Source organism: Burkholderia sp. BCC0397, assembly GCF_902832865.1.
GTDB lineage: Bacteria > Pseudomonadota > Gammaproteobacteria > Burkholderiales > Burkholderiaceae > Burkholderia.
Genome location: NZ_CADFDL010000002.1, coordinates 653,353 through 710,237, shown reverse-complemented (window position 1 = coordinate 710,237; position 56,885 = coordinate 653,353). Strand labels below are relative to the sequence as shown.

At 68.5% G+C, this 56,885-nt stretch carries 45 protein-coding genes and 2 tRNA genes (1 of these 47 running past the window's edge); 17 read left to right on the top strand and 30 right to left on the bottom strand.

What is annotated here, in order from left to right; genetic code table 11:
• The first annotated feature begins 156 nt into the window (after positions 1 to 156).
• Positions 157 to 1,017 (top strand): bifunctional methylenetetrahydrofolate dehydrogenase/methenyltetrahydrofolate cyclohydrolase FolD, encoded by an 861-nt coding sequence (gene folD, locus HWX03_RS08045; RefSeq protein WP_174391041.1) that lies wholly within the window; start codon positions 157 to 159, stop codon positions 1,015 to 1,017.
• Positions 1,018 to 1,308: 291 nt separating this feature from the next.
• A complete protein-coding gene (locus HWX03_RS08040) occupies positions 1,309 to 3,396 on the top strand; it encodes a M3 family metallopeptidase (RefSeq protein WP_175870925.1) in 2,088 nt (695 codons plus the stop codon).
• 58 nt (positions 3,397 to 3,454) lie between these two features.
• On the opposite strand, the gene dinB is transcribed toward HWX03_RS08040, so the two are convergent.
• On the bottom strand, positions 3,455 to 4,618 hold the full coding sequence (dinB, locus tag HWX03_RS08035) for a DNA polymerase IV (RefSeq protein WP_175870924.1): 1,164 nt from the start codon (positions 4,616 to 4,618) through the stop codon (positions 3,455 to 3,457).
• Positions 4,619 to 4,825: 207 nt separating this feature from the next.
• Between dinB and HWX03_RS08030 the strand changes: the two genes are divergently transcribed.
• Together HWX03_RS08030 and HWX03_RS08025 are read left to right on the top strand one after the other, a co-directional pair.
• On the top strand, positions 4,826 to 5,518 hold the full coding sequence (locus HWX03_RS08030; RefSeq protein WP_175870923.1) for an aspartate/glutamate racemase family protein: 693 nt from the start codon (positions 4,826 to 4,828) through the stop codon (positions 5,516 to 5,518).
• Positions 5,519 to 5,814: 296 nt separating this feature from the next.
• Complete coding sequence (locus HWX03_RS08025; protein WP_175870922.1) at positions 5,815 to 6,618, top strand: DUF3472 domain-containing protein; 804 nt, start codon at positions 5,815 to 5,817, stop codon at positions 6,616 to 6,618.
• Between the two features lie 98 nt (positions 6,619 to 6,716).
• On the opposite strand, the gene HWX03_RS08020 is transcribed toward HWX03_RS08025, so the two are convergent.
• Positions 6,717 to 6,793 (bottom strand) — tRNA-Met (locus tag HWX03_RS08020).
• Between the two features lie 183 nt (positions 6,794 to 6,976).
• Between HWX03_RS08020 and xth the strand changes: the two genes are divergently transcribed.
• Entirely contained in the window at positions 6,977 to 7,753 is a 777-nt protein-coding gene (xth, locus tag HWX03_RS08015; RefSeq protein WP_175870921.1) for an exodeoxyribonuclease III, read from the top strand.
• A gap of 23 nt (positions 7,754 to 7,776) precedes the next feature.
• On the opposite strand, the gene HWX03_RS08010 is transcribed toward xth, so the two are convergent.
• From HWX03_RS08010 to glnA, 4 genes are all read right to left on the bottom strand, one after another.
• Complete coding sequence (locus HWX03_RS08010; RefSeq protein WP_175870920.1) at positions 7,777 to 9,885, bottom strand: prolyl oligopeptidase family serine peptidase; 2,109 nt, start codon at positions 9,883 to 9,885, stop codon at positions 7,777 to 7,779.
• A gap of 92 nt (positions 9,886 to 9,977) precedes the next feature.
• Complete coding sequence (gene ntrC, locus HWX03_RS08005) at positions 9,978 to 11,492, bottom strand: nitrogen regulation protein NR(I) (RefSeq protein ID WP_175870919.1); 1,515 nt, start codon at positions 11,490 to 11,492, stop codon at positions 9,978 to 9,980.
• Between the two features lie 37 nt (positions 11,493 to 11,529).
• Positions 11,530 to 12,672, bottom strand: coding sequence for a nitrogen regulation protein NR(II) (gene glnL / locus HWX03_RS08000; protein WP_174391238.1), 1,143 nt, complete (start codon positions 12,670 to 12,672; stop codon positions 11,530 to 11,532).
• Between the two features lie 161 nt (positions 12,673 to 12,833).
• Positions 12,834 to 14,249 (bottom strand): type I glutamate--ammonia ligase, encoded by a 1,416-nt coding sequence (gene glnA / locus HWX03_RS07995; protein WP_174432999.1) that lies wholly within the window; start codon positions 14,247 to 14,249, stop codon positions 12,834 to 12,836.
• Positions 14,250 to 14,654: 405 nt separating this feature from the next.
• Here glnA and HWX03_RS07990 point away from each other — a divergent pair, with 405 nt between their 5' ends.
• Positions 14,655 to 15,119 carry a rhodanese-like domain-containing protein gene (locus tag HWX03_RS07990; RefSeq protein WP_027784887.1) on the top strand — a complete coding sequence of 155 codons (465 nt, stop codon included), beginning with the start codon at positions 14,655 to 14,657 and terminating at the stop codon, positions 15,117 to 15,119.
• A 116-nt stretch (positions 15,120 to 15,235) separates the two neighbouring features.
• Here the strand turns inward: HWX03_RS07990 and HWX03_RS07985 are convergent, their stop codons facing one another.
• The 5 genes from HWX03_RS07985 to hrpA all read right to left on the bottom strand — a co-directional run bounded on the left by HWX03_RS07985 (position 15,236) and on the right by hrpA (position 23,398).
• Entirely contained in the window at positions 15,236 to 16,051 is an 816-nt protein-coding gene (locus tag HWX03_RS07985) for a molybdopterin-binding protein (RefSeq protein WP_175870918.1), read from the bottom strand.
• Positions 16,048 to 16,875, bottom strand: coding sequence for an EI24 domain-containing protein (locus tag HWX03_RS07980; protein WP_175819508.1), 828 nt, complete (start codon positions 16,873 to 16,875; stop codon positions 16,048 to 16,050). The genes HWX03_RS07985 and HWX03_RS07980 overlap by 4 nt, the downstream gene beginning before the upstream one ends.
• Positions 16,876 to 17,008: 133 nt before the next feature.
• Entirely contained in the window at positions 17,009 to 17,983 is a 975-nt protein-coding gene (locus HWX03_RS07975) for a sterol desaturase family protein (RefSeq protein WP_175870917.1), read from the bottom strand.
• 16 nt (positions 17,984 to 17,999) lie between these two features.
• A complete protein-coding gene (locus tag HWX03_RS07970) occupies positions 18,000 to 18,989 on the bottom strand; it encodes a beta-propeller fold lactonase family protein (RefSeq protein WP_174391075.1) in 990 nt (329 codons plus the stop codon).
• 179 nt (positions 18,990 to 19,168) lie between these two features.
• Positions 19,169 to 23,398 (bottom strand): ATP-dependent RNA helicase HrpA, encoded by a 4,230-nt coding sequence (hrpA, locus tag HWX03_RS07965; RefSeq protein WP_175870916.1) that lies wholly within the window; start codon positions 23,396 to 23,398, stop codon positions 19,169 to 19,171.
• A gap of 23 nt (positions 23,399 to 23,421) precedes the next feature.
• Here hrpA and argA point away from each other — a divergent pair, with 23 nt between their 5' ends.
• Together argA and HWX03_RS07955 are read left to right on the top strand one after the other, a co-directional pair.
• On the top strand, positions 23,422 to 24,801 hold the full coding sequence (gene argA / locus HWX03_RS07960; protein ID WP_174391077.1) for an amino-acid N-acetyltransferase: 1,380 nt from the start codon (positions 23,422 to 23,424) through the stop codon (positions 24,799 to 24,801).
• 48 nt (positions 24,802 to 24,849) lie between these two features.
• Positions 24,850 to 25,125, top strand: a complete 276-nt coding sequence (locus tag HWX03_RS07955; protein WP_006478357.1) for an oxidative damage protection protein — start codon at positions 24,850 to 24,852, stop codon at positions 25,123 to 25,125.
• 159 nt (positions 25,126 to 25,284) lie between these two features.
• Here HWX03_RS07955 and HWX03_RS07950 read toward each other — a convergent pair whose 3' ends face one another.
• The 3 genes from HWX03_RS07950 to HWX03_RS07940 all read right to left on the bottom strand — a co-directional run bounded on the left by HWX03_RS07950 (position 25,285) and on the right by HWX03_RS07940 (position 29,791).
• The gene (locus HWX03_RS07950) at positions 25,285 to 26,679 is read right to left on the bottom strand and encodes an MFS transporter (protein ID WP_175870915.1); all 1,395 of its coding nucleotides are present in this window, start codon (positions 26,677 to 26,679) and stop codon (positions 25,285 to 25,287) included.
• A gap of 161 nt (positions 26,680 to 26,840) precedes the next feature.
• Positions 26,841 to 28,043 carry a CoA transferase gene (locus tag HWX03_RS07945; RefSeq protein WP_175870914.1) on the bottom strand — a complete coding sequence of 401 codons (1,203 nt, stop codon included), beginning with the start codon at positions 28,041 to 28,043 and terminating at the stop codon, positions 26,841 to 26,843.
• The gene (locus HWX03_RS07940; protein WP_175870913.1) at positions 28,040 to 29,791 is read right to left on the bottom strand and encodes an acyl-CoA dehydrogenase family protein; all 1,752 of its coding nucleotides are present in this window, start codon (positions 29,789 to 29,791) and stop codon (positions 28,040 to 28,042) included. The genes HWX03_RS07945 and HWX03_RS07940 overlap by 4 nt, the downstream gene beginning before the upstream one ends.
• 179 nt (positions 29,792 to 29,970) lie before the next feature.
• Between HWX03_RS07940 and HWX03_RS07935 the strand changes: the two genes are divergently transcribed.
• Complete coding sequence (locus HWX03_RS07935; RefSeq protein WP_175870912.1) at positions 29,971 to 30,873, top strand: LysR family transcriptional regulator; 903 nt, start codon at positions 29,971 to 29,973, stop codon at positions 30,871 to 30,873.
• Between the two features lie 98 nt (positions 30,874 to 30,971).
• Positions 30,972 to 31,046 (top strand) — tRNA-Val (locus tag HWX03_RS07930).
• Between the two features lie 154 nt (positions 31,047 to 31,200).
• On the opposite strand, the gene HWX03_RS07925 is transcribed toward HWX03_RS07930, so the two are convergent.
• The 10 genes from HWX03_RS07925 to hutH all read right to left on the bottom strand — a co-directional run bounded on the left by HWX03_RS07925 (position 31,201) and on the right by hutH (position 43,763).
• Positions 31,201 to 32,595 (bottom strand): aspartate aminotransferase family protein, encoded by a 1,395-nt coding sequence (locus HWX03_RS07925; RefSeq protein WP_175870911.1) that lies wholly within the window; start codon positions 32,593 to 32,595, stop codon positions 31,201 to 31,203.
• Between the two features lie 28 nt (positions 32,596 to 32,623).
• Positions 32,624 to 33,961, bottom strand: coding sequence for a glutamine synthetase family protein (locus HWX03_RS07920; RefSeq protein ID WP_175819500.1), 1,338 nt, complete (start codon positions 33,959 to 33,961; stop codon positions 32,624 to 32,626).
• 11 nt (positions 33,962 to 33,972) lie between these two features.
• Positions 33,973 to 34,785 (bottom strand): gamma-glutamyl-gamma-aminobutyrate hydrolase family protein, encoded by an 813-nt coding sequence (locus HWX03_RS07915; RefSeq protein WP_175870910.1) that lies wholly within the window; start codon positions 34,783 to 34,785, stop codon positions 33,973 to 33,975.
• A 741-nt stretch (positions 34,786 to 35,526) separates the two neighbouring features.
• Positions 35,527 to 36,324, bottom strand: a complete 798-nt coding sequence (hutG, locus tag HWX03_RS07910) for an N-formylglutamate deformylase (RefSeq protein ID WP_175870909.1) — start codon at positions 36,322 to 36,324, stop codon at positions 35,527 to 35,529.
• Between the two features lie 59 nt (positions 36,325 to 36,383).
• Positions 36,384 to 37,760, bottom strand: coding sequence for a formimidoylglutamate deiminase (locus tag HWX03_RS07905; RefSeq protein ID WP_175870908.1), 1,377 nt, complete (start codon positions 37,758 to 37,760; stop codon positions 36,384 to 36,386).
• Positions 37,761 to 37,969: 209 nt separating this feature from the next.
• Positions 37,970 to 39,193 (bottom strand): imidazolonepropionase, encoded by a 1,224-nt coding sequence (hutI, locus tag HWX03_RS07900; protein ID WP_175870907.1) that lies wholly within the window; start codon positions 39,191 to 39,193, stop codon positions 37,970 to 37,972.
• A gap of 4 nt (positions 39,194 to 39,197) precedes the next feature.
• Complete coding sequence (locus HWX03_RS07895) at positions 39,198 to 39,809, bottom strand: HutD family protein (protein ID WP_175870906.1); 612 nt, start codon at positions 39,807 to 39,809, stop codon at positions 39,198 to 39,200.
• 2 nt (positions 39,810 to 39,811) lie between these two features.
• Positions 39,812 to 41,500, bottom strand: coding sequence for a urocanate hydratase (hutU, locus tag HWX03_RS07890; protein WP_175819495.1), 1,689 nt, complete (start codon positions 41,498 to 41,500; stop codon positions 39,812 to 39,814).
• 39 nt (positions 41,501 to 41,539) lie between these two features.
• Positions 41,540 to 42,235: a histidine utilization repressor gene (gene hutC, locus HWX03_RS07885; RefSeq protein ID WP_174387840.1), complete on the bottom strand. Its 696-nt coding sequence runs from the start codon at positions 42,233 to 42,235 to the stop codon at positions 41,540 to 41,542.
• A 4-nt stretch (positions 42,236 to 42,239) separates the two neighbouring features.
• Entirely contained in the window at positions 42,240 to 43,763 is a 1,524-nt protein-coding gene (gene hutH / locus HWX03_RS07880; RefSeq protein WP_175819494.1) for a histidine ammonia-lyase, read from the bottom strand.
• A 212-nt stretch (positions 43,764 to 43,975) separates the two neighbouring features.
• Here hutH and HWX03_RS07875 point away from each other — a divergent pair, with 212 nt between their 5' ends.
• Positions 43,976 to 44,896, top strand: coding sequence for a glutamate/aspartate ABC transporter substrate-binding protein (locus HWX03_RS07875; protein ID WP_175870905.1), 921 nt, complete (start codon positions 43,976 to 43,978; stop codon positions 44,894 to 44,896).
• 21 nt (positions 44,897 to 44,917) lie between these two features.
• Here the strand turns inward: HWX03_RS07875 and HWX03_RS07870 are convergent, their stop codons facing one another.
• Positions 44,918 to 45,673 carry a 4'-phosphopantetheinyl transferase superfamily protein gene (locus HWX03_RS07870; protein ID WP_175870904.1) on the bottom strand — a complete coding sequence of 252 codons (756 nt, stop codon included), beginning with the start codon at positions 45,671 to 45,673 and terminating at the stop codon, positions 44,918 to 44,920.
• Positions 45,674 to 45,803: 130 nt separating this feature from the next.
• The gene (locus tag HWX03_RS07865; RefSeq protein ID WP_175870903.1) at positions 45,804 to 46,844 is read right to left on the bottom strand and encodes an alpha/beta fold hydrolase; all 1,041 of its coding nucleotides are present in this window, start codon (positions 46,842 to 46,844) and stop codon (positions 45,804 to 45,806) included.
• 283 nt (positions 46,845 to 47,127) lie between these two features.
• Between HWX03_RS07865 and HWX03_RS07860 the strand changes: the two genes are divergently transcribed.
• The 3 genes from HWX03_RS07860 to HWX03_RS37210 all read left to right on the top strand — a co-directional run bounded on the left by HWX03_RS07860 (position 47,128) and on the right by HWX03_RS37210 (position 49,577).
• Positions 47,128 to 48,069, top strand: a complete 942-nt coding sequence (locus HWX03_RS07860) for a LysR substrate-binding domain-containing protein (protein ID WP_175870902.1) — start codon at positions 47,128 to 47,130, stop codon at positions 48,067 to 48,069.
• A 165-nt stretch (positions 48,070 to 48,234) separates the two neighbouring features.
• Entirely contained in the window at positions 48,235 to 49,464 is a 1,230-nt protein-coding gene (locus HWX03_RS07855; protein WP_244132603.1) for an MFS transporter, read from the top strand.
• Complete coding sequence (locus HWX03_RS37210) at positions 49,455 to 49,577, top strand: hypothetical protein (protein ID WP_006478335.1); 123 nt, start codon at positions 49,455 to 49,457, stop codon at positions 49,575 to 49,577. The genes HWX03_RS07855 and HWX03_RS37210 overlap by 10 nt, the downstream gene beginning before the upstream one ends.
• Before the next feature lie 22 nt (positions 49,578 to 49,599).
• On the opposite strand, the gene HWX03_RS07850 is transcribed toward HWX03_RS37210, so the two are convergent.
• The 3 genes from HWX03_RS07850 to HWX03_RS36875 form a co-directional block, all read right to left on the bottom strand.
• Entirely contained in the window at positions 49,600 to 51,078 is a 1,479-nt protein-coding gene (locus tag HWX03_RS07850) for a deoxyribodipyrimidine photo-lyase (protein WP_175870901.1), read from the bottom strand.
• 311 nt (positions 51,079 to 51,389) lie between these two features.
• Entirely contained in the window at positions 51,390 to 52,370 is a 981-nt protein-coding gene (locus HWX03_RS07845) for an acetyltransferase (RefSeq protein WP_175870900.1), read from the bottom strand.
• A 17-nt stretch (positions 52,371 to 52,387) separates the two neighbouring features.
• On the bottom strand, positions 52,388 to 52,537 hold the full coding sequence (locus HWX03_RS36875) for a hypothetical protein (RefSeq protein WP_244132602.1): 150 nt from the start codon (positions 52,535 to 52,537) through the stop codon (positions 52,388 to 52,390).
• Positions 52,538 to 52,947: 410 nt separating this feature from the next.
• Here HWX03_RS36875 and HWX03_RS07835 point away from each other — a divergent pair, with 410 nt between their 5' ends.
• Positions 52,948 to 54,315, top strand: a complete 1,368-nt coding sequence (locus HWX03_RS07835; protein WP_175870899.1) for an MFS transporter — start codon at positions 52,948 to 52,950, stop codon at positions 54,313 to 54,315.
• On the top strand, positions 54,302 to 55,348 hold the full coding sequence (locus HWX03_RS07830) for a beta-propeller fold lactonase family protein (protein WP_175870898.1): 1,047 nt from the start codon (positions 54,302 to 54,304) through the stop codon (positions 55,346 to 55,348). Before HWX03_RS07835 ends, HWX03_RS07830 begins: the two co-directional genes overlap by 14 nt.
• A gap of 83 nt (positions 55,349 to 55,431) precedes the next feature.
• Here the strand turns inward: HWX03_RS07830 and HWX03_RS07825 are convergent, their stop codons facing one another.
• Entirely contained in the window at positions 55,432 to 56,469 is a 1,038-nt protein-coding gene (locus HWX03_RS07825; protein ID WP_174387830.1) for an AraC family transcriptional regulator, read from the bottom strand.
• 224 nt (positions 56,470 to 56,693) lie between these two features.
• On the opposite strand from HWX03_RS07825, the gene HWX03_RS07820 reads away from it, so the two are divergent.
• Positions 56,694 to 56,885: the beginning of a fatty acid desaturase gene (locus HWX03_RS07820; RefSeq protein WP_175870897.1), read on the top strand. The gene runs 918 nt beyond the window's last position; the window shows 192 of its 1,110 coding nt (coding positions 1–192); the start codon lies at positions 56,694 to 56,696; its stop codon lies off the right edge, out of view.

Below are 56,885 nucleotides of genomic sequence, written 5' to 3'. Positions count from 1 at the left end.
GCGGCGCTTCCTCCCGGCGCGCGAGCGCCGCGGCCATGACGCTTCCCGTTGATTCGCTGTCGGACGGCAGCAGGCGAACGGTATAATTGCATGCTTTGCTACGGCGCTTCGGGCGCCGTACGCCCGCATTCCAACTTCCCGGCAGGACCCACCACCATGACAGCCCTCCTCATCGACGGCAACGCCCTTTCGAAGACCCTGCGCGGTCAGGCCGCCGAACGCGCCGCCGCGCTGACCGCACGCGGCCACCAGCCCGGTCTCGCGGTGATCCTCGTTGGCGCGAACCCGGCGAGCGAAGTCTACGTGCGCAACAAGATCAAGGCGTGCGAGGACAACGGTTTCTTCTCGCAGAAAGACGCGTACCCGGCCACGCTGTCGGAAGCCGACCTGCTCGCGCGCATCGACGAACTGAACCGCGACCCGAAGATCCACGGCATCCTGGTCCAGCTGCCGCTTCCCGCGCATATCGACAGCCACAAGGTGATCGAGGCGATCGCGCCGGAGAAGGACGTCGACGGCTTTCACGTCGCGAACGCCGGTGCGCTGATGACCGGCAAGCCGCTGTTCCGCCCGTGCACGCCATACGGCGTGATGAAGATGTTCGAAGCGCACGGCATCGCGCTGCAAGGCGCGAACGCGGTCGTGATCGGCCGCTCGAACATCGTCGGCAAGCCGATGGCGATGATGCTGCTCGACGCCGGCGCGACCGTGACGATCTGCCACAGCAAGACCCGCGACCTCGCCGCGCATACGCGCCAGGCCGACATCGTGGTCGCCGCGGTCGGCAAGCGCAACATCCTGACCGCCGACATGGTGAAGCCGGGCGCGACGGTGATCGACGTCGGCATGAACCGCGACGACGCGGGCAAGCTGTGCGGCGACGTCGATTTCGCGGGCGTGAAGGAAGTTGCCGGCTACATCACGCCGGTGCCGGGCGGCGTCGGCCCGATGACCATCACGATGCTGCTGATCAACACGCTCGAATCCGCCGAACGCGCTGCTGCCGCCGCAGCCTGACGCTCCGCCCGCCCAGCCGGCGCGCGGTTCCGTGCGCCGGCGCCTCGCCAGCCGCCCGCCATCGTCCGGCTGCATCGCGCCAGCCGGCACGCCCGCCGCAGCTCGCCGGTCGCAGCTCGCCGGCCGCACCTCGCCGGCCACCCGCATCCGACCCTGCGTCAATCGCGTCGTTAGAAACTAACGATTGGAAAGCGCGCGATGCGCCCCAATAATGTCGGTATCGGGCGCGCTCGCGCCCAGCCGCCGTTACCCTTTTCATCCCGGTTCATCCGGCAACAGACAGGGAGTCTTATGTCCGCCAGCGCCAACACCAATCCGCTCCTCGACTTCTCCGGCCTGCCCCGTTTCGGCGAGATCCGCCCGGAACACGTGACGCCCGCGCTCGATACGCTGCTCGATACCGCCAGCCGCGCGGTCGAAACCGCGAGCGCGAGCGAAACGCCGTCGACCTGGGCCGCCGTCGTCGAGACGGTCGAGCAGGCCACGGAGCCGCTCGGCCGCGCATGGGGCATCGTCGGCCACCTGAACGCGGTCGCCGACACGCCCGAACTGCGGGCTGCCTACGGTGAAAACCTGCCGCGCGTGACCGAGTTCTGGTCGAGCGTCGGCCAGAATCTCGCGCTGTACGAAAAATACAAGGCGATCGCCGCGAGCGCCGAATACGCGACGCTGTCCGACGAGCGCAAGAAGATCCTCGACAATGCGCTGCGCGACTTCCGCCTGTCGGGCGCCGAGCTGCCCGAGGACCAGAAGCCGCGTTTCGCGGAACTGCAGGAACAGCAGGCCGCGCTGTCGAAGGCGTTCTCCGATCACGTGCTCGACGCGACCAACGCGTACGCGTACTTCGCCAAGGGCGAAGCCGAGCTGGCCGGCCTGCCCGGCGACGCGATCGAGGCCGCCCGCGAAGCCGCGCAGAAGGACGGCAAGGAAGGCTGGAAATTCACGCTGCATTTCCCGTCGTACTTCCCGGTGCTGCAGTACGCGGACAACCGCGCGCTGCGCGAAACGCTCTACCGCGCCTATGCGACCCGCGCGTCGGAGCTCGGGCCGCAGTACGGCGACGGCAAGGCCGAATGGGACAACACGGCGATCGTCGCCGACGCGCTGAAGCTGCGCCGCGAAGAGGCGCAGATGCTCGGCTATCGCAACTTCGCCGAAGTCTCGCTCGCGCCGAAGATGGCCGAATCGCCGCAGCAGGTGATCGCGTTCCTCGAGGATCTCGCGACGCGCGCCCGCCCGCACGCGGACAAGGACTGGGACGAGCTGCGCACGTTCGCCGCGAAGGAACTCGGCCTCGCCGAACTCGCGCCGTGGGACGTCGCGTACGCGGCCGAAAAGCTCCGCCAGCAACGCTATGCGTTCTCGGAAAACGAGGTCAAGCAGTACTTCCCGGAACCGGCCGCGCTGAAGGGCCTGTTCACCGTCACCGAAACGCTGTTCGGCGTGCGGATCAAGCCGGACGACGCGCCGGTGTGGCACAAGGACGTGCGCTTCTTCCGCGTCGAGAACCGCGACGGCTCGCTCGTCGCGCAGTTCTATCTCGACCTGTACGCACGCGAAGGCAAGCGCGGCGGCGCGTGGATGGACGACGCGCGTTCGCGCGCGAAGCGCGGCAGCGACGTGCAGACGCCCGTGGCGTACCTGACCTGCAACTTCTCCGCGCCGGTCGGCGGCAAGCCCGCGTGCTTCACGCACGACGAAGTCATCACGCTGTTCCATGAGTTCGGCCACGGGCTGCACCACATGCTCACGCGCGTCGACGAGCTCGGCGTGTCGGGCATCAACGGCGTCGAATGGGATGCGGTCGAACTGCCGTCGCAGTTCATGGAAAACTTCTGCTGGGAATGGGACGTGCTGTCGTCGATGTCGTCGCACGTCGATACGGGCGCCGCGCTGCCGCGCGAGCTGTTCGACAAGATGATCGCCGCGAAGAACTTCCAGAGCGGGCTCGGCACGCTGCGCCAGATCGTGTTCTCGATGTTCGACATGCTGCTGCACGTCGACTTCGATCCGGCCGGCGCCACCGGCGTGACCGCGTTCGCGCGCGAGATCAACGAGCGCTACCACGTGATCCCGCAGGCGGCGTTCTCGCGCTGGCCGAACACGTTCAGCCATATCTTCGCGGGCGGCTACGCGGCCGGCTACTACAGCTACAAGTGGGCCGAGGTGCTGTCGGCCGATGCGTACGCGGCGTTCGAGGAAGCGGCTGCCGCCAGCGGCAGCGTGCTCGACGCGGCAACCGGCACGCGCTATCGCCGCGAAATCCTCGAGGTCGGCGGCAGCCGTCCGGCGATGGAGTCGTTCAAGGCGTTCCGCGGCCGCGAGCCGCAGATCGACGCGCTGCTGCGCCACAACGGGATGGCCGCGCCCGCGCACTGAGTGCGTTGCCGGGCCAGGCCGGCGGCATCGACAGGCACCGCTTCGGCGGTGCCTTTTTTCATTGCTCGGGCGATGCGTCGTCGAACAGCAGGAATTGCCCGTGGCGCTCGGCCGTGTCCTCGTCGATGCGCACGCCGACGCCGAGCAGCCGCACCGGCTGCGCGCGCCGCAACAACCCCTTCGCGAGCAGCGTGACGGCCGTCTCGGCATTCGTCGCATCGGCCACGCACTCGACCGTCGTGCGCTGGAAATCGGCGAAGCGGATCTTCACGTACAGCTTGCGAATCGACCGCGCGGCGCCCGCGCGATCGATCCGCGCGTCGAGCTGCACGACGAGGCGGCGGATTTCGTCCGCGCATTGCTCGAGCGTCGTCAGGTCGGTCACGTAGGTCGTCTCGACGCTGACCGACTTGCGCTCCTGGTCGGCCTGCACGGGCCGCTCGTCGATCCCGCGCGACAGTTCGTACAGCCGCCGCCCGAATGCGCCGAACTCGCGGTGCAGGTCGATCAGCGGCCAGTCGCGCAACTGCGCGCAGGTCTGGATCCCGAGCCGGTCGAGCCGCGTGGCCGTCACCTTGCCGACGCCGTGCAGCTTGCGTACCGGCAGCGCCGCGACGAACGCGTCGATCTCGTGCGGCCGCACGACGAACAGACCGTCGGGCTTGTTCCAGTCGGACGCGATCTTCGCGATGAACTTGTTCGGCGCGACGCCCGCCGACACGGTCACGCCGACCGTGTCGCGCACGCGCTCGCGAATCTCGCGCGCAATCAGCGTCGCGCTGCCCTGGCAACGTTCCGATCCGCTGACGTCGAGGTAGGCTTCATCGAGCGACAGCGGCTCGACGTCCGGCGTGTAGTCGCGATAGATCGCCATGATCTGCCGCGACGCCGCGCGATACTTGTCCATCGCAGACGGCAGGATCAGCAGATCCGGACACTTGCGCATCGCCAGCGCCGACGACATCGCCGAATGCACGCCGTAGCGCCGCGCCTCGTAGTTGCAGGTCGCGATCACGCCGCGCTGGTCGGGCCGGCCGCCGACCGCGAGCGGCCGGTTGCGCAGCGACGGGTCGTCGCGCATCTCGACCGACGCGTAGAAGCAGTCGCAGTCGCAATGAATGATCTTGCGCATGCGCGGCGGCGCGTCGCCGGGCGGCGGCGCGGGCGGATCGGCAGGCGGGATGGTGGTCGGGCTCACGGTGCCGATACTGTACAAAAACACAGTGCCGGTTTCAACTGCCGCGTACGTCCGGGGCCGGTCGCCCGAAACCAGTCGTCCGCAGCCGGCCGCCCGCAACCGGCCGTCCGCAACCGGCCGTCCGCAACCGGCTGCGCCGTACCGGCCCGGTTTGTGCGGATCGTACCGGCCCGGCACGGGCAGCGGCGCCTATACTCGTCTGCCGCAAGACATGAAACGCACAGGTGACAGATGAAGACGATCGGACTGATCGGCGGCATGAGCTGGGAGTCGTCGGCCGAGTACTACCGGATGATCAACCAGCACTCGAAGGCATTGCACGGCGGGCATCACAACGCGAAGAGCGTGCTGGTCACGGTCGACTTCGCCGAAATCGAGGCGCTGCAGCGCACGCACGACTGGGCGGCGCTCGGCGAACGGATGGCCGACGCCGCGCGGCAGCTCGAAGCGGCCGGCGCCGATCTCGTCGTCCTGACGACCAATACGATGCATCGCGTGCACGACGCGATCGAAGCCGCGGTGACGCTGCCGTTCCTGCACATCGCCGATCCGACCGGCAGCGCGCTGCGCGACGCGGGCGTCGAGCGGGTCGCCCTGCTCGGCACGCGCTACACGATGGAGCTGCCGTTCTATGCGGAGCGGCTGCGCGAGAAGTTCGGGCTCGACGTGCTGGTGCCGGACGAACGCGGGCGCGACGACGTGCACCGGATCATCTACGACGAGCTGTGCCACGGCGTCGTCTCGGCGGAATCGCGCGCGACGTATGTGTCGATCATCGGCGAACTGGCCACGCGCGGCGCGCAGGCCGTGATCCTCGGCTGCACGGAAATCACGCTGTTGATCGGCGCGGACGATTCGCCGCTGCCGGTATTCGATACGACCGCGCTGCACGCGAAGGCGGCCGTCGAGTGGGCGGCGCGCTAAACGCTGCGCGCCGTCTCGTATCGACGATCGCCGCCGGATGGCACTGCCGCATTGTGCCGCGCGGCGGGATTCGCTCTCCCGGCGTGCGCGTCGCCGCCCGACCGATTCCCTGCTCTCGCCCGTCACACGGGTGCGGCACGAACAGCCCCGAATCACGCGACTCGGTTCACGCGGGCGCGCCGACACGACTGGTTATCCATTGGTAATAAAGTGACTGCAAATTGGTACGCGAGCAGCGGCGCCGCAATCGACGCTGCTCGTCGCGGTCTCTTTTTCCACCAACGGGAAACAGGAATATGAAAAGACTCAGCACCGCGTTCGGCGCGCTGCTCGCCGTGTCGGCCACGCTCAACGCGCACGCGGACCCCAGCATCACCGCATCGGCGGCCACGACGCCCAGGGACGGCTTCGATCGCATGACGTGGGACCTCACGCCCGAAGTCGTGCCGACCGAGGTCAACGCCAGTTACTACTGGGCCAACCAGTTGTTCTCGCAACATGGCGGGCACGCGATCTACACCGGCATCCAGCCGCGCACCCGCAGCACCAACGTGGTGATCTTCAGCGCGTTCGGCACCGGCACCGCGCCGTTGTCGGCGAATTGCCGCGGCGGCGCCGACGGCGGCTCCGGAACGTCGTGCTCGATCGCCTACCCGTGGAAAACCGGGCACGCCTATCGGCTGCAGATCACCGTGACGCAGGCCAATCGCAGCGACGGACGCTCGACCGTCGACGGCTTCATCACCGACGTCGCCACCGGCGCCACGACGCCGACCGGCAGCATCGCGGTGCCGGCCGACTGGGGCGGCCTGTCGAGCTCGGCTTATCTGTTCGACGAATATTTTCCGTTCAACGCTGCGTCGAAGGACCCGCTGCAGCGGCCATGCGTGCCGTACGCGCGCTACAGGACGTCGTTGCCGCATTTCTATCTGAAGGATGTGGACTACCCGACGACCGAGCGGTCGATCCGGCTGAATACGGGCAAGGACAAGTGCGCGGTGCTGTCGGGCACGCCGAACGCGCGGGCGACGCTGGTCAACACGACGACTTATCTGCTCGAGAACGGCTTCCTGCCCGGGAGCCCGGGCGCGTCGAAATAACGGGCGAGCGCGGAAAACAAAAAACCCGGCATGGAAGCCGGGTTCTTTGTCGACGAAGTGCGCATCGGTCAATTGCGCTGCACATCGTCTGGTGTGCTTGGTTGCGGGGACAGGATTTGAACCTGTGACCTTCGGGTTATGAGCCCGACGAGCTGCCAGACTGCTCCACCCCGCGTCAGAGAAATAAATTATAGGGTGAGGAAGTACTCACGTCAATACTTTTGTCACAATTTCTGCTTCCGCTGCCCAGGCGGCGATGCGTGACACGTGCGCGACCCCGCATGACGCGCGCGTTCGCACCCCATGCTCGCGGTAAGATGGCGGCCTTCGCATTCACGCCGCACGCACCCTCCCGTTCATGAAAATTGCCACCTGGAACGTCAACTCGCTCAACGTCCGCAAACAGCACGTGCTCGACTGGCTCGTGCATAGCGGAGTGGACGTACTGTGCCTGCAGGAACTGAAGCTGCCGGACGAGAAATTCCCGCGCGCCGATCTCGAGGCAGCCGGCTACCGCAGCTGGTTCACGGGCCAGAAGACCTACAACGGCGTCGCGATCCTCGTGCGCGACACGCTCGCCGTCGACGAATCGGACGTCGTGCGCAACATCCCGGGCTTCGACGATCCGCAGCAGCGCGTGATCGCCGCGACGGTCGACGGCGTGCGCATCGTGTCCGCCTACTTCCCGAACGGCCAGTCGCCCGACTCCGACAAGTTCGTCTACAAGATGCAGTGGCTCGACGCGCTGCAGGCGTGGCTGCGCACCGAGCTGCAGCGCCACCCGAAGCTCGCGCTGCTCGGCGACTACAACATCGCGCCGGAAGACCGCGACGTGCACGATCCCGCGAAATGGGAAGGCCAGAACCTCGTGTCGCCGCAGGAGCGCGCGCACTTCGCGCAACTGATCGAACTCGGCTTCGTCGATGCGTTCCGCCGCTTCGAGCAGCCCGAGAAGACCTTCACGTGGTGGGACTACCGGATGATGGCGTTCCGCCGCAACGCGGGCCTGCGCATCGACCACATCCTGCTGTCGCCGGCGCTCGCGACGACCTGCGCGTCGTGCGAGGTCGATCGCGTGCCGCGCACCTGGGAACAGCCGTCCGACCACACGCCCGTCGTCGCGATCGTCGGCTGATCGCGCAAGCGCCCCGCGCGCAATCAGCGCCGCGCGGGCGCCGGCCCGAGATGGGCCCACAGGAAGCCGAATTCGGCTGCGTCGGCTTCCGCGCGTTCGAGATCGTCGGCGCTGCCGTGGCCGCCGTCGGTGTTCTCCCAGTACCACACCCGTTCGTGACCGAGCGCCTGCATGCGCGCGGCCATCTTGCGCGCATGCGCGGGATGCACGCGGTCGTCACAGGTCGACGTCGTCAGCAGCAACGGCGGATACACGATGCCTTCGCGCACGCGGTGATACGGCGAATACGCGGCCAGCGCCGCGCCTTCGCGCGGATCGTCCGGGTCGCCGTATTCGTCGAGCCACGCGGCGCCCGCATGCAGCTTCGGATAGCGCTGCATGTCGAGCAGCGGCACGCGGCACAGCACCGCGCCGAACAGCTCCGGCCGCTGCATCATGCACGCAGCGACCAGCAGCCCGCCGTTGCTGCCGCCCTCGATCCCGAGTTGCGCGGCGCTCGTCACGCCGGTCGCGGCCAGATCCTCGGCGACCGCGATGAAATCGTCGAACGAACGCTGCCGGTGTTCGCGCTGCGCGTCGACGTGCCAGCGCGGCCCGAATTCGCCGCCGCCGCGGATGTGCGCGAACGCCATCACGCCGCCGCGTTCGAGCCAGCCGATGCCGAACGCATCGCTGTAGCCCGGCAGGTTCGGAATCGCAAAGCCGCCATAACCGGACAGCAGGCACGGCCGCGCGACGCGCGCCCCGCCTTCCGGTGCGTCGAGCGCATCGCGCGGCCCGATCAGCGTGTACGGCACCACCGTGCCGTCGCGCGAACGCGCGCTCGCGCGGCGCACGACGAGCCCGGCCGCGTCGAACTGCACCGGCGGCCGGTCGAGCAGCACGCGGCGCGACGGCGCATCGTCGGCGCGGTCGGCAAGATCGGCCAGCCAGCATTCGGGCGGATCGAGATAGGTGTCGACGTCGACGTACACCTCGTCGTTCAGCGTCGACTCGACGGGCTCGACGTCGATCTGCGCGTCGCCCGGCCAGTCGAACGGCCGCGCGTCCCACGTCCACGCCCCATCGTCGGCCTGCCGCGGCTGCCACAGCATCGTGCGGTTGTGCACGTCGTCGAGCCAGCTCGCGATCAGCGTCGTGCGCGTGTGCGTCCACGTACAGGCGGACGTCGTCGGCTGCGGCGCGAACAGCGTCGTGAATTCGCGCGCGCCGGCGAGAAACGCCTGCTCGCGAATCGCGAGCAGCGAGCCGCCTGCGTGGCGCACGCCGTCGCAATCCCAGCCGAGGCGCGGCTCCAGCACGAGCCAGCCTTCCCAGAACCCGACCTCGACATGCGTCGGCACGTCGTAGCGCGCCCATTCGCCCGCGTCGGTCAGCCGGTACGCGTGCGCGTCGAAGAAGTCGACGCTGCGCCACGCGACGTGACGGCGGTCGATCGGGTCGAACCACGCGCCTGCGCTGATGTCGTCCGGTTCGCCGCTGAACACGACCGGCGCGTCGGCGAGCGCCGTGCCGCGCGCCCAGCGCCGCGCTTCATACGGATAACCGGCCGCGGTCGCATGCGCTTCGCCGCGATCCCAGCTCACGTACACGGTGTCGCGATCGATCCAGCCGACCGTGTGATGACCCGGCTCGTCAATCGTGAAGCCGCCGTCGACGAAACGGCGCTCGACGAGGTCGAATTCGCGCACGACGACCGCGTCGGCACCGCCCGGCGACAGCGACAGCAGCACGCGATCGCCGTCCGGATACAGGATCGCCTCCTGCTCGAACACCCACGACTCGCCCTCTTCGGCGCCGAGCGCGTCGACGTCGAGCAGCGTTTCCCACGCCGGCTGGCCGGCCCGCCAGTCGGCCCAGCGCGTACGGCGCCACAGTCCCTTCGGATGGAGATCGTCCTGCCACAGGTCGTACGCCCAGTCGCGCCAGCGGGTCGGAATCACCGGGCGTTCGCGCGGCAGATACGCTTTCGCGAGACGCGCGGTCAGCGCACGATAGGCATCGTCGTCGCGCAGCGCGGCGCGTGTGCGCGCATTCTGCTCGTCGACCCACGTGCGGGCGCGCTTGCTGTCGAGCGCTTCGAGGAAACGGAACGGGTCGGCCCCGGCGGGCCAGCGGAAGGAGTCGGACATTGAGGATCGGCGGAATGGCAAGCTGCGTGCAAACCGCGATTATGTCCGATCGCGGCATGCGCGGGCCCGCGCATGCCGCGAATCGTGCTCGGTCAGGGCTCCAGATGGAGTTCCTGGATCTTGCGCGTGATCGTGTTGCGGCCGATGCCGAGCCGCTCCGCGGCCTCGACCTTGCGGCCGCGCGTGAAGTCGAGCGCCTCGCGGATCACGGCTGCCTCGAAGCGGCGCGCGAGCTCGTCCATCACGTCGGCCGAGTTCTCGCGCAGCAACCGCGCGACTTCGGTGCGCAGCCCGTGCTCCCACAGCGGGTAGCCGGCCGGCGCGCTGCCGTTCGCCGCGCTCGCGACGGGCGCGGCCGTCGGCGCTGCACCGATCGCGGCAGGCGCCGCCGTCGCGTGGCCGCCGCTGCCGTGTACGTCCGCGCCGTCGCCCGACGCGACGACCGGTGCCCCGGCCGGCACGAGGTCGGGCGGCAGGTCCTTGATCTCGACCGTCTGCGCGGGCGCCATCACGGTCAGCCAGTTCGCGAGGTTCTCGAGCTGCCGCACGTTGCCGGGAAACGCGAGCGACGTCAGATACGCGAGCGCATCGTCGGACACGCGCTTCGGCTCGACGCCGAGATCGCGCGCGCTCTTCTGCAGGAAGTGGCGCGTGAGCAGCGCGATGTCCTCGCTGCGTTCGCGCAGCGGCGGCAGGCGCAGCCGGATCACGTTGAGCCGGTGGTAAAGGTCCTCGCGGAACAGCCCTTGCCGCACGCGCGACTCGAGATTCTGGTGCGTCGCGGCGATCACGCGCACGTTCGCGCGCAGCGGGTTGTGCCCGCCGACCCGATAGAACTGCCCGTCCGACAGCACGCGCAACAGGCGCGTCTGCAGGTCGAACGGCATGTCGCCGATTTCGTCGAGGAACAGCGTGCCGTTCTCGGCCTGCTCGAAGCGGCCCTGCCGCGTCGTCTGCGCGCCGGTGAACGCGCCGCGCTCATGGCCGAACAGTTCGGATTCGAGCAGATCCTTCGGAATCGCCGCCGTGTTCAGCGCGATGAACGGCCCGTTCGCGCGCGGGCTGTGACGGTGCAGCGCCCGGGCGACGAGCTCCTTGCCGGTGCCCGACTCCCCGGTGATCAGCACGGTCGCGGCCGAATGCGACAGGCGGCCGATCGCGCGGAACATGTCCTGCATCGCGGGCGCCTGCCCGAGCATCTCGGGCGCCTCGGCCACGCGCTCGTCCAGCGGCGCGCCGCCGCGCAGGCTTTCTTCCACCGCGCGGCGGATCAGCTCGACCGCCTTGTCGACGTCGAACGGCTTCGCGAGGTATTCGAACGCGCCGCCCTGGAACGCCGCGACGGCGCTGTCGAGATCGGAGAACGCCGTCATGATGATGACGGGCAGGCCCGGCAGCCGCTCGTGCATCGCCTGCAGCAACTCGAGGCCCGAGCCGCCCGGCATCCGGATGTCGGACACGAGCACCTGCGGCGTCTCGTGGTCGAGCGCGGCCAGCGCGTCGCGCACGTTCGCGAAGCTCTTCGTCGCGAAGCTGTCCCGGGCGAGTGCCTTTTCAAGCACCCAGCGGATCGATTGGTCGTCGTCTACTATCCAGATCGGCTTCATAGGTCGGTCAGGTATGGGTGAATCGCAATGCTGCCGCTCAATGGTCGAGCGGCAGCAGGATCTGAAATTCGGTACGTCCAGGCCGGCTTTCGACCTCGATCATCCCGTCGTGCTGCTGCACGAACGTCTGCGCGAGCGTGAGGCCGAGGCCGCTGCCGTCGTCGCGCCCGGACACGAGCGGGTAGAAGATCCGGTCGCGGATCTCTTCCGGAATGCCGGGCCCGTTGTCGATCACGTGCAAGTCCAGTGCCAGCCGGTACAGGCGCTTGCCGATCGTCACCTTGCGCGCAATGCGCGTGCGCAGCTCGATCTTCGCGTCGCCCTGCGCGATCCGTTCGCGCAGCGCCTGCGCCGCGTTGCGCACGATGTTGAGCAGCGCCTGGATCAACTGCTCCTTGTCGCCGCGCAGATCCGGCACGCTCACGTCGTAATCGCGCTCGATCGTGAGCCCGCGCGGGAATTCCGCGAGCATCACCGCGCGCACGCGTTCGCACACTTCATGAATGTTCACGTCGCCGACGATATGCGGATGCCGGTGCGGCTCCAGCAACCGGTCGACGAGCGTCTGCAGGCGATCGGACTCCTTGATGATCACTTGCGTGTATTCGCGCAACTCGCCGCGCTCGCGCTCGCCCAGTTCGAATTCGAGCAGCTGGGCTGCGCCGCGAATGCCGCCGAGCGGGTTCTTGATCTCGTGCGCGAGGTTGCGGATCAGTTGCTTGTTGACCGCGGTCAGGTCGTGGATGCGCTCTTCCCGATCGGTGCGCGACTGCCGTTCGTTCTCGAACAGCTCGACGAGCACGAAATCGGGCGCGGTCTCGAGGAAGCCGACGATCGCGTGCACATGCAGCGGTTCGCGGCCGGGCCGGTCGAGCACGGTATCGAGGTGCGTCGCGTGAAAGCGTTCCTCGCCGATCGCGGTGATCGTCGACGCAAGCTCGTTCGCGTTCGGGAATATCTCGCCCCACGGCCGTTGTGCGAGCTGCCGCCGCGAGATGTCGAGCATCGCCTCCGCGGACGGATTCGCGAACGCGATCCGCAGCGTCTTGCGGTCGAGCACGATCACGACCGTCGGCAGCGCTTCGAGCCCCGCCAGCAGACCCGAGCGCGAGAGCCGCTCGTCGTCCGTCAGTCGTTCGGGCTGCCCCGTTTTCGCCTTGATCAGATTCTTCAGAACCATCTGCGTGCTTGTCGCGCCTCACCGGGCCAGAAAATGAAAATCGTCGGAACAAAAAAGGGACGGCCGGACGCCGTCCCCTTTCAGACTCCGCCGTTCCCGCCGCAAGCCGCGCGACGGGAACGAACCGGCATGACGGCGCTGAATCGAAGCGCCATCGCCGATTAGAGCGAGTAGTACATCTCGAACTCGATCGGGTGCGTCGTCATGCGGAACTTCGCCAGCTCCTGCTCCTTCAGCGCGAGGTACGCGTCGATCATGCCGTCCGTGAACACGCCGCCGCGCGTCAGGAACTCGCGATCCTTGTCGAGCGCTTCGAGTGCCTGGTCGAGGCCCGCGCACACGGTCGGGATCTTCGCATCTTCTTCCGGCGGCAGGTCGTACAGGTTCTTGTCCGCTGCTTCGCCCGGATGGATCTTGTTCTGGATCCCGTCGAGGCCGGCCATCATCAGCGCCGTGAAGCACAGGTACGGGTTCGCCATCGGATCCGGGAAGCGCGTTTCGATACGGCGGCCCTTCGGGCTCGACACGTGCGGAATCCGGATCGATGCCGAACGGTTGCGCGCCGAGTAAGCGAGCTTGACCGGTGCTTCGAAGTGCGGGACCAGACGCTTGTACGAGTTCGTCGTCGGGTTCGTGATCGCGTTCAGTGCACGGGCGTGCTTGATGATGCCGCCGATGTAGAACAGCGCCAGTTCCGACAGGCCGGCGTAGCCGTTGCCCGCGAACAGGTTCTGGCCGTCCTTCCAGATCGACTGGTGAACGTGCATGCCCGAACCGTTGTCGCCGACGACCGGCTTCGGCATGAACGTCGCCGTCTTGCCGTACGAGTGCGCGACGTTATGGATGATGTACTTCGACCATTGCGTCCAGTCCGCGCGCTGAACCAGCGTCGAGAACTTCGTGCCGATTTCGTTCTGGCCCTGGCCCGCCACTTCGTGGTGGTGCACTTCGACCGGGATGCCGAGCTGTTCGAGCAGCAGGCACATTTCCGAACGGATGTCCTGGAACGTGTCGACCGGCGCGACCGGGAAGTAGCCGCCCTTCGTGCCCGGACGGTGGCCCGTGTTGCCACCTTCGAATTCCTTGCCGGCCGACCACGGTGCTTCTTCCGAATTGATCTTCACGAAGCAGCCCGACATGTCGGTGTTCCACTGGACCGAGTCGAAAATGAAGAATTCCGGTTCCGGACCGAAGTAGGCCGTGTCGCCGATGCCCGTGCTCTTCAGGTACGCTTCGCCGCGCTTCGCGAGCGAACGCGGATCGCGCTCGTAGCCCTTGCCGTCCGCCGGCTCGACCACGTCGCAGGTCAGCACCAGGGTCGACTCTTCATAGAACGGGTCGACGAAGGCAGCGGTCGGGTCCGGCATGAGCAGCATGTCCGACGCCTCGATGCCCTTCCAGCCCGCGATCGACGAACCGTCGAATGCATGACCGCTCTCGAACTTGTCTTCGTCAAACGCCGAAACCGGCACCGACACGTGCTGTTCCTTGCCGCGCGTATCCGTGAAGCGGAAATCGACGAACTTGACGTCCTCGTCCTTCACGAGCTGCATGACGTCGGCGACGGTTTTACTCATAACCTCTTCTCCTGATTGAACAATTCCGGCGGACTGGGAACCGCCTCGTTTATCGAGCTGACCGGGGTCTTGCTTTGGCGCAGCGCGCCCCGATTCGACCGAATTCTATATAGCAGCTTCTGTGCCACCTTTACGCAAGCGCGGCGCGAATCGCGCCGGGGCTCGCCACGTCAGGGCTGCGCTGCGCGATTCCGGGGCTTCACGCGCCATCGGCCTCGCATCGAAAGCACTGATGTGGTGCAATCCCCGCAACCCGCCGCGCCCATCGATTCATTCTGGTGCATGCGCGCCATTCTGCACTCTTTTGGTGAGCGCGTGTACGACCCGCGCACCGTGCCGCAGGCGGACATCCGTGCCACGACGCCGCGCTAGAATGATCGTTTGACCGATACGGAGACCCCTGCCATGAGTACGCTCGACCAGCTTTACGCGAAGGCCGACGAACGCCGCGCACAAGGCGCGCTCAACTACGCCGGCGCGCTGCTGCCGGTCGAGGCATTCGAACTGCTGCAGCTCGACCCGTCCGCGCGCCTCGTCGACGTGCGCACGCGCGCCGAGCTCGACTGGATCGGCCGCCCGCTCGTCGGCGACGGCCAGTATCTGCACCTCGAATGGACGCGCTACCCGGGCGGCGTGCCGAACGCCGAATTCGTCAACGAACTGAAGGCGGCCCTCCCGGCCGATACGCCGATCCTGTTCCTGTGCCGCAGCGCCGCGCGCTCGAAGCTCGCCGCGGTCGCGTCCGCGCAGGCTGGGTACACGAAGGCCTTCGACCTGCTCGAAGGCTTCGAGGGCGCGAAGGACGCCGAAGGCCACCGCAAGACGGTCGACGGGTGGTGCTTCCGCAAACTGCCGTGGATCGGCGCCTGACGGCGCGCCGCGCTCGCCGGCTGCGACAACCTCATCGTCGAGCCGGGCGATGACATGCCGATGACGGGCCGCATTGCGCGGCCCGTTGCTTTTGGTGCGGCCGCGTCGCAGGCCGCTCAGGCGCGCGGCGTATCGGGCTCGACGACGTCGCCGCCGAGCAGGTGCACGCCTTCGCGCAGCTTCACGAACGCGGCCGCGACCGCTTCCGGCTCGCCCTTCACGCCGAGATCGATGTGACGGCGCGCGTAGATGCCGCCGCGCTCCGCGTCGCCGACGCTCGGCAGGCTGAACACGCGCACGCCCGGGAAATCGCGCTCGATCTTCTCCATCAGCGGCGTGAGCGTCGATTCCGGCAGCTCGAATACGTACAGCGAGCGCTCGGCGTGCGGCGTCGCGTGATGAAGATGCGCGTACTGCGTATCGAGCACCCATTCGATCATCGGCCACGCCATCACCGGGAAGCCCGGCACGAAGTGCAGATGGCCGACCGAGAAGCCGGGAATCCGGTTATAGCCGTTCGGGATGATCGTCGCGCCGGCCGGGAACACGCCCATGTTGAAGCGGTGCTGGTTTTCCGGCGATTCGAAGTCGACCGGCGCGGCCGGGTCGGTGTGCGTTTCGCGGATCCGCTCCGCAATCAGCGCCTTCGCCTCCGGATGCAGCTCGAGCGGCACGCCGAGCGCGGCGGCCGCGCACTGGCGCGTATGGTCGTCCGGCGTCGCGCCGATCCCGCCCGTCGAGAACACGACATCGCCCGACGCGATCGCGCGCGCGAGCGTCGCGGTAATGCGCGCCGGATCGTCGCCGACGTATTCGGCCCAGTCGAGCGCGAGGCCGCGCGCGCCGAGCAGCTCGATGACCTTCGCCAGATGCTTGTCCTGCCGGCGGCCCGAAAGGATTTCGTCGCCGATGATGATGATGCCGATGCTCATGCCTGCCCCATGTCGATTGCGGTGGCGCGCGCACTGGCGCGCAGGTCTTCCAGCGCGCGCAGGCAGTAGTGCCCGAACCACAGCGCCGAGAAGACGAGGATGAAAGCGTAAACCCAGATCATGGCGGCCGCGACGAACGGGAACAACACCATCATCCAGACCGACGACACCCACACGAAGGTCGGCACGGTGCCGAGCAGCCCGGTCGCGACGCCGATGCCGATCAGCGGCCAGCGGTGCTGCCGCACGAGCGCGCGGCGCTCGTCGCGGCTCGCGTGCTGCGCGAGTGCGTCGTAGGTCATCACGCGATATGTAAGCCAGCCCCAGATCACCGGCGGCAGCAGCGCGAAGAACGGCGGAATCAGCCACAGCGGGATCGTGACGACGAGCAGCACGACGCCGACGAGCGCCGCGCCGAGCGAATTGAACACGCTGCCGAAGAAGGTGCCGCCCCGCTTCGACTCGAGCGCCGCGAACTGCCGGTTCGACAGGTGCTTGATCACGACCGGCATCGAGATCGTCGCGATCAGCAGCAGCACGGTCAGCACGATCAGCGGAATGGCGAGCGACACGACCACGAACGGCGCGACGACCGCATGCAGCTGCGACATGCCGATCGCATCGAACGCGCGATACAGCGCGGCCGTCAGCACGAAGCCGTCGAGCGCGCCGCGCGCGAGATCCAGCAGCGTCTGCCACGAGAACCACAGCACGACGCCCCACAGCAGCGTCGACACGACGAACGGCATCAGGGTGAGCCACAGCATGCGCGGGTGCAGCGCGCTGGCGAGCGCCCGGACGAAGGAGCGCAGCAAGTCGTTCATGCGAGCCTATGGAGTCTGGATTGACGGAGAAAAACGGGGAAAGGATAAACCACACGGCCCGCATGCGCCAAAGCGCATGCGGGCCGTGTGGGAAAGCCGTTCAACGGGAGAAAGGCCCGATCGGGGATGGGGATCAGGCCGACGCCGCGCCGCGCTTCGCGGGGAACAGGCGCCGGAAGATCCGCACGAACGCCAGGCCGTGCTGCGACCAGAAGCCGTCGCCATAGGACACGCCCTCGACCTGCTCGCGGATGCCGGTCGGCTCGACCGTGCGGTTCCACGACGCGGTGCCGAACATCATGTCCCACCACGGGAACAGCACGCCGAAGTTGCAGCCGTACTTGGTGCCTTCGTGGCCATAGCCGACCGCATGGTGCCGGCGGTGGAAGATCGGGCTGACGAGCAGGCGCTCGCCGATGCGGCCGAACGGCAGCCGCGCATTCGTATGCTGGATGCTCTGCATGAAGTTCGTGACCGCGGTGAGCACCACGAACTGCGACGGCGTCACGCCGATCACGAGCGCGATCGCCGCGAAGAAGCACGACTGGAGCACGTCGTCGAGCAGGTGGTTGCGGTCGTCGCACCACAGCGACATCTGCCGCTGGCTGTGATGCACGGCGTGCAGCTCCCACCAGATGCCGAACTTGTGCTGCCAGCGGTGATACCAGTAGCCGGCGAAGTCGAGCACGACGAGGTAGATCGCGAACGCGACGATCGGCTGCGAGGTCACGCCCGGCCACAGATAGTCGAGGTTGACGTTCGCGACGCCATGCAGGCGCAGCCACGCCTGGAAGTTGTCGAACACCGGCTGCAGCGCGAAGAAGAAGAACAGCGTGTAGATGCCGAGCTTCGAGATCGCCGTGTAGATCACGTCGACCCGCACCGCGCGGCGGTTCTTCCAGCGCTCGATCGGCAGCAGCGCCTCGAGCGGGCGCAGCAGCGCGAACATCAGCACCATCTGCAGCGCGCCGATGATCACCCAGTACAGCGCGTCGTAGGTGTCCTCGTCATAGTCCATCAGGTTGAACTTGAAGAGGAGCGGCTGCACGACGTCGACGTACAGCCAGGTCTGGATGTCCGACACGAACGCATCGATCAGGTGCAGCATCGTTCGCCTCCGCCCGTCACGCGCCGTTCGCCGCCTTCCACGGCGCGCGGTCGTAGAAGTAGATGCCGTGCGGCGAGCGGCCGACGGCGATCGTCTGCACCAGCTTGCGCGAAGCCAGATCGATGATCCCGACCTTCTTCGCGAAGCGGAACGTCACCCACAGCGTCTTCTTGTCGGCGGACAGCTCCATGTCGTCGGGCCCCGGCAGCAGGCCGGTGATGTCGCCGACGTTGGTGAGCGTGTTCTCGTCGATGATGCTGATCGTGTTCGCGACGCGGTTGGTGACCGCGACGTGCGTGCCGTCGGCGAGCGAGCGGAAGTTGTGCGCGCCCTTGCCCGTGTAGATCTGCTTGACGACCTTCTGGTTGCGCCAGTCGACGACCGCGACGTAATCCGCGCCGGTCATCCCGACCAGCACGAATTTGTCGTCCGGCGTGAGCCACAGGCCGGCCGGCACCTTGCCGACCTTCATCTTCCACTTGACCGTCTGCGTCGGCAGGTCGATCGCCGCGATCTCGCCGGACACCTGCAGCGACACGAGCAGCGTCTTGCTGTCCTTCGTGAACGCGAGGTGGCTCGGCATCACCGCGAGCGGCACGCGCTTCACGAGGCGCAGGTCGCGGCCGTCGTAGCCGTAGATGTCGACGCGGTCGAGCCGCAGGCCGGCCGCCGCGAACCACTTGCGGTCGGGCGAGAAGCCGAGCTGGTAAGGATCGTCGATCCCTTCGACGGTGCGCTGCAGCTTGCCCGTCTTCGGATCGAGGAACATCAGGCTGTTCGAGACCGAATTCGCGACGATCAGCGACGCATTGTCGGGCGTCGCCATCAAATGGTGCGGTTCCTTGCCGGTCGGCATCGTGGAAACGACTTCGCGGGTCTGCTGGTCGATCAGGGAAAGCGTCGCTTCGGCCGAATTGAGGACGATCACGTTATTCGCGTGTGCGGCGGGCGCCAGCACGGCGGCGGCCAGCGCAAGCGTGCGGCCGAAGGAAAGGAAAGTGCGCATGAAGACTCACGTCGTGGAACAGCAGTCATTGTAGAACGTTCGGCGGGCCCCTCCGGTTGACCCATGCCGGCATTGCGCCACTTCGACGCACGCCCCGCCTGCCGGACGGGCCGCCGCGGCAGGCGCTGCGGTGCAGGCCCCGGGCGGCCGCCGGGGCGGGCCGGCGAACCGATGTTGCGCTAGCGCTGCATCGACTCCCAGACCTTGTGCAGACGCTTGACAGAGACCGGCATCGGCGTGCGCAGTTCCTGCGCGAACAGCGAAATCCGCAATTCCTCGAGCAGCCAGCGGAATTCCGCGAGCCGCGCATCGGCGACGCCGCCGCGCTGCGACACCGCGCGCTGGTACTGCTGGGCGAGCGGCAGCAGGTCGGCCGACTGTTTCGCGTCGCGCGCCGGATCGGCCTTCAGCTTGTCGATCCGCAGCGCGATGCCCTTCAGGTAGCGCGGGAAATGCGCAAGCTGCGCGTAAGGCGTGTCGATCACGAAGCGCTTGCCGACCAGCGCGGCCAGTTGCTGCTGCAGGTCCGCATGGGCCTGCGCGAACGGCTTCGCCTGCGCGAGCTTCTTCACGAGGCCCGCGTATTCGGCCAGGATCTGCCCGACGAGCCGCGCGATTTCCTGCGCGAGCAGGTTCAGGCGGCTCCTGCCCTCGTCGCGGCGCGCGTGGAAACTCGCGTCGTCGTCGGGCAGCGGGTCCTGCAGGCACGCGCGGTCGAGCGCCGTGTCGATCAGCTGGTCGCGCAGCTCGTCCTGCGTGCCGAGCGACATGTACTGCATCGCCATCTCGCGCAGGCCCGGCAGGTTCTTTTCGAGGAACTTGATCGGCTCCTTCAGCTGCAGCGCGAAGAGGCGCCGCAAGCCGGCCCGGTGGATGCGCGCGGCCTCCTCCGGCGAATCGAACACCTCGACGTCGCAATGCGTGCCGCGGTCGACGAGCGCCGGATAGCCGTACAGCGTCTGGCCGCGTCGGCGGATTTCCAGCAGCTCGGGCAGCTTGCCGAAATTCCACGTCGTCAGGTTCTCGTACAGCGCCGTCGCGCCGGTTTCCGCCGGGGCGGCCGTCTGCGGCGCCGCGCCCTTGCCGGCTTTCGCGCCGCGGGCGGCAGCACCTGGCGCGGTAGGCGACGCGGCCGCAACACCCAACGCGGGCGCTTGGCCGATCGCCTGACCGGCCTCGGCGTCGCCGCCGGGTGCGATCGTCGACGCCGCCGCGATCTTCTGGAACTGCTGCTGCGCCTGCGCGCCGAGCTCCTGGCGCAGTTGCGCGAGATTGCGCCCCATCGCGAGCTGGCGGCCGTGCTCGTCGATCACCTTGAAATTCATGAACAGGTGCGCGGGCAGCGTCTCGAGCTTGAAGTCGGCTGTTTTCATCGCGACCTGCGTCTCGCCGCGCACGTCGGCGATCAGCGCCTCGACGAGCCCGCCCGCACCGAAACGCTCGCGGCCCATCCGCTCGACGAAGCCGGCCGCGTACTCGGGCAGCGGCACGCAGTGCCGGCGCAGCTTCTGCGGCAGCGACTTCAGCAGCAATTGCACCTTTTCCTTCAGCATCCCCGGCACGAGCCACTCGCAGCGGCGCGCGTCGACCTGGTTCAGCGCGAAGAGCGGTACCGCGAGCGTCACGCCGTCGCGCGGCGTGCCGGGCTCGAAGTGGTACGTGAGCGCCATCTCGACGCCGGCCATCGTCGCGCGCTTCGGGAACAGGTCGGTCGTCACGCCGGCCGCCTCGTGGCGCATCAGGTCGTCGCGCGACAGGTACAGCAGCCGCTGCTTGTCCTCCGCCTGGCCGCCCTTCTTCACCTCGTCGCGATACCAGCGCTCGAACGCGGCGCCCGTGTGGACGCCTTCCGGAATCGCCTGGTCGTAGAACGCGTAGATCAGTTCGTCGTCGACCAGCACGTCCTGGCGGCGCGACTTGTGCTCGAGCTGCTCGATATCGGCGAGCAGCTTGCGGTTGTGCGCGAAGAACGGCAGCTTCGTGTCGAACTCGCCTTCCACCAGCGCGCCGCGGATGAACAGCTCGCGGGCGCGCGCCGGGTCCTGCTGGCCGAACGCGACGCGCCGCCGGTGGTAGATCGGCAGCCCGTACAGCGTCGCGCGCTCGAACGCGCTGACCTGCGCCGGACGCTTTTCCCAGTGCGGTTCCGACAGCGATTTCTTCAGCAGATGCGCGCCGATCTTCTCGACCCACTCCGGCTCGATCTTCGCGAGGCAGCGCGCATACAGCCGGCTCGTCTCGACGAGCTCGGCCGCCATCACCCAGCGGCCGGCCTTCTTCGCGAGCGCGGAGCCCGGCCACAGGTAGAACTTGATGCCGCGCGCGCCGAGGTAGTGCGGATCGTCGTCGGCCTTCATCCCGAGGTTGCCGAGCAGGCCCGTCAACAGGGCCAGATGGATCTGCTCGTGCGTGGCCTCGACTTCGTTGAGCCGCCAGCCGTGCTCGCGCACGACGGTCAGCAACTGCGAATGGACATCGCGCCATTCGCGCAGCCGCAGGTGCGACAGGAAATTCTGCCGGCACGCGTCGATCAGCTGGCGATTCGACTTCTTGTGCGCGACGGCCTCTTCGAACCACGCCCAGATCTTCAGCCACTGCAGGAATTCGGAACGCTCGTCGGCGAACCGGCGGTGCGCCTGGTCGGCCTGCTCCTGCGCTTCGATCGGGCGGTCGCGCGGGTCCTGCACGGACAGCGCGCTCGCGATGATCAGCACCTCGCGCAGCGACTGCTGGTCGCGCGCGGCGAGAATCATCCGGCCGACGCGCGGGTCGAGCGGCAACCGCGCCAACTCGCGGCCGAGCGGCGTCAGCGCGTTGTCGTCATCGACCGCGCCGAGCTCGTTGAGCAACTGATAACCGTCCGCGATCGCACGGCCGGGCGGCGGTTCGAGGAACGGGAACGATTCGATCGCCGTCAGGTGCAGCGACTTCATCCGCAGGATCACCGACGCGAGCGACGAGCGCAGGATTTCCGGATCGGTGAAGCGCGCGCGCGCCTGGTAGTCGCTTTCCTCGTACAAGCGGATGCACACGCCGTCGGCCACGCGGCCGCAGCGGCCCGCGCGCTGGTTCGCGGCGGCCTGCGAGATCGACTCGACCTGCAGCTGCTCGACCTTGTTCCGGTACGAATAGCGCTTCACGCGCGCGAGACCGGTATCGACCACGTAGCGGATACCCGGCACCGTCAGCGAGGTTTCGGCCACGTTGGTCGCCAGCACGATCCGGCGCGCGTTCGACGCCTTGAACACCTTGTCCTGGTCGGCCGCCGAGAGCCGCGCGAACAACGGCAGGATCTCGGTATGCGGCGGATGGTGCTTGCGCAGCGCCTCGGCCGCCTCGCGGATCTCGCGCTCGCCGGGCAGGAACACCAGCACGTCGCCGGGGCCTTCGCGGCACAGCTCGTCGACCGCGTCGACGATCGCGTCCATCAGGTCGCGCTCGGCCTCGCGCGCGGTCTTCACGCGATCGCGGCCGCCGCCGGTACCTTCGGCATTCTTCACGGCCGGGCGATCCTCGGCCACCGGGCGGTAGCGCATCTCGACCGGATACAGCCGCCCGCTCACCTCGATCACCGGCGCCGGACGTTCGTCGGTGCCGAAATGGCGCGCGAAGCGATCGGCGTCGATCGTCGCGGACGTGACGATCAGCTTCAGATCCGGCCGCCTCGGCAGGATTTCCTTCAGATAGCCGAGCAGGAAGTCGATGTTCAGGCTGCGCTCGTGCGCCTCGTCGATGATCAGCGTGTCGTACGCCTTCAGCAACGGGTCGGTCTGCGTCTCGGCGAGCAGGATGCCGTCCGTCATCAGCTTGACGGACGCGCCCGGCGCGAGATTGTCGGTGAAGCGCACCTTGTAGCCGACCACCTCGCCGAACGGCGTGCCGAGTTCCTCGGCGATCCGGCGGCCGGTCGACGACGCGGCCAGCCGGCGCGGCTGCGTATGGCCGATCAGGCCCGTGCCGCCGGCACCGAGGCCGCGGCCGAGCTCGAGACAGATCTTCGGCAACTGCGTGGTCTTGCCCGAGCCGGTTTCGCCGCAGACGATGACGACCTGATGACCGGCGATCGCACGCGCGATTTCGTCGCGCCTGCCCGACACGGGCAGGCTTTCGGGGTACGTGATCGGCGGAACGGGATTCGGCGGGACGGCGGCGCGCGGCGCACGCTCGCGGCGCGGGGCGCGCTCGCCCGTTGCTTGCGGCGCGCCCTTCGCGGCCGGCTGGCGCGCATCGCCGCGCCGTTCGTCATTGCGCGGCCCACGCGGCGCGGGTGCCGGCGTGCCCGCCGGCTTTTCCTGCTGCTGGCGCGGCGGCTGGCCCGGCTGCTCGCGCGCATCGGCCGCACCATCCGGGTGCTTCGCCGACGGCGTATTGGCCCGCGTCGGCGCGGGACTTTTAGAAACATTCGACATGGGGGCGCATTATAATCCCGGCCATGAATTCCCAAACCGACCTCCCTCCCGCCCAGACCGGCGCCGCGACGCCGCCGGCCGCCGACGATTCGGCCGCCAGCCACGCGCAGTTCGTCGACTGGATGCGCTCCGTCGCGCCCTATATCCACAAGTTCCGCAACAGCACGTTCGTCGTGGGGTTCGGCGGCGAGGTGGTGCAGCAGGGGCTGCTGAACGCGCTCGTGTCCGACATCGCGCTGTTGCAGGCGATGGGCATCCAGATCGTGCTGGTGCACGGCTCGCGGCCGCAGGTCGAGGAGCAGTTGAGCCTACATGGTGTCGAATCCGAGTTTTCGCACGGGCTGCGCATCACCGATGCGCGCGCGCTCGAATCCGCGAAGGAAGCGGCCGGCGAAGTGCGTCTCGACATCGAGGCCGCGATCAGCCAGGGTCTGCCGAACTCGCCGATGGCGCACGCGCACATCAGCGTTGTGTCGGGCAACTTCGTGACCGCGCGGCCGGTGGGAATTCTCGACGGGGTCGATTTCGCGCACACGGGCATCGTGCGCAAGATCGACGCCGAATCGATCCGTCATTCGCTCGCGAGCCGCAAGCTCGTGCTGCTGTCGCCACTCGGTTTCTCGCCGACCGGCGAGGCATTCAACCTGTCGATGGAAGACGTTGCGTCGGCGGCCGCGATCGCGCTGCGCGCCGACAAGATCATCTTCCTGACCGACGGGCCCGGCATCGTCGACGACGAAGGCGAGCTGGTGCGTGAAATGTCGCTCGACGCGGCGGCCGAGCTGCTCGATTCCGGCAACGTCCAGGGCGACGACGCGTTCTTCCTGAAGCACTCGATCCGCGCGTGCCGCGGCGGCGTGACCCGGGCCCACCTGATTCCGCAGTCGCTCGACGGCAGCATGCTGCTCGAACTGTTCCTGCACGACGGCGTCGGCACGATGATCTCGTACGAGAACCTCGAGAGCCTGCGCGAAGCGACGCCGGACGACGTCGGCGGCATCCTGTCGCTGATCGAGCCGCTCGAATCCGACGGCACGCTGGTGCGGCGCGGCCGCCACCAGATCGAACGCGACATCGACCACTTCTCGGTGATCGAGCACGATGGCGTGCTGTTCGGCTGCGCGGCACTGTACCCGTACCAGCAGGAAAAGATCGGCGAGATGGCGTGCCTGACGGTCGCGCCCGAAGCGCAGGGCTCGGGCGACGGCGAGCGCCTGCTCAAGCGCATCGAGCAGCGCGCCCGCGCGCGCGGCCTCACGCACATCTTCGTGCTCACGACGCGCACCGAGCACTGGTTCCTCAAGCGCGGCTTCGTCAAGGTCAGCGTCGACGACCTGCCGGAAGACCGCCGCAAACTCTATAACTGGCAGCGCAAGTCGCTCGTGCTGATGAAGCAGCTCTGAGCGCAGCACGACTGCCCTCCCCCAGTCCGATTACAGGAGAAGTACACGATGGCTCGAATGATCCAATGCGCGAAGCTCGGCAAGGAAGCCGAAGGTCTCGATTTCCCGCCGCTGCCGGGCGAACTCGGCAAGCGCATTTACGAGAGCGTCTCGAAGGAAGCGTGGCAAGGCTGGCTCAAGCAGCAAACGATGCTGATCAACGAAAACCGCCTGAACATGGCCGACCCGCGCGCGCGCCAGTACCTGATGAAGCAGACCGAGAAGTACTTCTTCGGCGACGGCGCGGACCAGGCGTCCGGCTACGTGCCGCCGACGGAAGGCTGAGCGCCGCGAATCGCACAGGCCGGCCGCGCCGGCCTCGTCGCGCGAATCAAGCAAACGGCACCGTGCAATCGCACGGTGCCGTTTGCTTTTGGGGAGCGCAATCGACGCGGAGCCGCCGGCGCGCGCTCAATGGCGCCCGGACGAGCCGGCGTGCCCGACTCATCCCACCGGTTTCAACGTGCCGCGCTCGTCCGGCGGCGCGCCCGCGCCGGCGCCTTCCGTGCCCCATTCCGCCGCATCGCTGCGCTCGGCCGTCGACAGTTCGTCCGCGCGATACCCGGTGCGATTCAGCAGCGCCAGCATGCACACGAGCGACACGAGCGCGTACAGCCCCGACGCGATCGCGACGCCGACGATGCTGCCGGTCTCATTGAGGATCGCCTGCGCGAGCACCGGCGTGCCGCCCCCGACGACGAGCGCGCTCAACTGATACGCAAGCGACAGGCCGGTATAGCGGATGTTGGCCGGAAACACGCGCGCGAGCACGCCGCCGACTGCGCCGTAGAACATCGCCGACGGGATCGTCGAAATGCACATGCCGGCGACGGCGACCCAGTACGAACGCGTCGCGAGCGCATGGAACATCACCGGCATCAGCACGATTTCCGGGATCAGGATCCAGCACATCGCGCGCCGCATGTCGACCTTCGACACGAACCACGCGCCGACCGGCTGCATCAGGAACTGCACGACGAGCGAGATCGACAGGATGCCAAGGAACGTGCCCTGCGCGTAACCGAGCGTCTTCGTCGCCCACGACAGCGCGAACGTGCTGCGGAAATACGTGACGTTGATCACCGGCAGCGTGCCGGCCGCGAGCAGCACGACGACCCAGTGATCGCGTACGACGTCGCGCAGCGGCAGCTTCACCGTGCGCTTGCGCGCGAGCACGCGCTGCATGTCGACCGACTCCTCGAGCCTCAGCCGGATCACCATGCCGATGATCACGAGCACGGCCGACAGCAGGAACGGAATGCGCCAGCCCCACATCAGGAACGACGGCGTCGGCAGCGCGCTCAACGCGAAGAACGCGGCCGTGGCCAGCAGGTTGCCGGTGGGCGAGCCCTGCTGCGCGAATGCCGCATACAGGATGCTGCGATGCTTCGGCGCATTCTCGCTTGCGATCAGCACCGCGCCGCCCCACTCGCCGCCGACCGCGATGCCCTGCAGCACGCGCAGCACGACGAGGCCCACGGGCGCCCAGACGCCGATCGACGCATAGCCGGGCAGCAGGCCGATGCCGGTCGTCGCGAGCCCCATCATCACCAGCGTGATCACGAGCGCGGTCTTGCGGCCGACGCGATCGCCGAGATGGCCGAACACGATGCCGCCGAGCGGCCGCGCGGCGAAGCCGGCCCAGAACGTGACGAACGCGAGCAGCGTCGCGACGCCGGGATCCATCGTGCTCGAAAAGAACACCTTGCCGAACACGAGCGCCGCGGCGGTGCCGTAGATGTAGAAGTCGTACCACTCGATCGTGGTGCCGACGAACGCCGCAAGGGCGGCGCGGCCAGGCCGCGGCTGCGCGGCAGGCGGGGATTGCGGACGGCTCATCGAGGTCTCCATGTTGATGATCAGGGGCGCGACTGTCGCGCGCCTTGCCGGATGGCCGGCCTTCGCCGGCTGGCGGGGTTGCTCTACGTTGCGTTGCTTGATGTCGACGTTGCGATCGGTCGGTTCGGGACGACGTTCATCTGCGGGCGCCCCTTGGTCCGTCACGTCTGGTCGGGCGCGACCTTCAGCACGCCGGCATCGAGCAGTTGCTGCTGAAGCGCGCGATCGACGCCGAGCCGATCGAGCACCGCACGCGTGTCGCGGCCGAGCGCGGGCGGCGCCGACCGGTAGGTGGCCGGTGTGCGCGACAGCTTCACCGGCGACGCGGTGCCGCGATACGCACCGATCTCGACGAACAGCTCGCGGTGCAGCGCATGCGGATCGTGCGCGACGTCGGCCACCGTGCGCACCGGCCCGCACGGCACGCCGGCCGCCATCAGGTCGCGCGCGAGCGGCTCGCACGCGTGCGCGGCGAGCCGCGCTTCCAGTTCGACCTTCAACTGCGGCCGGTGCGCGCAGCGGCTGCGGTTATCGACGAAGCGCGGGTCGCTGGCGAGCGCCGGCGCACCGAGATGCGCGACAAGCCGCGCGAACTGCCGGTCGTTGCCGACCGCGAGGAAGATCGGCACGGTGGCCGTGCGATAGCTGTCGTACGGCGCGATGTTCGGATGCGCGTTGCCGCTGCGTTCCGGCACGCGGCCCGAACCGAAGAAGTTCGGCAGGTGCGGATGCAGCAGCGACACGCCGCAGTCGTACAGCGCCACGTCGATCGACTGCCCGCGCCCGCTCTTCTCGCGCTCCGCGAGCGCCAGCAGGATGCCGGCGAGCGCGTTGAGCCCCGTGACCATGTCGACGATCGGCAAACCGATGCGCGTCGCGCCGCCATCGCGTTCGCCGTTCACGCTCATCAGCCCGGCCATCGCCTGGATCACCGCGTCGTAGCCCGGCAGGCCGCCGAGCGGACCGTCGTCGCCGAAGCCCGTCACCGCACAGTGGATCAGGCGCGGGAAGCGCGGCTGCAGGTCGCGTGCGTAGTCCATGCCCCAGCGCGCGAGCGTGCCCGGCTTGAAATTCTCGACGAGCACGTCGGCCTCTTCGAGCAGGCGCCACAGGATCGCCCGCCCTTCGTCTCGCGACAGGTCGAGCGCGAGCCCTTCCTTGTTGCGGTTCACGCCCATGAAATACCAGGCCGTGTCGCCGAGGAACGGCGGCCCCCAGCCGCGCGTCTCGTCGCCGTCGGGCGGCTCGATCTTGACCACCGTCGCACCGTGATCGGCGAGCGCCTGCGTGCAGTACGGGCCGCCGAGCACCCGGCTCAGGTCGACGACCTTCAGGCCGTCCAGTGCGCCACGCGTCGCGCTCATCGCTCGACCTCCGGCAGCAGGTCGAGCGCCATGTCGAGCGCGACCGGCAGGCCGCGCAGCAGCGCGTCGGACGCGGCCGATTCGTCGTCGCGCGGTGCAGGCGCGAGCGGATCGACCGGCAGCAGCTTGTGCCGCACGATCAGGTGCGCCAGCGCGAGACGCCTGAAATCCGGCGCGAGCCGTGCGCCCTCGCACGCCATCAGCACGGCCGCGCTCGCGTAATACAGCGCGGACGCGGCCTGCCGCACGCGCGCATCGTCGCCTGCCTCAGCGACCCGCACGAGCGCATCGCACGCCCGCGCGAGAATGCGCCGCAGCGCCGTGCGGCTCGCCTCGGGCAGCGGCGCCACGCCCAGACGATCGCCGAGGAACGTGCGCAGCGCGTCGAGCGCATGCTCGCGCTGCGCGGCGCGCGCGACGTCCAGCGCGACGATGTTGCTCGTGCCTTCCCAGATCGAACCGAGGTGCGCGTCGCGCACGAGCCGCGCATCGCTCCATTCCTCGATATAGCCGGTGCCGCCGCGCACTTCCATCGCATCGCCCGTCACGCGGCGCGCGTCGCGGCATGCGCGGAACTTGATCAGCGGCGTCAGGATCCGCACGCAGCGCGCAGCCTGCTCGTCGCCCGCATCGGCCTGCGGCAGCAGCAGCGCGATCTGCATGAACATCGCGCGCGCGGCCTCGGCCGGCAGCAGCATCTTCATCAACTGGCGCTGCATCAGCGGCATCTCGATCAGCTTGCGGCCGAACGCGTCGCGATGCGCGGCGACGTGCAGCGCTTCGTTCAGCGCGCGCCGCATCAGCCCCGCCGCGCGCACGCCGTTCGACAGACGCGACATGTTGATCATGTCGGCCATCTGGTGAAAGCCGCGGCCGATCTCGCCGATCAGGTAGGCCTGCGCGCCTTCGAGCGCGATCTCGCCGCTCGCCATCGAACGGCTGCCGAGCTTGTCCTTCAGGCGCACGATCCGGTAGCAGTTGCGCGTGCCATCCGGCAGCGTCTTCGGCAGCAGGAACAGCGCGAGGCCCTTGATGCCGTCCGGCGCGCCGTCGGGCCGCGCGAGCACCATCGCGAGATCGGCGTCCGCATTCGAGCAGAACCACTTGTCGCCGGTCAGGCGCCAGACGGTGTCGCCGCGCGCGTCGGTTTCGCAGGTCGCGCGCGTCGCGATCCGGCCGACATCGGAGCCGGCCGCCTGCTCGGTCATGAACATCGCGCCCTGGTACAGCGTGTCGAAGTCGCGCGACGCAAGCATCGGCAGGTAGCGCGCGACGAGCGCGGGATCGCCGAAGCGGCGCAGCGTGCGCGTCAGCGAATCGGTCATGCTGACCGGGCAGCACAGCCCGAATTCCGCCTGCACGAACAGAAACGTCAGCGCGTACTTGACGAGCGGCGGCACGGTTTCGGATCCATGACTCAGCGACGCGAGCCCGAGCTCCGCATACGCGACGCGTTCGAGCGCGACGTACGCCGGATCCTTGTCGATCCTCTGCACGGCCTCGCCGCGCCGGTTGCGCTGCTCGAGCACGGGCGGATGCTTGTCCGCGCGCGATGCCCATTCGTCGAGTTCGCCCGATACGCGCTCGCCGAGCGCGCGCAGCCGCGGCTCGAGTTCGGCATAGTGCGCGTCGCCGAGATGCAGCTTCAGCAACGCGCCGAGATCGGGATCGACGGTGAAGAAATTGATGCCCCGGCTGTCGGGGATATTGGATGCGCCGGTGTCCGGCGTGCGAGCGGTATCGTTCATGCGTGCGTCTCCTGGGTTGCCTGCGCATCGGCCGGGCCGCGTGCCGCAGCGCGCGGACGGTCCTGCGTCAAGCCTCCCGCAGAGCGTAGGCGCGCGATCGATAAGCGTCCAATACAGGATTTATCCGGTACGATAGATATCGCTTATCGATGCCGACGCCGACGCCGGGAGGAAACACCGTGGAACTGAGGCAGTTGCGCTACTTCGTGGCGGTCGCCGAGGAGCTGCATTTCGGGCGCGCGGCGAAGCGCCTGTTCATCTCGCAGCCGGCGCTGAGTTTCGACATCCGCAAGTTCGAGGACGCGCTCGGCGTGCAGCTCTTCTCGCGCACCAACAAGACCGTCGCGCTGACCAATGCGGGCGAGGTGCTGCTCGGCGAAGCGCGCCGGCTGCTGCTGCAGGCGGTCGAAGCCGAGCGCCTGACGGTGCGCTCCGCGTCGGGTCTCGCGGGCCGGCTGCGGATCGGCTTCGTCCATTCGATGCTGTATCGCGGGCTGCCCGACGCGGTGCGGCGCTTCGAGGCCGACTATCCGGGCGTCGAGGTCGTGCTGAGCGAGATGAACACGCACGCGCAGGTGCAGGCGATCCAGCGCGGCCAGATCGATCTCGGCTATGCGCACTGGGGCCACTTCCCGCCCGAGGTCGAATCGGTGCCCGTCTATGCGGAACCGTTCGTGTGCTGCCTGCCGGCCGCGCATCCGCTCGCGCGGCGCACGCAGGTCGCGCTCGCCGCGCTCGCGACGGAACCATTCATCCTGTTTCCGCGCGACGCCGCGCCGCACTATCACGACCTGATCATCGCGCAGTGCGTGAACGCGGGATTCAGTCCGCTGATCCGCCACGAGGCGCGGCTGTGGCAGACGATCCTGTCGATGATCGAGTTCGGGATGGGCATCGCGCTGGTGCCGCGCGTGCTGCAGCAGGCGAAAAGCGACCGGCTCGCGTTCCTGGCGCTCAAGGATGCGTCGCTCGAATCGCGCACGCTCGCGTTGAAACGCAGCGGCACCGCCGAACCGGTCGCGCTGCGCTTTGCCGGCTACGTGCGCGCATCGATCGACGCGCTGCCTGCGCTCACGGGCTGAGCACCTGGCTCGCGAACCGGTGCTTGCGGCTATCTGAAAAAATTTGCAGAAAGTGCTTTACGAATCCCAAAAGCTCTGACATAATTTAATTCTTCTTTGGGCGGTTAGCTCAGCGGTAGAGCACTGCCTTCACACGGCAGGGGTCACTGGTTCGATCCCAGTACCGCCCACCAAAGAATTCAAGGGCCTGCGTCTCACGACGCAGGCCCTTTTCGTTTTGCGGCCTTACTTCTGCGGCCTGCCTCCCCTGCCCGGCTCCTTGCGCGCGTGATCGAGCGCGGCGAGCAGCAACGCGTCGACCGCATGCGATCGAGGCGTCGCGCATCACTACCGTGCCAGCCCCACCCGATCCGCCGTCGCGTCGAACGCGCGCTTCGCCTTGTCGACGATCTCGTCGACCTCCGCCTCGCGGATCACGAGCGGCGGCGACAGCAGCATCCGGTCGCCGGTCGCGCGCATGATCAGGTTGCCGTTGAAGCAGAAGTCGCGGCAGATCGTGCCGACATCGACGTCCGCGCCGAAGCGCTCGCGCCGGTGCCGGTCGCGCGCCAGCTGAACGCCGGCGACCAGCCCCGCTCCCGCAATCTCCCCGACGATCGGATGGTCGCCCAGCGCGTCGCGCAGCCGGCGCTGGAAATATGGGCCGATATCGGTCTTCACGCGCTCGACGATCCCTTCGTCGCGCAGCAGCTTCAGGTTCGCGACCGCGACCGCCGCCGCCACCGGGTGCCCCGAGTACGTGAGGCCGTGATTGAATTCGCCGTTGTCGATGATCGGGCGCGCGATGCGCTCGTGAATGCCGACCGCGCCCATCGGCACGTAGCCTGACGTGAGGCCCTTCGCCATCGTGATCAGGTCCGGCTCGAAGCCGAAGTGCTGGTGCGCGAACCATTCGCCGGTGCGCCCGAACCCGCCGATCACTTCGTCGGCGACCAGCAGGATGTCGTACTTGCGGCAGATCCGCTGGATTTCCGGCCAATATGTCGACGGCGGGAAGATCACGCCGCCCGCGCCCTGGAACGGCTCGCCGATGAACGCCGCGACGTTCTCCGCGCCGAGTTCGAGAATCTTCGCTTCGAGCTGCTGCGCACGCGCGAGGCCGAACGCTTCCGGTGTCTCGCCCGGCTGCGCTTCGCCGAAGAAATACGGCTGGTCGATGTGCACGATGTGCTCGACTTTCGACGGCATCTGCTCGTGCATGTAGCCCATCCCGCCGAGCGTGCCGCCTGCGATCGTCGAGCCGTGGTAGCCGTTCTTGCGCGAGATCACGTACTTCTTCTGCGGCTTGCCCTGCACGCGCCAGTATTGATGCACGAGGCGCAGCACGGTGTCGTTGCCTTCCGAACCGCTATTGCAGTAGAAGAAGTGGTTGAAGCCGGCGGGCGTCACTTCCGCGAGCATCGCGGAAAGCTCGATCACCGGCGGGTGCGTGGTCTTGAAGAAGGTGTTGTAGAACGGCAGTTCCTGCAACTGGCGATACGCGGCGTCGGCGAGTTCCTTGCGGCCGTAGCCGACGTTCACGCACCACAGACCGGCCATCCCGTCGATCACCTTGTTGCCGTCCGAGTCCCACAGGTAGACGCCGTCGGCCTTGACGATCACGCGGCTGCCGGCGCGATTGAGCGCGCCCATGTCCGAGAACGGATGGATGTGGTGCGCGGCGTCAAGGGCGCGAAAATCGGCGGTCGAGTGCGGCGAAAAAGCTTCGTTTCTATCGGTCATGTTTTCTCCGTCAAACAGCGCCGCACGCTTACACGTGCAGCAGCAGATGCCTGCGTTCCCACGAGCTGATCACGCGGAAGAACGCTTCGTATTCGGTTTCCTTCAGCGCCAGGTAAGCCTTCACGAACTTGTCGCCAAGGATGCCGGCGAGCGGTTCGCACGCGGCCATCAGCGAGATGCCTTCCTCGAGATTGCGCGGCAGCTGGTACGGCAGGTCGTAGCCGTCCGATGCGATCGGCTCGGTCGGCGCGAGCTGTTGCGTCATGCCGAGATAGCCGGCGGCGAGCGTCGCCGCGAACGCGAGGTACGGGTTGCAGTCGACGCCCGGAATCCGGTTCTCGATGCGTCGCGCGACAGGCGTCGACTGTGGGATACGGAACCCGACCGTACGGTTGTCGTAGCCCCACTGCACGTTGATCGGCGCGGCCATGAAGCGCGACAGGCGGCGGTACGAATTGATGTACGGCGCGAAGATCGGCATCAGCGCCGGCGTGTACTTCTGCAGCCCCGCCAGATAGCTGTGGAACAGCGGCGACACGGCGCCGTTTTCGTCGGCGAACAGGTTGCGCCCGGTGCGCATATCCGCGAGGCTCTGATGAATGTGCATCGCGGAACCCGGCTCGTTTTCCATCGGCTTGGCCATGAACGTCGCATACATGTTGTGGCGCAGCGCGGCCTCGCGCACCGTGCGCTTGAACAGGAACACCTGGTCGGCCAGCGGCAGCGCGTCGCCGTGCACGAAGTTGATCTCCATCTGCGCGGCGCCGACTTCATGAATCAGCGTCTCGATATCGAGGCCCTGCATTTCGCAGTACTCGTAGATGTCCTCGAACAGCGGATCGAACTCGTTGACGGCCTCGATCGAATACGACTGGCGGCCCGTTTCGGCCCGCCCCGTACGGCCGACGGGCGGACGCAGCGGCAGATCGGGATCGGCGTTCACGTCGACCAGATAGAACTCCAGCTCGGGCGCCACCACGGGCTTCCAGCCCTTCGCCTCGTACAGGTCGAGCACGCGGCGCAGCACATAGCGTGGCGAGATCTCGACCGGCGAGCCGTCGAAATGCACGCAATCGTGGATCACCTGCGCGGTCGGATCGACCGCCCACGGGATCAGGCAGATCGTCGACGTGTCGGGCACGCACACCATGTCGGGATCGGTCACGCCGGTCAGCGTGCCGTCTTCCGGATAGTCCCCGGTGACGGTCTGCACCATTACGGCCTGCGGCAGCCGCATCGATTCGCCGGATTCGAATTTGTTGCGCGGAATGATCTTGCCGCGCGCGATGCCGGCCATGTCGGGAATGATCGCCTCGACTTCGGTGATGCGGTGCTGTCGCAGGAATTCGCTCAGTTCGGGTTGCATGATCGGCCTCGTCAGTCGATGTCGATGTCGGATGCGGCCGGCGACGGCGTCGCGCCGCCGGCCGCATGAATGCGGTGCGTCATGTGCGCGCGGCACGCCGCGCCGAATGCCGCGAAGATGTCGCGCGACAGCGGCTGCTCCGCGTAGCGCCACTCGGGATGCCACTGCACGCCCAGCGCGAACGCACGCGCGCCGCGCACGCTGACGGCCTCGACCAGTCCGTCGGGCGCACTCGCTTCGATCGCGAGCCCCGCGCCCAGGCGTGCGATGCCCTGGTCGTGCAGCGAATTGACCGTCGCCTCGTGCGCGCCGCGCGCAACCCGCTGCAGCAGGCCGCCGGGCGCGAACTGCACGACGTGCGCGGGACCGTACTGCCGTTCGAGCGGGTCGCCCGGCCGTTCGCGATGGTCGTCGAAGCCGGCCGTCGCATGCAGCCGCTGATACAGCGTGCCGCCATACGCGACGTTCAGCTCCTGCATGCCGCGGCAGATCGCGAGCACGGGCACGCCCGCGTCGATCGCCGCGCGGATCAGCGGCAACGCGGTCGCATCGCGCGCCGGATCGTGCAGCGTATCGGGCGCGCTCGCGGCGCCGCCGTAATGATGCGGCTCGACGTTCGAATAGCTGCCGGTCAACAGCAGCCCGTCGATTGCCGCGACGATCGCGTCGGCCGGCTGCCGCGCGCCGAACGCGGGCAGCACGAACGCCAGCGCACCGGCGCCGTCGACGACGGCGGCGACGTACTTCTCGCCCGCCGTGTGGTTCGGATGCGCACCGCGCAGGATGCGGTCGGCGGTAACGGCTACGATCGGTCGCGCACGCATCGGCGTCTCTCCGGTGATGGCGCGCGACACGCTCGCGCGCACAACGATGCAGGTTCTCGGGTGCGCCGCACGCGCACGCCATCGCGCAACGCAAGCGCAAACGCCAGCGCATGCGCGATCCTGCCGCACGAATGCTGCGGCAACAGGCGGTGCGGCCCGGGACGGAAGCGGAAAGGGACGCTAGGGCAACAACGATGCGCTGCCGTCGCACTGCACCGCGCTGAACAGGTGCACGGTCACGAGATTGAAGCGGCGCGGGCCGCGATGGGAAATGGCAAAGAAGCGAGGCTCGCGTAACGGGGCGGCGCGCGTGCCGCGATCAGCATGCCGGTTCGGCCCGGCCTGAGGCGGCGCGCCCGCCGACGGACTTCGCGTCCGGCGTATCGAAGGGCTGGCGGCTTTCACGATCGTACTCGACTGACTGATGGAGGCAGGACACGTGTCGCAATGCCGCGTGGCGACACGTCAGCAAGATGTCTCGCAACGGATTCCGGCGCAGTCCGACCATCGTCGATGGCCTCGCCGCCGGTACGCGCGTGACGACTTCCTGACATTCAGCTTATATCACTTAAAAATTGCGTCAAATTTTCAGGTGCCGATGACGACATCGATCAGACGAAAAAAAACGGCATCGATCGCGCGGATCGATGCCGTTTTGTGCATTGCACCAACTTGCCTGCTACATGCCGACGGGGCGGGACGCACCGTCGCGCCGCGCCGCCGCATAGCCGCGGCCCGTGCTCAGCGATGCGCGAGTGCGGTTTCGACGAGCGTCTGCAGCAGCGGCACGATCCGCGCTGCACGTGCCTCGTCGTACGTGTACGGGCGCGTCTCTTCCATGTAGGTGATCTGCGACAGTTCGAGCTGCACGGCCTCGACGCCGGTCTCGGGCACGCCGTAGTGGCGCGTGATGTAGCCACCCTTGAAGCGCCCGTTCGCGACGGCCGTATAGCCGCCGTGTGCGAGCACGCGTGCGGCCAGCGCCTCCGCGAGACCGGGCGCCGCGCTCGCGCCGCCCGACGTGCCGAAGTTGAAATCCGGCAGGCGGCCGTCGAAGAAACGCGGCACGTGCGAGCGGATCGAATGCGCTTCCCACACGAGCACGCGGCCGTGTTCGCCCTTCAGGCGCGCGATCTCGCGTTGCAGCGCGTCGTGATACGGCAGCCAGTAACGATCGCGGCGACGCATGATCTCGTCGTTGCCGGGCAGCGCGTTCGCCGGATACAACGGCGCCTTGTCGAACGTATCGACCGGCACGAGCCCCGTCGTGTCCTGCCCCGGATACAGGTTCTCGTTGTCGGGCGGACGGTTCAGGTCCACGACGTAACGCGCATGCGACGGCACGAGGATCGATGCGCCGAGATCGGCCGCGAAGCCGTACAGCCGCTCGAGATGCCAGTCGCAATCGTCGACGAAGCGCGCATCGGGCGTCATCGTCGCGGCGATGTCGTCGGGAATGTGCGTGCCTGCGTGCGGAATCGAGATCAGCAGCGGCAGCGTGCCCTGCTTCAGCGTGAATACAGCCGGTTGTTCAGTCATGTCGCATCACCGTAAAAGTCGGCCGGCGCACGCATGCGGCGCGCGCCGGTTGCCGCGCGTCAGCGCAGCAGTTGCGCCAGCGCGGCGCGGTAGTCGGCATACGCGGCGGCTTCGTCGCGATGGCGGCGGCCGCTCACGACGCGCTCGCCGCCCGTGTAGACGTCGAGCACCGGCGTCTCGCCGTGCTCGGCGAACACGATGCCCGACAGCCATGCGGCGCTGCCGTGTTCGGCGATCGCCGGATGATCGGGATCGAGCACGAGCCAGTCGGCGCGACAGCCTGCGCGCAGCGCACCGATGCGCCGCCCGCTCGCCTGCGCGCCGCCCGCGAGCGACGCATCGAACAGGCGATCGGCGACGTGCGCCTGCGTGTCGCTCGCCAGCACGTTGCGCGCACGGTGCACGAGCCGCTGCCCGTATTCGAGCAGGCGCAGCTCCGAGCGCCACTCGACCGATGCGTGGCTGTCCGAGCCGACGCCGATCACGCCGCCTTGCGCGAGATAGTCGACGGCCGGGAACACGCCGTCGCCGAGGTTCGCTTCGGTCGTCAGGCACAGCCCGGCGACCGCGCGACGCTTCGCGAGCGCCGCCGTCTCGGCCGCGTCGACGTGCGTCGCGTGCACGAGGCACCAGCGCGCATCGACGTCGAAGCGATCGAGCAGCCATTGTACGGGGCGTGCGCCGTAGGCACGCACGCAGTCGTCGACTTCGGCCGTCTGCTCGGCGATGTGGATATGCACCGGCGCATCGTCGGGCAGCCCGTCGAGCAGCACACGCAGCCCGTTCTCGGACACCGCGCGCAGCGAATGCGGCGCGACGCCGTAGCGCAGGCCGCCGTGCTCGGGGGCCACGCGACGCATCGCGTCGAGCAGTTCGAGCACGCCGTCGGGCGTGTTGATGAAGCGACGCTGGTCGTCGCGCGGCGGCTTGTTCCCGAAGCCGGCGAACTGGTACGACACGGGCAGCATCGTGATGCCGATGCCGGCCGCGCGCGCGGCATCGATCACGCGCGTGCCGAGCTCCGCGATCTGCGGATAGCGCGAGCCGTCCTGCGCGTGATGCACGTAGTGGAATTCGCACACCGACGTGTAGCCGCACTTGAGCATCTCGACATACAGCCAGCGTGCAATCGCCGCGAGCGCGTCCGGCGTGATCTTCAGCGCGAAGCGGTACATCAGGTCGCGCCAGCTCCAGAAGCTGTCGGCAGGATTCGCGCGGTATTCGGTGAGCCCCGCCATCGCGCGCTGGAACGCGTGCGAATGCAGGTTCGGCATGCCGGGCAGCACCGGGCCGGCCGCGCGCGCGACGCCTGCCGGTGCGTCGGTGTCGGGCGTCACGTCGGTCAGCGAGCCGGTTGCGTCCCAGCGCAGCAGCACGTTGCGGCGCCAGCCATCGGGCAGGTAGGCATGGTCCGCGAACAACAGGGTATCGGTCATTGCGAGTCCTCATCGGCCGGATCAAGCGCGTCAACGTCAACGTCAGCGTCTCGTCCGGCCCGGTGCCGCGGCCGGCAGGCGCGCGCGTCGCGCCCAGCGCCAGCCTCGCGGCGATCGACCGGAGGGCGCCGTTGCGCGCCGGGTCCGGTCCCATGCAAAGCGTCGGCCGGGCCGGGTCCGTCACGACCCGGCCCGATCCGTCGCGAAACTTATCCGTTCATCCGGCGGAACACGGTCGTGCCGCCGCGTACGACCTGCTCGCACAGCGGCCGGCCGATCCAGTACGCCAGCTCGGCCAGCGAGCCGACCGACCAGGCGGCGAAATCGGCCTGGCGACCGACCTCGAGTGCGCCGTGGCGATCCGCGCGGCCGAGCGCCGCGGCCGCATGGCGCGTGACGCCCTGCAGCACCTCGGGCACCGTCATGCGGAACAGCGTGCAGCCCATGTTCAGCGTCAGCAGCAGCGATTCGAGCGGCGACGTGCCGGGGTTGTGATCAGTCGCGAGCGCGATCGGCACGCCGTGCTTGCGCAGCAGCTCGATCGGCGGCAGTTGCGTTTCGCGGATGAAGTAGTACGCGCCGGGCAGCAGCACGGCGACCGTGCCGGCGGCCTTCATCGCCTCGATGCCGGCTTCGTCGAGAAATTCGAGGTGGTCGGCGGACAGCGCGCGGTAACGCGCGGCGAGCGCCGTCCCGCCCGCATTCGACAATTGCTCCGCATGCAGCTTCACCGGCAGCCCGCGCCGCGTCGCGGCCTCGAACACGCGCTCGGTCTGCGCGAGCGAAAAGCCGATGCGTTCGCAGAACACATCGACCGCGTCGACGAGCCCTTCATCGGCCAGCGTCGGCAGCATCCGGTCGCACACTTCGTCGATGTATGCATCCGCGCGCCCCGCATATTCGGGCGGCAGCGCATGCGCGCCGAGGAAGGTCGTGTAGACGGTGACCGGGAAGCGCTCGCCGAGCTGGCGCGCGACGCGCAGCATCTTGCGCTCGCTCGCCAGATCGAGCCCGTAGCCCGACTTGATCTCGATCGCGGTCACGCCTTCGGCGAGCAGCGGCTGCAGCCGCGCGGCGGCCTGCACGAACAGCGTCGTCTCGTCGGCCGCGCGCGTCGCGCGCACCGTCGACACGATCCCGCCGCCCTGCCGCGCGATTTCCTCGTAGCTGACGCCCGCGAGGCGCTGCGCGAACTCGTCGGCGCGCGTGCCGCCGTACACGAGGTGCGTATGGCAGTCGACGAGGCCCGGCGTCACCCACGCGCCGTGCAGGTCCTCGCGCCGCCAGTGCGCATAACCGTGCGGCAGCGCGGACAACACGCCGAGCCACGCGATCGCGCCGGTTTCGTCGACGGCGATCGCCGCGTCGTCGATCGTCTCGTCGGGATGGCCGTGCGGACACAGCCTCAGGTGATGCCAGACAGTCGGTTTCATGCGTTCAGTCTCGTTCGCCGACGGTGAGCGAGACGGCGAGCAGCGCGCCGCCTCCGCTCACGACGACGTCAAACGCACGCCGCGGCCCGTCGAGCCGCAACGTGTCCATTTCCTGCAGCGCGTAGTGCGCGCCGTCGATCTCGACACCGACCGCGCCCGTTGCGCAGAACAGCAGTACGGTGTCGGCGCGCTCGATGCGGTGCGTGCCCTCGGGCCACACGTCGACCGACCCGCGCGCGGCCGAACGGCGCGTCATCAGGTTGAAGTCGCGCGTCGCGCCGTCGTGCAGCGTCGCGTCGATCGCCGTCTCGCCCGCGAAATCCGCACGGGCCAGCGGTGCGTCGAGCACATGCCGCGTGCCGCCCGCTTCGGCGAGCGTCATGCCCGCGCCCGACAGCAGCACGAGCGTGCGGTCGACGCCGTCGAAACGCGAGAACGGCCCGGCCGTGCCGACGTCCGCGACGCTCACGCGCCACGCGAACGCGTCGAGCGCGGCGCCCGGCGGGAACGCGCCGATTTCGCGCGTCACGCCGCCGCCGTTCTTCCACGGCGACGCAACGAGATCCGCCGCGCGGATCATCGTGGCGTTCACCGGCGCGTGGTCGAGCGCCGTCATGCTCAGCGGCCGAGCATCGGCAGCTTCAGGCCGGCTTCGCGGGCCGTCTGCTGCGCGAGTTCGTAGCCGGCATCCGCATGGCGCATCACGCCCGTCGCCGGATCGTTCAGCAGCACGCGGCCGAGACGCTCGTGCGCGTCGGCGGTGCCGTCGGCGACGATCACGACCCCCGAGTGCTGCGAGAAGCCCATGCCGACGCCGCCGCCATGGTGCAGCGACACCCACGATGCACCGCCTGCGGTGTTCAGCAGCGCATTGAGCAGCGGCCAGTCGCTGACGGCGTCCGAACCGTCCTTCATCGATTCCGTCTCGCGGTTCGGGCTCGCGACCGAACCGGTATCGAGGTGGTCGCGGCCGATCACGATCGGGGCCTTCAGTTCGCCGTTCTTCACCATCTCGTTGAACGCCTGGCCGAGGCGGTAGCGATCCTTCACGCCGACCCAGCAGATCCGTGCCGGCAGGCCCTGGAACGCGATGCGCTCACGCGCCATGTCGAGCCAGTTGTGCAGGTGCGGATCGTCGGGGATCAGCTCCTTCACCTTCTGGTCGGTCTTGTAGATGTCTTCCGGATCGCCCGACAGCGCGACCCAGCGGAACGGGCCCTTGCCTTCGCAGAACAGCGGGCGGATGTACGCCGGCACGAAGCCGGGGAAGTCGAACGCGTTCTCGACGCCCATTTCCAGCGCCATCTGGCGAATGTTGTTGCCGTAGTCGAGCGTCGCCGCGCCGCGCTCCTGCAGCGCCAGCATTGCGCGCACCTGGACGGCCATCGACTGCTTCGCGACCTTCACGATGCTCTGCGGATCGACCTTCTGCGCTTCGCGCCATTGCGCGACGGTCCACCCTTGCGGCAGGTAGCCGTTGATCGGGTCGTGCGCGCTCGTCTGGTCGGTCACGCAGTCCGGCGTGATGCCGCGCTCGACGCATTCCGCGAATACGTCGGCCGCGTTGCCGAGCAGGCCGATCGACACCGGCTTGCCGGTGCGCTTCGCTTCCTCGATCATGCCGAGCGCTTCGTCGAGCGTCGTCGCCTTCTTGTCGACGTAGCGCGTCTTCAGGCGGAAGTCGATGCGCGTCTCGTCGCATTCGACCGCGATCATCGAGAAGCCGGCCATCGTCGCCGCGAGCGGCTGCGCGCCGCCCATCCCGCCGAGGCCACCCGTCAGGATCCAGCGGCCCGACGGATCGCCGTTGAAGTGCTGGTTCGCGACCGAGAAGAACGTTTCGTAGGTGCCCTGCACGATGCCCTGGCTGCCGATGTAGATCCAGCTGCCGGCCGTCATCTGGCCGTACATCATCAGGCCCTTGCGGTCGAGCTCGTGGAAGTGATCCCAGTTCGCCCAGTGCGGCACCAGGTTCGAGTTCGCGAGCAGCACGCGCGGCGCATCCTTGTGCGTGCGGAACACGCCGACCGGCTTGCCCGACTGGATCAGCAGCGTTTCGTTTTCTTCGAGATCCTTCAGCGACGCGAGGATCTGGTCGTAGCATTCCCAGTTGCGCGCCGCGCGGCCGATGCCGCCGTACACGACGAGCGCATGCGGATGCTCGGCGACTTCCGGATCGAGGTTGTTCTGGATCATCCGGTAGGCCGCTTCGGCCAGCCAGGTCTTGCAGGTCTTCTCGCTGCCGCGCGGCGCGCGGATCGTGCGCGTCGGATCGAGACGGGGATCGATGTGTTTCGGATGGTTCATGACGACTGCTCCCGAAGGAAAGTGAAGATCAATAAGGAATCAGAAATGCCCGGTGAAGCGATAACGGCTGCCGGGATGCCACAGATTCGCCACCGAGGCGACGACGCCCTGCGACCAGGTGCGCCGATGTAAAACCAGACACGGCTCGACGTCGTCCATCCGCAGCTGCTCGCGCCGCTCCGGCGCCGGCGCCGCCGCTTCGATCCGGTACTCGACGCGCTGCAGCGGTGCCGCGCGCATCAGGTACAGGTTCGGCGTCGTGTTCGTGAAATCCTGCTCCGCGTAATCCGGCGCGACCGCCGGATTCACCCATCGTTCTTCGAGCTGTACCGGCTCGTCGTTCTCAAAGTGCAGCACCTGCGAATGAAACAGCTTCGTGCGCACGGCCACCTGCATCTCGTCGGCGAGGGCATCGTCGGCGCGGATCGTGTCGAGCCCGAGCACGCTGGCGTGGTATGCATGCCCGCGTGCGCCGACCTCTTCCGAGATGCTGCGGATCGCCACCAGCGTCGACTCGTACTTCGGCCGCGCGACGTAGGTGCCCGCGCCCTTCATGCGCGTGAGCACCTGCTCGGCCGTCAACTCGCGCAGCGCGCGGTTGACGGTCATGCGCGCCACCTTGAACTCGCGCGCCAGCTCGTTCTCGGACGGCACCTGGTCGCCCTCCTCCCACTCGCCGGCGTGGATGCGGCCCAGGATGAAATCCTTGATCTCCTGGTAGACCGGCGCGCTCATCGGCTTACTGTTCCGATGCGAACGAGAACGGCGCGACCTTCGCGAACGCGCGCTCGCCGACCAGCTTCGCGATCACCGCGATGTCCGGCGCGAAGTAGTGGTCGAGTTCGTAGTGCGCGACCTGGCCGCGGATCGTTTCCATCACCGGCGCCAGCTTCGGGCTCGTGTGGTACGGCGCGCGCAGGTCGACGCCCTGCGCGGCGGCCAGCAGTTCGATCGCAAGGATGTGCTTCGTATTGTCCGCGATGTCGGCGAGCTTGCGCGCGGCGAACGTCGCCATCGACACGTGGTCTTCCTGGTTCGCGGAAGTCGGCAGCGAGTCGACCGACGCCGGGTGCGCGAGCGTCTTGTTTTCCGACGCGAGGGCGGCCGCCGTCACGTGCGCGATCATGAAGCCGGAGTTCACGCCGCCGTCCCGCACGAGGAACGGGGGCAGGCCCGACAGCGTCGCATCGATCAGCAGCGCGATGCGGCGCTCGGCCAGCGCGCCGATTTCCGCCGCGGCGAGCGCGAGGTTGTCGGCCGCGAACGCGACGGGTTCAGCGTGGAAGTTGCCGCCCGACAGCACTTCGCCGGTATCCGGGAAGATCAGCGGGTTGTCCGACACGGCGTTCGCTTCGATCAGCAGCACGTCGGCCGCATGGCGCATCTGGTCCAGGCACGCGCCCATCACCTGCGGCTGGCAGCGCAGGCTGTACGGGTCCTGAACCTTGTCGCAGTCGCGGTGCGACTGGTTGATCGGCGAGCCTTCGAGCAGCTCGCGGTACGACGCGGCGGCGTCGATCTGGCCTTGATGGCCGCGCAGTTCGTGGATGCGTGCATCGAACGGCTTCACCGAACCGGCTGCCGCGTCGACCGACAGCGCACCCGCGACGAGCGCGGTGCGGTACAGGTCTTCGATCGCGAACATGTTGTCGAGCGCCAGCGCGGTCGATGCCTGCGTGCCGTTCAAGAGCGCCAGGCCTTCCTTCGCCTGCAACGTCAGCGGCGCGAGGCCCGCGACGCGCAGACCGTCGAGCGCGCTCGCACGTTCGCCGCGGATGAACACTTCGCCGACGCCGAGCAGCGCAGCCGACATGTGCGCGAGCGGCGCGAGGTCGCCCGATGCGCCGACCGAGCCCTTCACCGGGATCAGCGGCAGCACGTCGGCGTTGAACAGCGTGATCAGCGCGTCCATCACTTCACGACGGATGCCCGAATGGCCGCGACCGAGGCTCGACAGCTTCAGCGCCATCAGCAGGCGCACCGACGAGCGCGCCATCGGCTCGCCGACGCCGACCGCGTGCGACAGCACCAGGTTCTTCTGCAGCAGTTCGAGCTGGTCGTGCGGGATGTGGGTGCTCGCCAGGCGGCCGAAGCCCGTGTTGATGCCGTAGGCCGGCTCGCCCTTTGCGGCGATGTCGGCGACGGCCTTCGCGCCCGCGTCGATCTTCGCGAAACTCGCCGGGTCGAGCTTCAGTTGCACGGATTCGCGTGCGATCCGGCGCAGTTGCGGGAGGGTCAGGCGGCCGGGGGTCAACGTAATCATGTGAGCAATCCTGTCTAGACAAGTTCGGAATGGATTGAAGTGTAGCCACGCCAACTTGTCTAGACAACCCGTTTTTCATAATTCCGGCTCGGGAATTTCCCTGATGTCCGGCATGGCCCGCCCGACTTGCCCGGCGGACCCGGGCATTAACAGATGTTGCAATTATTTTGTATTTGGCAACATACGGATCACCATTCGCCTCGGAGACCACCATGCCTTTCCCGTCACGATTCGCCGCCCGCGTCGGCCGCCCCCTGCTCGTCGCCGCATGCGCGTTCGCGTGCGGCGCATCCGTCGCCGCGGAGCCGCTGTCCGGCACGCTCGAGAAGATCCGGCAGAGCAACCTGATTTCGATCGGCCATCGCGAAACGTCGGTGCCGTTCTCCTATGTCGATGCAGGCGGCAAGGTCATCGGCTTCTCGCAGGACCTGTGCGACCGCGTGATCGCCGCGGTGAAGGCGCGCACCGGCAAGCCCGACCTGCAGGTGCGCTTCATTCCGGTCACGTCGCAGAACCGCATTCCGCTCGTGCAAAACGGCACCGTCGATCTCGAATGCGGGGTGACCACCAACCTCGCCGCGCGTCACGCGCAGGTCGCGTTCTCGACCACCTTCTTCGTCGCGACGACGCGCCTGCTCACACGCACGAGCTCGGGCATCCGCGACTTCCCCGATCTCGCCGGCAAGACGGTCGTGACGAACCAGGGCACGACGTCCGAACGCCTGCTGCGCAAGATGAACGAGGAAAAGAAGATGAACATGCAGATCATCAGCGCGAAGGACTACGGCGAAGGACGCCTCACGCTCGAATCGGGCCGCGCGGCCGCGTACATGATGGACGACGTGCTGCTCGCGGGCGTGCGCCAGCTCGCCGCGAAACCGGCCGACTGGCAGCTCGTCGGCACGCCGCAATCGTCGGAAGCCTACGGGTTCATGCTGCGCAAGGACGATCCGCAGTTCAAGGCGCTCGTCGACGGCGTGCTCGTGCAGCTGATGAAAAGCGGCGAGATCAACGCACTGTACGACAAGTGGTTCATGAAGCCGGTGCCGCCGAAAGGGCTGTCGTTCGACTTCCCGATGAGCGACGTGATCAAGGCGCGCTATGCGGCACCGAACGACGCGCCGCTCGAGTAAGCGCCGCGCGTCGATCCCGGCCTACGCGCGCGTCCATGCGACGCACGCCGCGTAGCCGGGCGCCGCGTCGAGCCACGCCGCGTCGAACGCCGCGACGCCGGCGGCAGGCGCGGCCGGCTCGACGATCGTCGTCGCGGGCGTCGCCGCGGCGCGCGGCGGCACGACCGCGAACGCGCGCAGCCCGCCGACGATGCCGGTGCCGAGCGCCTTCAGCAGCGCCTCCTTCGCGGACCACACCCGCATGAATTCGCCCTCGCGCACGCCGGGCGGCAGGCCGTCGAGATACGCGACCTCGGCGGGTGCGCACACTTCACGCGTCAGCGCACGCCAGTCGGCCGCGCGGTTGCAGCCCTCGATATCGACGCCGACGCGGCCCGCCGGCGCCCACGCGAGCAGCGCATGATCGCCCGCGTGCGATACGTTGAAGTCGAGCGACGCGCGATGCGCGCGGTCCAGCGACGGCCGCCCCGATGCGTCGACGACGATCGCGACCGCGTGCGGTGCGATGCCGAGCGCCGCGCCGAGCACGTCGCGCAGCGCGGCGCGCGTCGCGGCGCTGCGTACCGCATCCTCGTGCCGCAGGAAGCGTGCGGCGCGTGCGCGCTCGTCATCGCTCAGCGCCGCATACGCGGGCGACACGAGCGGCACGCGCCAGTCGAAATCGACGCGCGCGATCCGCACGCCGGCGCGCGCCGCGGCGGGCGGCACGTCGAGTGCTTGCACGCGCCACGCGCGGGGCGTTGCAACGGGAGAAGCGGAATCGGAAGGAATGGACATCGGCGCGCGGCAGCCTGTGCTGTCAAACGAAACGTCCGATGTTAATCGATCGCGCCAGCCTGCGGCCGCTGCCGCTGCCGCAGGATCGGGAAGCAAACAGGGATAGCGCGTTGTGTTCGTCTACGTCGGATCATCCGTTCGCGGCCATGCCCGGCACGCCGCTCCCCGTCAGCCGCCCGCGCGACGCCGGGTGCAGCGCATGCACGGCACCCGGCGCATCGGCCGGCAGCACGCCGTGTTGCAGCCAGTACAGCGCGACGGGCCAGAGCGTGTCGGTGAAGCGGCTGTGGAAAAACGCGAAATGGCCGATCGCGTCGACGCCGATGTCGGCTGGCGCGATCCGCAGATGCGTGACGTTGCTGCCCGTGTAGTAGCCGACCAGCCGCTCGATCGCGTCGACCGTGCCGAACGCGTCGTCGTCGAGGCCGATCGCGAGCATCGGCCCCGACAGCCCCGCGAAGCGCGCCGGCAACGCGGCGCGGCTCGCCGCGCCGTCGTCGAGCACGCTGCCGATGTAGCCATCCTCGAAACGCGGCTGCGCACGCGCCCACGACAGCGCGATACCGCGCGGCGTGTCCTCCATCCAGCCGAGCCGCTTCGCGGGCACGTAGCCGAACACGGCCGCGAGCGCGGGCATCGCGACATGCCACTTCCACCACATGCGGCGCCGTTCGGCCGGCAGGTAATCGCGCCAGTACGCATACTGCGCGCCAACGGTCACCGCATGCCGCACGTGCACGTTCGATGCCGCGAGGCCGAGCACGCAGCCGCCGATGCTGTGCGCGACCACATCGAGCGGCTGGCCCGGAAACGCGTCGCGCGCGTAATGCAGCGCGGCTTCGCAATCGAGCCGCCCCCAGTCGAGCCAGTTCGCGCGCAGCTTCGCGAGCTGCGCCGGGCGCGACCCGCCGATGCCGCGATAGTCGTAGACGAGCACGTCGCGCCCCTGCGCGAACAGCCAGGCCGCGAAACGAAAGTAGTAGTCGCAGCGCACCGACGTCGCGCAATTGATGACCGTCACGGGCCGCACGGCGCCGCCGCCGCGATGGCGCCAGACATGGCCGCGCAATGCGTAGCCGTCGGCCGCGCGCAGCGTCACGGGTTCGGGCGGCAACGCGCCCGCCGCGTGACTGCCCTGCGCCGCCCCGCTTTCCTCGTTCGAAATCGTCATCGTGTCTCCTGTCGGTCCGAGTTAGCGCTTCAGCGCTTACTCGGACCCCATGCATCGCTGTCGACCCCAGTTAGCGCTTTAGCGCTTACTGGGGTCCCATGCTTCGCGGTCGGTCCGGATTGGCGCTTTAGCCCTCACTCGGACCCCATGCATCGCCGTCGGTCCCGGTTAGCGCTTCAGCGCTTATTCAGCCCCTTCCTCCGCGATCCACCCGCCTCCATTGAACTTGACGCGTACCGCGTTCTCAACCAATCTTGCTGCTCCGTTCGCATGAGTCACGCGCATGTCAACGCCACTCGTCCGTCTCCCGTCGCTCGACCTCGTCCGCGGTTTCGTCGCCGTCGGCCGCCGCATGAGCATCACGCTCGCCGCGCAGGACCTGTGCGTCACGCAGTCGGCGGTCAGCCGCCAGGTCCATGCGCTCGAAGCGCATCTCGGCGTGACGTTGCTGCAGCGCGGCTACCGGAAGATCGCGTTCACGCCGGAAGGCGAGCGGCTGTTCCGCGTCGCCGATGCGGCGCTGCACAGCCTGCAGGACACCGTCGCGTCGCTCGCCGCCGCGCGCGAGCGCCAGCCCGTGACGATCACCGCCAGCATCGGCGTGACCGCGCTGTGGCTGCTGCCGCGGCTCGGGCGGCTGCAGGCGAGGCTGCCCGGGATCGACCTGCGCGTCGCCGCGAACGACAAGGTACTCGATTTGCGCGCCGAAGGCATCGACCTCGGCATCCGCTACTGCCCGCGCGACCGTGCGCCGGCCGGTGCGCTGCGCCTGTTCGACGAGATCGTCGTGCCGGTCGCGCATCCCGCGCTCGCCGCGCGGCCGGTCACGAGCGCGGCGGCGATCGCCGATCACGTGCTGCTCGAATTCGACGGCCCGCCGCAGCCGCAGCTGCAGTGGCACGCGCACCTGCACGCGGCCGGGCTCGGCGACGCGCGCCCGAAAGGCGTGCTGCGCTTCAACCAGTACGATCAGGTGATCCAGGCCGCGATCGCGGGCCAGGGCATCGCGCTCGGCCGGCTCGCGCTCGTCGCGCCGATGCTCGCCGACGGCCGGCTCGCGGTGCTCGGGCCGCACACGCAGACGCTGTCGCAAACGTACGGCTACTGGCTGTTCCAGCACGATCCGGCCCCGCGCCGCGAAGTCGCCGACGTGCGCGACTGGATGCTCGCCGAAGCGGCCGAATGCGATGCGGCGATGCACGCGCACGATACGACGTCGGCCTGAGCCGACTGTGCGGATGCGCGTGACCGCGGCCGGGCGCCGTCATCCCTTCGCATTCCCCGCACGCATGCCAACCTGACCGAATGATCGCTTGAGCGACAGCGGCCCCGCTCGTCTAATCGGATCGAGCGCGGCCGTTTCGCCGCGCGCCTTCATCCGGAGACACGCATGACCCCGATCGAGCAGGAAGTCCGGCGCCGCTGGCTGCCCGTGCTGGCAGGCGGCCTGATCATGGGCGCCGCGCTCGGCATCCGCCACGTGCAGGGCCTGTTCCTCGCGCCCGTCTCGCTCGACCACGGCTGGTCGCGCGAGGCGTTCGGGCTCGCGCTGGCGCTGCAGAACCTGATCTGGGGCGTCGCGCAGCCGTTCACCGGGATGGTCGCCGACCGCTTCGGCTCGGTGCGCGTGATCGTCGCCGGCATGCTGCTGTACGCGGTCGGGCTCGTCACGATGGCGCAGGCGGCCACGACCGGCCTGTTCACGGTCGGCGCCGGGCTCGTGATCGGCATCGCGCTGTCGGGCTCGGCGTTCGCGTCGATCTACGGCGCGCTGAGCCGCCTGTTCCCGCCCGACCGGCGCGGCTGGGCGCTCGGGGTCGCCGGCGCGATCGGCGGGCTCGGCCAGTTCTGCATGGTGCCCGTCGCACAGGAACTGATCGGCGGTATCGGCTGGCGGCACGCGTTCATCGCGCTGGCGCTCGTCGCCGCGCTGCTCGCGCCGCTCGCCGTGCTGCTGCGCGACCGGCCCGCGCAGGCCGCCGCCGCCGCCGGCCCCGAGCAGTCGATCGGCGAAGCCGTGCGCGAGGCGTTCGCGCATCGCGGCTTCTGGCTACTGAACGCGGGCTTCTTCGCGTGCGGCTTCCAGCTCGCGTTCATCGCGACGCACCTGCCCGCGTACCTGCTCGACCACGGGCTGCCGGCGCGCCACGCGAGCGTCGCACTCGCGCTGATCGCGCTGACCAACGTGGCCGGCACCTATGCGTGCGGCCATCTCGGCGGGCTGCTGCGGCGCAAGTACGTGCTGTCGGTGCTGTACCTCGTGCGCGCGCTCGCGATGGCCGCGTTCGTCGCCGCGCCGCTGTCGCCCGCGAGCGTCTACGTGTTCGCGGCCGTGATGGGGTTCACATGGCTCGGCACGGTGCCGCTGACGAACGGCGTGATCTCGCAGGTGTTCGGCGTGCGCTACATCGCGACGCTGTTCGGCTTCGTGTTCTTCGGGCACCAGCTCGGCAGCTTCTTCGGCGTGTGGCTCGGTGCGCTCGTGTACGACGCGACGCATTCGTACATGCCGCTGTGGATCGGCTCGATCGCGCTCGGCGTGCTCGCGGCGCTGCTGCACCTGCCGATCGACGACGCGCGCGTCGCGCGCCCGGCATCGGGCAGCGCGGCATGGGCATGATCCGCGCGGCGCTGGCCGCCGGCACGCTCGCGTTCGTCGCGTGGTGCGGCGCGGCCTACTTCGATTCGGGCGTCGCGTACGCGCTGCTCGAGCACGTTGCGTTCTGCAATTGATGCGGCAAACCGGAGCGGACGGTCATCGGCGCTTCGGCAACGCGGCCAGCGCATCGAGCGCACGGGCGCGCGCGGCCGCGTGCTCGACGAGCGGCGCCGGGTAGTCGACGCCGAGCCGTACGCCGGCCGCGTCGAGCGCCAGCGGCGACGCTTCCCACGGTGCATGGATCGACGCGTTGTCGAGGCCGCCAAGCTCGGGCACCCAGCGCCGCACGTACGCGCCGTCCGGGTCGAACTTCTGCCCCTGCGCGACCGGATTGAAGATGCGGAAATACGGCGCGGCGTCGGCTCCGCAGCCGGCCACCCATTGCCAGCTCGCCGCGTTGTTCGCCGGATCGGCGTCGACCAGCGTGTCGCGGAACCACGCTTCGCCCGCGCGCCAGTCGATCAGCAGATGCTTGATCAGGAACGACGCGACGACCATCCGCACGCGGTTATGCATCCAGCCGGTCGTCCACAGCTCGCGCAGGCCCGCATCGACGAGCGGGTAGCCGGTCCGCCCGCGCTGCCACGCACGTAACGCGGCGGGATCGTCGCGCCACGGCATCGCATCGAATGGCGCGCGGAAGTTGTCGGTCGCGAGCGACGGGAAGTGATACAGCAGCATGTAGCTGAATTCACGCCAGCCGAGCTCGCTCAGGAATTTGTCGGCGTGTGCCGCGTATGCCGCGCCGCCTGCGCTCGCGGCGCCCTGCACCGCATGCCACACCTGTCGCGGCGACACGTTGCCGAAGCGCAGGAACGGCGACAGCCGGCTCGTCGTCGGGCGGTCGGGCCGGTCGCGCGCCTCCGCATAGCCGGCGAGCGACGTCGTCAGAAACGTGTCGAGTTGCACGTGCGCGCCGGCTTCGTCGGGCGCCGGCCACGCATCGCGCAGGCCGCCGGCCCAGTCCGGCGCATGCGGACGCAACGCGAGCGCGTCGAGCGCCAGCGCGCGGTCGCGCACGGCTTGCGGCCATGGATGAAACGCGATCCGCCCGGGTGCCGGCAGCGGCGCGGCGACCGTGCGATCGCGGCGCGCCGCGCGCCAGTACGCGGTGAACACCTGGTACGGCCCGCCGCTGCCCGTCAGCACCTCCCACGGCTCGTTCAACAGGCTGCCGTTGCTGCTCTCGACCGTCACGCCGCGCGCCTTGAGCGACGCCTTAAGCGCCGCGTCGGCGTCGCGCTGCGGCTGCGCATAGCGGCGGTTCCAGTACACGGCCGCCGCGCCCGTGTCACGAACGAGTCGCTCGATCTCGCGCTGCGCGTCGCCGCGCAACAGCAGCAAGCGCCCGCCATGCCGCGCGAGCGCGGTGTCGAGCCCTGCCAGCGACCCGTGCAGCCACCAGCGTGCCGCCCCGCCGAGCGCGGGCCTGGCGCCGGCGCCCGTGTCGTCGACGAAGACGCAGACGAGCGGCCGGCCGGATTCGACCGCACGCGTCAGCGCGGGCTGATCGGTCACGCGCAGATCGTCGCGGAACCAGACGATCGCGGGGGCAACGGACGGCTGGGCAGGCACGGGCAGGCACCTCGATGGCGAAAGCAAAAAGAGACGCGTATTGTCGCGGCTGCGCTGCACGGTGTCGACGCCGGCCGTCACGGCCAGCACGCCACGGCGATACTGCGTGCGACCGCACGATCCGCTTCAATCCGATGGAAGTCGCGCGGCCGGACGGCGGCACGCACGCAATGCTTCTCTGGCTGGGGTGCGTCGACCGGTTCGTGCACACCGCGCACGGCTGACGAACGCATCGAGTCACGCTGCGGCGGCCCGACGGGCCGACCGTGCTCGCCGGTACGACCGGCTGATCCGGTCAACGATGCGTCGCGTCAATCGAGCCGGAACGCGGCCTCGAAGCGCTCGGCAAACGCATCGAACTCGTCTTCCGGAAGATGGTTGATGCCGCCTGCGCGCTTGCGCCCGCCGCCGGTCGCGAAGCCGCGGCAGAACTCGTCCGCGCCGATCGGCCGGCCGTCGGGCACGCGCACGCTGACGACGAGCCCGCCGTCCGCGCGCGGCGACAGCACCGCGAGCGCCGCATGCGGGGCATTGCGCATCCGCTCGTTCGCGAGCATGCCGGTCGCGCGCCGCGCCCACGGTTGATCGGGCATCCGCACCAGCGTCGCGCCCGGCACCTCGCGCAGCGGCAGTAGTGCGCACGCACGCGCCATGTCGTCGCGGTAGCCGTCGCGCAGCGCGGCGAACACGGCCGTCTCGCGCACGAAATCGAGCGGATCGACGCACGGCAGCATCGCGTCCGCGAGCACCGCCGGATCGAAATGCAGATCGTCGACGCACTCGCCGTATGCGTTGTAGTTCAGGTAAAGCCCGAGTTCGGCCAGCACGCAACGTTCGGCTTCGTCGATTCCATGCTCGCGCGCCAGCGCATCGCCGAGCGCCGGCAGTTCGTCGCCGAATGCCGCGACGATCGCCCAGCGCACGTACCGGCCGCCGAGATAGCGGTTCACGATCGCGCTCGTGCAGACGTCGGCTGCCATGTCGATATGCGCGTCGAAGCACGGGTGGTCTGGCAGCTCGCCGGCAAAGTGATGGTCGAAGTAACGGACCGCCGCGCCGTCGCGCAGCAGCCGTGCGCACGCGTCGCGGTTCTGGTCGTACGACACGTCGAGCACGGTGACGAGGTCGCCTGCGCCCGCGTCGATACGCTCGAGCAGCCTGATGTCGCGCTTCACGCCGGTCACGAGCGTGCCGTGCACGCGTTCCGCGAGCCGCAGTTGCTGAAGCGCGCACAGGCCGTCCGCGTCGCCGTTGAACGCGAACACATGCCGCGCGTGCTGGTTGTCCTGCATGATCCGTTGCTCCATCGTCAAGGCATGAAATCGCCGCGGTTCGCGCGAATGGCGTGCACGCCGAGGTCGCGCGCCCAGTATTTTGCCGCAACCGCGAGCGCGTTCTTCAATAGAGCGTAGCCGCCCTCCCCTGCAAACGGCTTGCGGGTCGCCTGCATGTCGTTCATCACGATCGCGCTGCCGCCACTTCATGTGCGGCACGACTTCCCGCATGAGCGCCATCGTGCGAAACACGCGGGCATCGAGCACTGCCCCGTCGAGGTCGGTTTTCTCCACCGGCTTCGGAAACGTACCGTGCACGATGCGCCGCCTCGACCGCGAGTTTCACGCCGAGCCTGGCCCGCTCCTGGACTGGCGGTCGGCGCAACGTCATTTCATGTCATACGTCATCAGATGTGAAACCCTGCACTTCCCATCCCGTGATTTCTCCAAAATCAGGGAAATTTCCGGGTAAACCCGCGACGTCATCATCGGTGCACCGGCGTACCATGTTATACGACGACATACTACATAGACCGCCACCCAGACGCCGACGCGGGCTGCCGCCCCGTCCGCCGCCGCCCGACCGGAGACACCCTTGAACCCGCCCTCGTCCGCCCTGCCCGGCCGCGACCCGCTCGCGTCCGCCGTCTCGAAAGTGAAGTGGCACGTGCTGCCGCTCGTGCTGATCATGTTCATCGCGAACTACATCGACCGCGTGAACGTCGGCTTCGTCGATCGCCATCTCGAAGCGTCGATCGGCATCGGCGCGGCCGCGTACGGGCTCGGCGCCGGGCTGTTCTTCGTCGGCTATGCGCTGTTCGAAGTGCCGTCGAACCTGCTGATGCAGCGCTACGGCGCGCGCGTCTGGCTGGCGCGGATCATGGCGACGTGGGGCATCGTCGCGGCCGCGATGGCGTTCGTGTGGAACGACACGTCGTTCTATACGCTGCGCTTCCTGCTCGGCGCGGCCGAGGCCGGCTTCTTCCCCGGCGTCGTGCTGTACCTGTCGCAATGGCTACCGCCGCAGGAACGCGGCAAGGCGATGGCGATCTTCCTCGGCGGCTCCGCGTTCGCGTCGGTGCTGTCCGGGCCCGTCACCGGCGCCCTGCTGTCGATCCGCGGCTTCGGCCTCGAAGGCTGGCAATGGATGTTCCTGATCGAAGGGCTGTTCTCGGTCGCGCTGTGCGGCGCGAGCTGGCTGCTGCTGAAATCGCATATCCGCGACGCGACGTGGCTCACCGCCGAGGAACGCACGGCGCTCCAGAGCGCGCTCGACGAGGAGCGCGCGACGCGCGACGTCCGCTCGAACGTGCCGGTGCGCGCCACCACGCTGCTGCGCGATCCGCAGATCATGCTGTTCTGCTTCCTGTATTTCTCGATCCAGCTGACGATCTACGCGGCCACGTTCTGGCTGCCGACCATCATCCGCAAGATGGGCGGCCTCACCGATTTCCAGGTCGGCCTGTACAACACGATTCCGTGGATGATCGCGATCGGCGCGATGTACGGCTTCGCGGTGCTGTCGTCGAAGTGGAAGCATCCGCAGCGCTGGCTCGCGTTCGCGCTCGTGCTCGCCGCGTGCGGGCTGTTCGCGTCGACGTCGCCCAATCCGGTGTGGTCGTTCGCGTCGATCTGCTTCGCCGCGCTCGGCTTCAAGGCCGCGGCGTCGCTGTTCTGGCCGATTCCGCAGGGCTATCTCGACACGCGCGTGGCCGCGGCCGTGATCGCGCTGATCAACTCGGTCGGCAACCTCGGCGGCTTCGTCGCGCCGACGGCCTTCGGCTATCTGAAGCAACATACGGGTTCGATCACGGGCGGGCTGTATGCGCTCGCGATCGCTTCGCTCGTCGCCGCGGTCGCCGCGCTGTTCGCGCGCACGCAGCGGCGCAGCGATCCGCCGCGCGGCCGGCCGGCCGACGAATCCTTCACGCACGCCTCGATGCTCCGCCATGCCGAACACTGACCGCCTGACCGTCGTCGTCTCGAATGCCGCCGACGGCGACCTCGCCACGTTCTCCCTCGCCGGCGACGGCACGCTCGCGCCGCTCGCCCGCTATCCCGCTGCCGACGTCGCGATGCCGATCGCCGTGCAGGCCGACCGCACGCGGCTCTACGTCGCGACGCGCGGCGAGCAGCCGACGATCGTCGCATTCCGCATTGCCGCCACGGGCGCGCTCGCGCGCATCGGCACGACCGCGATCGACGCGAGCCATGCGTACCTGTCGCTCGACCGCAGCGGCCGCTGGTTGCTCGGCGCATCGTACGGCGGGAATTCGCTGAGCCTCTACGACGCGGCACGCGTGCGCGACGGCGACGGCACGCCGCTGCAAGTCGCGGGCGGCATCGCGAACGCGCATGCGGTGATCGTGTCGCCGGACAACCGTTTCGCGTACGTCAGTTCGCTCGGCTCGGACCGCGTGTTCGGCTTCGCGCTCGTCGAGGATGCCGCCGGCCTGCGCGCGGTCGAACACGGCGAAACGCGCGTGCCGGCCGGCTTCGGTCCGCGTCACCTGCGGTTCGCGGATGACGGCCGCACGCTCGTCGTCGTCAGCGAATTCCAGGCCACGCTCGCCGCCTTCGCCCGCGACACCGACACCGGCCGGCTCGGCGACGCACACGTGAGCGCGCGCCACCCGGCCGTCGCCGAACTCGCGCAAGGCCATGCGCGCCCGCCCGCCCCCGCCGAGCCGTCCGTGTGGGCCGCCGATCTGCACCTGACGCCCGACGAGCGATTCGCGTACGTCAGCGAGCGCACGTCGAGCCGGTTGCTCGGCTATCGCCGCAACGAAGACGGGGCGTTCGAGCCCACACACGCGACGGCCACCGAGACGCAGCCGCGCGGGTTCGCGATCGATCCGTCGGGACGCTGGCTCGTCGCCTGCGGCGAACAGTCGGAACACGTGGCGGTGTATGCGATCGCGCCGGACGACGGCACGCTGTCACTGCACGCGCGCGTGCCGGGCGGCCGCGGCGCGAACTGGATCGCGATCGTCTGAAGGCCTGAAGGTTTGAAGAAGAGTCCGCGCCTGCGCGGGAACCGGCACGCCGATGTGGGTGCGGGTGCGGCGCTCAGCGGCGTTCAGCGCCGCTCGCTCGGCGCAACGCCCGTCCAGCGCTTGAACGCGCGCGTGAAATTGGCGCGGTCGGTATAACCGACGCGCGCGGCGATCTCATCGACCGGCAGGCGTGTGCCTTCGAGCAGCCGCAGCGCGTCGCGCAGCCGGATTTCGTCGAGCAGTGCCGAATAGGTTGCGCCGTATTCGGCGAGCTTGCGCTTGAGCGTGCGCGCCGACACATGCAGCTCGCGCGCGACGTCGTCGACCGACGGATAGCCGCCCTCGCCGCAAATCAGCAGGTTGCGCACGCGCTCGACGATGCTTTCCGCATAGCCGAGCCGCGCGAGTTCCGCCTCGCACTGCTGGACGATCATCTGCGCGGTCTGCGCGTTCGCGGTGCCGATCGGCTCGTCGAGCAGCGCGGCGTCGCAGCGGATGCGGTTCGCGCTCGCATCGAAATGGCAGCGCGGCAGCCGCGCGCGATAACGCTCGAACCATGGCGGCTCGGGCCATTCGAAATGGAGTTCGGCACGCGACTGCAGCGTGCGCCCCGGCGTCGGATACAGCAGCGAATTGAACAGGATCGCGGTCTCGACCAGGAAGTTTTCCACCGCGAACTGGCGCAGCCGGCCCAGCGGAAACGCTTCGAGCACGTCGATGTCGACGATGCCGTCGAGCTGCGCGAGCCGCACCGAGAAAAACGGCACGCGCGTCGGCAGGTAACGGATGCCGAGCGCGATCGCCTCGCCGAGCGTCGCGCAACTCATCAGCCCGAAGCCGATCAGCCCGGCTTTCGTCAGGCTGCTGCGCAGGCCGATCTCGATCGCGATCGACGGATCGTCGGTCGCGTCGAGCAGGTTGAACACGATCGCCGCCTGCTGCAGCGGCGTGATGCGCGCATCGGGCTGCGCGAGGCGGTCGCGCTCGACGCCCGAGCCGGCGAGAATGCGGCCGCCGTCGATGCCGCGCTCCTCGGCCAGCATCAGCATGAACAGCGCATACGCGGACGACACCGTCGCCTTGTTCAACTGGCGCGCGGCATCCGGAACGGACAGGACCATGCGGCTCACTCCGGGCGGTTTCGGCGGATTGTAGCGTCGCTGGCCCGCAATGACACCGCGGCGGCACTCTAGCCATGCAGCCGTGCATCGGGCGCCGGCCTGCCGGCCAACGTGGCCCGAAATGACACCACCATTGGCACCGACGGCCCTCGCGTGCGCTCCGGCACGCGCCTATGCTTGTCACATCGCATTGCGCCCCACTCTTTCCGCACGGATTCCGGTCGATGAGCCAACCCGCACGAACCGTCTTTCGAAACGACGCCGACAAGGTCGCGTACGTCCGCCGCGAAGTCAACGCCGCGAGCGACGCGATCCGCGCGCGCTTTCCGCTGCTCGACAACCAGAACCTCGTCGGCGCGACCGTGATGGCCGTATCGGTGAGCGCGATGCTCGCGATCGCATGGCTGTATGCGCGC

What these genes read in the sequence shown, in the direction of transcription:
- HWX03_RS07970 (WP_174391075.1), bottom strand. Translation starts at nt 18,989, where the DNA reads ATGCGCACTTTCCTTTCCTTCGGCCGCACGCTTGCGCTGGCCGCCGCC.
- hutU (WP_175819495.1), bottom strand. Translation starts at nt 41,500, where the DNA reads ATGAACCATCCGAAACACATCGATCCCCGTCTCGATCCGACGCGCACG.
- HWX03_RS07945 (WP_175870914.1), bottom strand. Translation starts at nt 28,043, where the DNA reads ATGAGCGCGACGCGTGGCGCACTGGACGGCCTGAAGGTCGTCGACCTG.
- glnA (WP_174432999.1), bottom strand. Translation starts at nt 14,249, where the DNA reads ATGAGTAAAACCGTCGCCGACGTCATGCAGCTCGTGAAGGACGAGGAC.
- HWX03_RS37210 (WP_006478335.1), top strand. Translation starts at nt 49,455, where the DNA reads ATGGGCATGATCCGCGCGGCGCTGGCCGCCGGCACGCTCGCGTTCGTC.
- HWX03_RS07985 (WP_175870918.1), bottom strand. Translation starts at nt 16,051, where the DNA reads ATGAGCATCGGCATCATCATCATCGGCGACGAAATCCTTTCGGGCCGC.
- HWX03_RS07855 (WP_244132603.1), top strand. Translation starts at nt 48,235, where the DNA reads ATGACCCCGATCGAGCAGGAAGTCCGGCGCCGCTGGCTGCCCGTGCTG.
- HWX03_RS07860 (WP_175870902.1), top strand. Translation starts at nt 47,128, where the DNA reads ATGTCAACGCCACTCGTCCGTCTCCCGTCGCTCGACCTCGTCCGCGGT.
- HWX03_RS07990 (WP_027784887.1), top strand. Translation starts at nt 14,655, where the DNA reads ATGAGTACGCTCGACCAGCTTTACGCGAAGGCCGACGAACGCCGCGCA.
- HWX03_RS07825 (WP_174387830.1), bottom strand. Translation starts at nt 56,469, where the DNA reads ATGGTCCTGTCCGTTCCGGATGCCGCGCGCCAGTTGAACAAGGCGACG.
- HWX03_RS07905 (WP_175870908.1), bottom strand. Translation starts at nt 37,760, where the DNA reads ATGACCGATACCCTGTTGTTCGCGGACCATGCCTACCTGCCCGATGGC.
- HWX03_RS07870 (WP_175870904.1), bottom strand. Translation starts at nt 45,673, where the DNA reads ATGTCCATTCCTTCCGATTCCGCTTCTCCCGTTGCAACGCCCCGCGCG.
- HWX03_RS36875 (WP_244132602.1), bottom strand. Translation starts at nt 52,537, where the DNA reads ATGAACGACATGCAGGCGACCCGCAAGCCGTTTGCAGGGGAGGGCGGC.
- HWX03_RS07845 (WP_175870900.1), bottom strand. Translation starts at nt 52,370, where the DNA reads ATGCAGGACAACCAGCACGCGCGGCATGTGTTCGCGTTCAACGGCGAC.
- HWX03_RS07915 (WP_175870910.1), bottom strand. Translation starts at nt 34,785, where the DNA reads ATGCGTGCGCGACCGATCGTAGCCGTTACCGCCGACCGCATCCTGCGC.
- hutC (WP_174387840.1), bottom strand. Translation starts at nt 42,235, where the DNA reads ATGAGCGCGCCGGTCTACCAGGAGATCAAGGATTTCATCCTGGGCCGC.
- HWX03_RS07955 (WP_006478357.1), top strand. Translation starts at nt 24,850, where the DNA reads ATGGCTCGAATGATCCAATGCGCGAAGCTCGGCAAGGAAGCCGAAGGT.
- HWX03_RS08010 (WP_175870920.1), bottom strand. Translation starts at nt 9,885, where the DNA reads ATGTCCGACTCCTTCCGCTGGCCCGCCGGGGCCGACCCGTTCCGTTTC.
- HWX03_RS08025 (WP_175870922.1), top strand. Translation starts at nt 5,815, where the DNA reads ATGAAAAGACTCAGCACCGCGTTCGGCGCGCTGCTCGCCGTGTCGGCC.
- HWX03_RS07975 (WP_175870917.1), bottom strand. Translation starts at nt 17,983, where the DNA reads ATGCTGCACCTGATCGATGCGTTCGTGTCGGACATCCAGACCTGGCTG.
- hutH (WP_175819494.1), bottom strand. Translation starts at nt 43,763, where the DNA reads ATGATTACGTTGACCCCCGGCCGCCTGACCCTCCCGCAACTGCGCCGG.
- HWX03_RS07875 (WP_175870905.1), top strand. Translation starts at nt 43,976, where the DNA reads ATGCCTTTCCCGTCACGATTCGCCGCCCGCGTCGGCCGCCCCCTGCTC.
- xth (WP_175870921.1), top strand. Translation starts at nt 6,977, where the DNA reads ATGAAAATTGCCACCTGGAACGTCAACTCGCTCAACGTCCGCAAACAG.
- HWX03_RS07940 (WP_175870913.1), bottom strand. Translation starts at nt 29,791, where the DNA reads ATGAACGATACCGCTCGCACGCCGGACACCGGCGCATCCAATATCCCC.
- HWX03_RS07980 (WP_175819508.1), bottom strand. Translation starts at nt 16,875, where the DNA reads ATGAACGACTTGCTGCGCTCCTTCGTCCGGGCGCTCGCCAGCGCGCTG.
- hutG (WP_175870909.1), bottom strand. Translation starts at nt 36,324, where the DNA reads ATGACTGAACAACCGGCTGTATTCACGCTGAAGCAGGGCACGCTGCCG.
- glnL (WP_174391238.1), bottom strand. Translation starts at nt 12,672, where the DNA reads ATGGTTCTGAAGAATCTGATCAAGGCGAAAACGGGGCAGCCCGAACGA.
- HWX03_RS07950 (WP_175870915.1), bottom strand. Translation starts at nt 26,679, where the DNA reads ATGAGCCGTCCGCAATCCCCGCCTGCCGCGCAGCCGCGGCCTGGCCGC.
- ntrC (WP_175870919.1), bottom strand. Translation starts at nt 11,492, where the DNA reads ATGAAGCCGATCTGGATAGTAGACGACGACCAATCGATCCGCTGGGTG.
- argA (WP_174391077.1), top strand. Translation starts at nt 23,422, where the DNA reads ATGAATTCCCAAACCGACCTCCCTCCCGCCCAGACCGGCGCCGCGACG.
- HWX03_RS07920 (WP_175819500.1), bottom strand. Translation starts at nt 33,961, where the DNA reads ATGCAACCCGAACTGAGCGAATTCCTGCGACAGCACCGCATCACCGAA.
- hrpA (WP_175870916.1), bottom strand. Translation starts at nt 23,398, where the DNA reads ATGTCGAATGTTTCTAAAAGTCCCGCGCCGACGCGGGCCAATACGCCG.
- HWX03_RS08030 (WP_175870923.1), top strand. Translation starts at nt 4,826, where the DNA reads ATGAAGACGATCGGACTGATCGGCGGCATGAGCTGGGAGTCGTCGGCC.
- hutI (WP_175870907.1), bottom strand. Translation starts at nt 39,193, where the DNA reads ATGAAACCGACTGTCTGGCATCACCTGAGGCTGTGTCCGCACGGCCAT.
- HWX03_RS07895 (WP_175870906.1), bottom strand. Translation starts at nt 39,809, where the DNA reads ATGACGGCGCTCGACCACGCGCCGGTGAACGCCACGATGATCCGCGCG.
- HWX03_RS08040 (WP_175870925.1), top strand. Translation starts at nt 1,309, where the DNA reads ATGTCCGCCAGCGCCAACACCAATCCGCTCCTCGACTTCTCCGGCCTG.
- HWX03_RS07925 (WP_175870911.1), bottom strand. Translation starts at nt 32,595, where the DNA reads ATGACCGATAGAAACGAAGCTTTTTCGCCGCACTCGACCGCCGATTTT.
- HWX03_RS07830 (WP_175870898.1), top strand. Translation starts at nt 54,302, where the DNA reads ATGCCGAACACTGACCGCCTGACCGTCGTCGTCTCGAATGCCGCCGAC.
- HWX03_RS07865 (WP_175870903.1), bottom strand. Translation starts at nt 46,844, where the DNA reads ATGACGATTTCGAACGAGGAAAGCGGGGCGGCGCAGGGCAGTCACGCG.
- folD (WP_174391041.1), top strand. Translation starts at nt 157, where the DNA reads ATGACAGCCCTCCTCATCGACGGCAACGCCCTTTCGAAGACCCTGCGC.